At 71.8% G+C, this 54,471-nt stretch carries 54 protein-coding genes, 1 tRNA gene and 1 pseudogene (2 of these 56 only partly in view); 30 read left to right on the forward strand and 26 right to left on the reverse strand.

From position 1 onward, the window contains the following. Both ACQKQD_RS20170 and ACQKQD_RS20175 read right to left on the reverse strand, forming a co-directional pair. Nucleotides 1-331, reverse strand: partial view of a cupin domain-containing protein gene (locus ACQKQD_RS20170; RefSeq protein WP_427509376.1) — the 5' portion only. It extends 146 nt beyond the left edge of the window; only the first 331 of its 477 coding nucleotides appear in the window; the start codon lies at nucleotides 329-331; its stop codon lies beyond the left edge, outside the window. Between the two features lie 85 nt (nucleotides 332-416). Beyond that, nucleotides 417-2,006 carry a catalase gene (locus ACQKQD_RS20175; RefSeq protein ID WP_056522549.1) on the reverse strand — a complete coding sequence of 530 codons (1,590 nt, stop codon included), beginning with the start codon at nucleotides 2,004-2,006 and terminating at the stop codon, nucleotides 417-419. 136 nt (nucleotides 2,007-2,142) lie between these two features. Between ACQKQD_RS20175 and ACQKQD_RS20180 the strand changes: the two genes are divergently transcribed. From ACQKQD_RS20180 to ilvA, 5 genes are all read left to right on the forward strand, one after another. Beyond that, nucleotides 2,143-3,078 carry a LysR substrate-binding domain-containing protein gene (locus ACQKQD_RS20180; RefSeq protein WP_056522542.1) on the forward strand — a complete coding sequence of 312 codons (936 nt, stop codon included), beginning with the start codon at nucleotides 2,143-2,145 and terminating at the stop codon, nucleotides 3,076-3,078. A gap of 90 nt (nucleotides 3,079-3,168) precedes the next feature. Next, on the forward strand, nucleotides 3,169-4,659 hold the full coding sequence (locus tag ACQKQD_RS20185; protein WP_427509377.1) for an argininosuccinate lyase: 1,491 nt from the start codon (nucleotides 3,169-3,171) through the stop codon (nucleotides 4,657-4,659). 110 nt (nucleotides 4,660-4,769) lie between these two features. Then, nucleotides 4,770-5,828, forward strand: a complete 1,059-nt coding sequence (locus ACQKQD_RS20190; protein WP_020093476.1) for an AbrB family transcriptional regulator — start codon at nucleotides 4,770-4,772, stop codon at nucleotides 5,826-5,828. After that, complete coding sequence (locus ACQKQD_RS20195; protein WP_020093477.1) at nucleotides 5,825-6,172, forward strand: diacylglycerol kinase; 348 nt, start codon at nucleotides 5,825-5,827, stop codon at nucleotides 6,170-6,172. Before ACQKQD_RS20190 ends, ACQKQD_RS20195 begins: the two co-directional genes overlap by 4 nt. A 1-nt stretch (nucleotide 6,173) precedes the next feature. Then, nucleotides 6,174-7,790: a threonine ammonia-lyase, biosynthetic gene (gene ilvA, locus ACQKQD_RS20200; protein ID WP_427509420.1), complete on the forward strand. Its 1,617-nt coding sequence runs from the start codon at nucleotides 6,174-6,176 to the stop codon at nucleotides 7,788-7,790. A 34-nt stretch (nucleotides 7,791-7,824) separates the two neighbouring features. Here ilvA and ACQKQD_RS20205 read toward each other — a convergent pair whose 3' ends face one another. From ACQKQD_RS20205 to ACQKQD_RS20215, 3 genes are all read right to left on the reverse strand, one after another. Next, nucleotides 7,825-8,484 carry an MgtC/SapB family protein gene (locus ACQKQD_RS20205; protein ID WP_427509378.1) on the reverse strand — a complete coding sequence of 220 codons (660 nt, stop codon included), beginning with the start codon at nucleotides 8,482-8,484 and terminating at the stop codon, nucleotides 7,825-7,827. Between the two features lie 82 nt (nucleotides 8,485-8,566). After that, nucleotides 8,567-9,505, reverse strand: a complete 939-nt coding sequence (locus ACQKQD_RS20210) for an EcsC family protein (protein WP_427509379.1) — start codon at nucleotides 9,503-9,505, stop codon at nucleotides 8,567-8,569. 25 nt (nucleotides 9,506-9,530) lie between these two features. Then, complete coding sequence (locus ACQKQD_RS20215) at nucleotides 9,531-10,916, reverse strand: AmpG family muropeptide MFS transporter (protein WP_056522528.1); 1,386 nt, start codon at nucleotides 10,914-10,916, stop codon at nucleotides 9,531-9,533. Between the two features lie 203 nt (nucleotides 10,917-11,119). Between ACQKQD_RS20215 and ACQKQD_RS20220 the strand changes: the two genes are divergently transcribed. Continuing rightward, nucleotides 11,120-12,196 carry a histidine kinase dimerization/phosphoacceptor domain -containing protein gene (locus ACQKQD_RS20220; protein WP_091680062.1) on the forward strand — a complete coding sequence of 359 codons (1,077 nt, stop codon included), beginning with the start codon at nucleotides 11,120-11,122 and terminating at the stop codon, nucleotides 12,194-12,196. Nucleotides 12,197-12,253: 57 nt separating this feature from the next. Continuing rightward, entirely contained in the window at nucleotides 12,254-12,691 is a 438-nt protein-coding gene (locus ACQKQD_RS20225) for a response regulator (RefSeq protein ID WP_020093483.1), read from the forward strand. Nucleotides 12,692-12,731: 40 nt separating this feature from the next. Here the strand turns inward: ACQKQD_RS20225 and mutS are convergent, their stop codons facing one another. The 5 genes from mutS to ACQKQD_RS20250 all read right to left on the reverse strand — a co-directional run bounded on the left by mutS (nucleotide 12,732) and on the right by ACQKQD_RS20250 (nucleotide 19,130). Further along, entirely contained in the window at nucleotides 12,732-15,449 is a 2,718-nt protein-coding gene (mutS, locus tag ACQKQD_RS20230; RefSeq protein WP_427509380.1) for a DNA mismatch repair protein MutS, read from the reverse strand. Nucleotides 15,450-15,591: 142 nt separating this feature from the next. After that, nucleotides 15,592-15,900 carry a hypothetical protein gene (locus ACQKQD_RS20235; protein ID WP_026604979.1) on the reverse strand — a complete coding sequence of 103 codons (309 nt, stop codon included), beginning with the start codon at nucleotides 15,898-15,900 and terminating at the stop codon, nucleotides 15,592-15,594. Nucleotides 15,901-16,137: 237 nt separating this feature from the next. Beyond that, the gene (locus ACQKQD_RS20240; protein WP_427509381.1) at nucleotides 16,138-16,995 is read right to left on the reverse strand and encodes an alpha/beta fold hydrolase; all 858 of its coding nucleotides are present in this window, start codon (nucleotides 16,993-16,995) and stop codon (nucleotides 16,138-16,140) included. A gap of 70 nt (nucleotides 16,996-17,065) precedes the next feature. Further along, complete coding sequence (locus ACQKQD_RS20245) at nucleotides 17,066-17,269, reverse strand: hypothetical protein (protein ID WP_427509382.1); 204 nt, start codon at nucleotides 17,267-17,269, stop codon at nucleotides 17,066-17,068. A 127-nt stretch (nucleotides 17,270-17,396) separates the two neighbouring features. Beyond that, nucleotides 17,397-19,130 carry a patatin-like phospholipase family protein gene (locus ACQKQD_RS20250; RefSeq protein ID WP_427509383.1) on the reverse strand — a complete coding sequence of 578 codons (1,734 nt, stop codon included), beginning with the start codon at nucleotides 19,128-19,130 and terminating at the stop codon, nucleotides 17,397-17,399. A 210-nt stretch (nucleotides 19,131-19,340) separates the two neighbouring features. Between ACQKQD_RS20250 and ACQKQD_RS20255 the strand changes: the two genes are divergently transcribed. From ACQKQD_RS20255 to mmsB, 4 genes are all read left to right on the forward strand, one after another. Beyond that, complete coding sequence (locus ACQKQD_RS20255) at nucleotides 19,341-20,090, forward strand: SDR family oxidoreductase (RefSeq protein WP_020093489.1); 750 nt, start codon at nucleotides 19,341-19,343, stop codon at nucleotides 20,088-20,090. Between the two features lie 543 nt (nucleotides 20,091-20,633). Next, nucleotides 20,634-21,707 (forward strand): multiple monosaccharide ABC transporter substrate-binding protein, encoded by a 1,074-nt coding sequence (gene chvE / locus ACQKQD_RS20260; RefSeq protein WP_427509384.1) that lies wholly within the window; start codon nucleotides 20,634-20,636, stop codon nucleotides 21,705-21,707. Between the two features lie 99 nt (nucleotides 21,708-21,806). Then, on the forward strand, nucleotides 21,807-23,342 hold the full coding sequence (mmsA, locus tag ACQKQD_RS20265; protein WP_427509385.1) for a multiple monosaccharide ABC transporter ATP-binding protein: 1,536 nt from the start codon (nucleotides 21,807-21,809) through the stop codon (nucleotides 23,340-23,342). Next, nucleotides 23,339-24,562: a multiple monosaccharide ABC transporter permease gene (gene mmsB, locus ACQKQD_RS20270; RefSeq protein ID WP_427509386.1), complete on the forward strand. Its 1,224-nt coding sequence runs from the start codon at nucleotides 23,339-23,341 to the stop codon at nucleotides 24,560-24,562. The genes mmsA and mmsB overlap by 4 nt, the downstream gene beginning before the upstream one ends. A gap of 211 nt (nucleotides 24,563-24,773) precedes the next feature. Here the strand turns inward: mmsB and ACQKQD_RS20275 are convergent, their stop codons facing one another. Continuing rightward, entirely contained in the window at nucleotides 24,774-25,745 is a 972-nt protein-coding gene (locus tag ACQKQD_RS20275; protein WP_026604982.1) for a polyprenyl synthetase family protein, read from the reverse strand. A 35-nt stretch (nucleotides 25,746-25,780) separates the two neighbouring features. On the opposite strand from ACQKQD_RS20275, the gene mtgA reads away from it, so the two are divergent. Then, nucleotides 25,781-26,551, forward strand: a complete 771-nt coding sequence (gene mtgA / locus ACQKQD_RS20280; protein WP_427509421.1) for a monofunctional biosynthetic peptidoglycan transglycosylase — start codon at nucleotides 25,781-25,783, stop codon at nucleotides 26,549-26,551. Nucleotides 26,552-26,613: 62 nt separating this feature from the next. Beyond that, nucleotides 26,614-27,258, forward strand: a complete 645-nt coding sequence (locus ACQKQD_RS20285) for a hypothetical protein (RefSeq protein ID WP_091680081.1) — start codon at nucleotides 26,614-26,616, stop codon at nucleotides 27,256-27,258. A gap of 49 nt (nucleotides 27,259-27,307) precedes the next feature. On the opposite strand, the gene ACQKQD_RS20290 is transcribed toward ACQKQD_RS20285, so the two are convergent. Then, on the reverse strand, nucleotides 27,308-28,546 hold the full coding sequence (locus ACQKQD_RS20290) for an argininosuccinate synthase (RefSeq protein WP_020093496.1): 1,239 nt from the start codon (nucleotides 28,544-28,546) through the stop codon (nucleotides 27,308-27,310). A 212-nt stretch (nucleotides 28,547-28,758) separates the two neighbouring features. Between ACQKQD_RS20290 and ACQKQD_RS20295 the strand changes: the two genes are divergently transcribed. The 7 genes from ACQKQD_RS20295 to ACQKQD_RS20325 all read left to right on the forward strand — a co-directional run bounded on the left by ACQKQD_RS20295 (nucleotide 28,759) and on the right by ACQKQD_RS20325 (nucleotide 35,653). After that, nucleotides 28,759-29,385 (forward strand): 2-hydroxychromene-2-carboxylate isomerase, encoded by a 627-nt coding sequence (locus tag ACQKQD_RS20295; RefSeq protein ID WP_091977073.1) that lies wholly within the window; start codon nucleotides 28,759-28,761, stop codon nucleotides 29,383-29,385. 129 nt (nucleotides 29,386-29,514) lie between these two features. After that, nucleotides 29,515-30,213 carry a DsbA family protein gene (locus ACQKQD_RS20300; protein WP_056522497.1) on the forward strand — a complete coding sequence of 233 codons (699 nt, stop codon included), beginning with the start codon at nucleotides 29,515-29,517 and terminating at the stop codon, nucleotides 30,211-30,213. A gap of 216 nt (nucleotides 30,214-30,429) precedes the next feature. Beyond that, nucleotides 30,430-31,002, forward strand: a complete 573-nt coding sequence (locus ACQKQD_RS20305) for a F0F1 ATP synthase subunit delta (protein WP_020093499.1) — start codon at nucleotides 30,430-30,432, stop codon at nucleotides 31,000-31,002. Between the two features lie 54 nt (nucleotides 31,003-31,056). Next, on the forward strand, nucleotides 31,057-32,589 hold the full coding sequence (gene atpA / locus ACQKQD_RS20310; RefSeq protein ID WP_354454275.1) for a F0F1 ATP synthase subunit alpha: 1,533 nt from the start codon (nucleotides 31,057-31,059) through the stop codon (nucleotides 32,587-32,589). 134 nt (nucleotides 32,590-32,723) lie between these two features. Beyond that, nucleotides 32,724-33,614 carry a F0F1 ATP synthase subunit gamma gene (locus ACQKQD_RS20315; protein WP_056522491.1) on the forward strand — a complete coding sequence of 297 codons (891 nt, stop codon included), beginning with the start codon at nucleotides 32,724-32,726 and terminating at the stop codon, nucleotides 33,612-33,614. 42 nt (nucleotides 33,615-33,656) lie between these two features. Then, entirely contained in the window at nucleotides 33,657-35,111 is a 1,455-nt protein-coding gene (gene atpD, locus ACQKQD_RS20320; protein WP_020093502.1) for a F0F1 ATP synthase subunit beta, read from the forward strand. 140 nt (nucleotides 35,112-35,251) lie between these two features. Then, nucleotides 35,252-35,653: a F0F1 ATP synthase subunit epsilon gene (locus tag ACQKQD_RS20325; RefSeq protein WP_020093503.1), complete on the forward strand. Its 402-nt coding sequence runs from the start codon at nucleotides 35,252-35,254 to the stop codon at nucleotides 35,651-35,653. 7 nt (nucleotides 35,654-35,660) lie between these two features. On the opposite strand, the gene ACQKQD_RS20330 is transcribed toward ACQKQD_RS20325, so the two are convergent. From ACQKQD_RS20330 to hrpB, 7 genes and pseudogenes are all read right to left on the reverse strand, one after another. Beyond that, entirely contained in the window at nucleotides 35,661-36,899 is a 1,239-nt protein-coding gene (locus tag ACQKQD_RS20330) for a CCA tRNA nucleotidyltransferase (RefSeq protein WP_427509387.1), read from the reverse strand. Beyond that, complete coding sequence (locus ACQKQD_RS20335) at nucleotides 36,896-37,153, reverse strand: DUF6111 family protein (protein WP_020093505.1); 258 nt, start codon at nucleotides 37,151-37,153, stop codon at nucleotides 36,896-36,898. Before ACQKQD_RS20335 ends, ACQKQD_RS20330 begins: the two co-directional genes overlap by 4 nt. Nucleotides 37,154-37,162: 9 nt before the next feature. Continuing rightward, nucleotides 37,163-37,834 (reverse strand): CoA pyrophosphatase, encoded by a 672-nt coding sequence (locus ACQKQD_RS20340; RefSeq protein ID WP_427509388.1) that lies wholly within the window; start codon nucleotides 37,832-37,834, stop codon nucleotides 37,163-37,165. Beyond that, entirely contained in the window at nucleotides 37,831-38,415 is a 585-nt protein-coding gene (locus tag ACQKQD_RS20345; RefSeq protein ID WP_427509389.1) for a DUF1285 domain-containing protein, read from the reverse strand. The genes ACQKQD_RS20340 and ACQKQD_RS20345 overlap by 4 nt, the downstream gene beginning before the upstream one ends. 90 nt (nucleotides 38,416-38,505) lie before the next feature. Continuing rightward, nucleotides 38,506-39,552, reverse strand: a pseudogene (locus ACQKQD_RS20350) (SMP-30/gluconolactonase/LRE family protein); the annotation flags it as partial. Between the two features lie 190 nt (nucleotides 39,553-39,742). Beyond that, entirely contained in the window at nucleotides 39,743-40,183 is a 441-nt protein-coding gene (locus ACQKQD_RS20355) for a PaaI family thioesterase (protein WP_427509390.1), read from the reverse strand. Between the two features lie 41 nt (nucleotides 40,184-40,224). Then, nucleotides 40,225-42,690, reverse strand: coding sequence for an ATP-dependent helicase HrpB (hrpB, locus tag ACQKQD_RS20360; RefSeq protein ID WP_427509391.1), 2,466 nt, complete (start codon nucleotides 42,688-42,690; stop codon nucleotides 40,225-40,227). 185 nt (nucleotides 42,691-42,875) lie between these two features. Here hrpB and ACQKQD_RS20365 point away from each other — a divergent pair, with 185 nt between their 5' ends. The 4 genes from ACQKQD_RS20365 (at nucleotide 42,876) to ACQKQD_RS20380 (ending at nucleotide 45,197) form a co-directional block, all read left to right on the forward strand. Further along, nucleotides 42,876-43,523 carry a carboxymuconolactone decarboxylase family protein gene (locus tag ACQKQD_RS20365; protein WP_427509392.1) on the forward strand — a complete coding sequence of 216 codons (648 nt, stop codon included), beginning with the start codon at nucleotides 42,876-42,878 and terminating at the stop codon, nucleotides 43,521-43,523. A 150-nt stretch (nucleotides 43,524-43,673) separates the two neighbouring features. Next, nucleotides 43,674-43,907: a hypothetical protein gene (locus ACQKQD_RS20370; protein ID WP_020093512.1), complete on the forward strand. Its 234-nt coding sequence runs from the start codon at nucleotides 43,674-43,676 to the stop codon at nucleotides 43,905-43,907. A gap of 107 nt (nucleotides 43,908-44,014) precedes the next feature. Further along, a complete protein-coding gene (locus tag ACQKQD_RS20375) occupies nucleotides 44,015-44,386 on the forward strand; it encodes a hypothetical protein (RefSeq protein WP_020093513.1) in 372 nt (123 codons plus the stop codon). Between the two features lie 112 nt (nucleotides 44,387-44,498). Next, on the forward strand, nucleotides 44,499-45,197 hold the full coding sequence (locus ACQKQD_RS20380; protein ID WP_427509393.1) for a YoaK family protein: 699 nt from the start codon (nucleotides 44,499-44,501) through the stop codon (nucleotides 45,195-45,197). Here ACQKQD_RS20380 and ACQKQD_RS20385 read toward each other — a convergent pair. From ACQKQD_RS20385 to ACQKQD_RS20405, 5 genes are all read right to left on the reverse strand, one after another. Further along, nucleotides 45,187-45,435, reverse strand: a complete 249-nt coding sequence (locus tag ACQKQD_RS20385) for a flagellar protein (RefSeq protein ID WP_427509394.1) — start codon at nucleotides 45,433-45,435, stop codon at nucleotides 45,187-45,189. The genes ACQKQD_RS20380 and ACQKQD_RS20385 overlap by 11 nt on opposite strands. A 102-nt stretch (nucleotides 45,436-45,537) precedes the next feature. Next, nucleotides 45,538-45,720, reverse strand: a complete 183-nt coding sequence (locus ACQKQD_RS20390; RefSeq protein ID WP_020093516.1) for a hypothetical protein — start codon at nucleotides 45,718-45,720, stop codon at nucleotides 45,538-45,540. A gap of 25 nt (nucleotides 45,721-45,745) precedes the next feature. After that, nucleotides 45,746-45,832, reverse strand: a tRNA-Leu gene (locus ACQKQD_RS20395). 33 nt (nucleotides 45,833-45,865) lie between these two features. Continuing rightward, nucleotides 45,866-47,059: an FAD-dependent monooxygenase gene (locus ACQKQD_RS20400; protein ID WP_427509395.1), complete on the reverse strand. Its 1,194-nt coding sequence runs from the start codon at nucleotides 47,057-47,059 to the stop codon at nucleotides 45,866-45,868. A gap of 12 nt (nucleotides 47,060-47,071) precedes the next feature. Continuing rightward, a complete protein-coding gene (locus ACQKQD_RS20405) occupies nucleotides 47,072-47,329 on the reverse strand; it encodes a zinc-finger domain-containing protein (protein WP_020093518.1) in 258 nt (85 codons plus the stop codon). A gap of 200 nt (nucleotides 47,330-47,529) precedes the next feature. Between ACQKQD_RS20405 and map the strand changes: the two genes are divergently transcribed. The 6 genes from map to ACQKQD_RS20435 all read left to right on the forward strand — a co-directional run bounded on the left by map (nucleotide 47,530) and on the right by ACQKQD_RS20435 (nucleotide 53,299). After that, entirely contained in the window at nucleotides 47,530-48,357 is an 828-nt protein-coding gene (gene map / locus ACQKQD_RS20410; protein ID WP_056522448.1) for a type I methionyl aminopeptidase, read from the forward strand. 6 nt (nucleotides 48,358-48,363) lie between these two features. Then, nucleotides 48,364-49,110, forward strand: a complete 747-nt coding sequence (gene radC / locus ACQKQD_RS20415; RefSeq protein WP_427509396.1) for a RadC family protein — start codon at nucleotides 48,364-48,366, stop codon at nucleotides 49,108-49,110. A gap of 96 nt (nucleotides 49,111-49,206) precedes the next feature. Then, on the forward strand, nucleotides 49,207-50,640 hold the full coding sequence (locus tag ACQKQD_RS20420; RefSeq protein WP_020093520.1) for a circularly permuted type 2 ATP-grasp protein: 1,434 nt from the start codon (nucleotides 49,207-49,209) through the stop codon (nucleotides 50,638-50,640). A 65-nt stretch (nucleotides 50,641-50,705) separates the two neighbouring features. Then, nucleotides 50,706-51,653, forward strand: coding sequence for an alpha-E domain-containing protein (locus ACQKQD_RS20425; protein WP_020093521.1), 948 nt, complete (start codon nucleotides 50,706-50,708; stop codon nucleotides 51,651-51,653). Between the two features lie 21 nt (nucleotides 51,654-51,674). Next, entirely contained in the window at nucleotides 51,675-52,502 is an 828-nt protein-coding gene (locus ACQKQD_RS20430) for a transglutaminase family protein (protein ID WP_427509397.1), read from the forward strand. A 44-nt stretch (nucleotides 52,503-52,546) separates the two neighbouring features. Continuing rightward, the gene (locus ACQKQD_RS20435; RefSeq protein WP_020093523.1) at nucleotides 52,547-53,299 is read left to right on the forward strand and encodes a peptidase; all 753 of its coding nucleotides are present in this window, start codon (nucleotides 52,547-52,549) and stop codon (nucleotides 53,297-53,299) included. Nucleotides 53,300-53,357: 58 nt separating this feature from the next. Here ACQKQD_RS20435 and ACQKQD_RS20440 read toward each other — a convergent pair whose 3' ends face one another. Next, nucleotides 53,358-54,014 (reverse strand): thiamine phosphate synthase, encoded by a 657-nt coding sequence (locus ACQKQD_RS20440; RefSeq protein ID WP_427509398.1) that lies wholly within the window; start codon nucleotides 54,012-54,014, stop codon nucleotides 53,358-53,360. After that, nucleotides 54,011-54,471, reverse strand: the 3' portion of a protein-coding gene (locus ACQKQD_RS20445; protein WP_103985297.1) for a thiazole synthase. The gene runs 343 nt beyond the window's last position; 461 of the gene's 804 nt are visible here — the last part of the coding sequence; its start codon lies off the right edge, out of view; the stop codon is at nucleotides 54,011-54,013. Before ACQKQD_RS20445 ends, ACQKQD_RS20440 begins: the two co-directional genes overlap by 4 nt.

The following is a 54,471-nucleotide window of genomic DNA, read 5'->3' on the forward strand; positions in this document are numbered from 1 at the left end:
GCGCCGGCGCGAAGCTCAGCGTGAACCGCACCGGCCGGTCGCCGCGATTGGCGAAGGCGTGCGCGACGCCGGGCGGGATGAGCGCGAAATCGCCGGGTCCGAGGTCGTGGTCCGCACCGTCGACGTGGAGCGCGAGCCGGCCCGCCTCGACCGAGAAGGTCTCGGTCAGCCGGGCGTGGCGATGCAGTCCCGCGCCCGGCGTCCGGGGATCCATCGCGACGTGGTAGATGCCGAGGCCGTCGCCGGTCTCGTCGCTGCGCGCGAGATAGGAGACCCGCATGCCGCCGATGACGGCGTTCGGGCCGGGCCCGCGGTGCACGACACTCGCCATCTTCGCCCCCGTCCGTTCCGCAAACGAGAACCCCGCGCGGCCGGGTGACCGCGCGGGGCTGAGTCGATGAGCGCGCGCGCGAGGCTTACTCGGCGGCGACCCGGTGCGCCTGCGAGCCGTCGGTCAGGGTCTCGGACTGCAGGCGCTTGCCCGGGGCGGCGCGACCCGGCAGCGGCGGCAGGGCCTTGGCCTTCTCCAGATCGATCCCGGCGCCTTCGGCGACGCGGCGGCCGTAATCCTCGTCGGCGTGCCAGAAGTGCCAGACCATCCGCAGCTGGATCGGCTCGGGGCACTGCTTCATGTCGGCCACGAGGTTGGCGATCAGGTCGTCGCGCTCCCAATCCTGGAACGAGCGGTACCGGACGCCGGCCTGGGTGTAGTCGTCCTCGGTCCGCGAGGTCTGGTAGCGGCCGAGGCGGCCCTCCACCGGCTGGTGGTAGTCCTTGGCGGGCTTCGGCGCCTCGCGCAGGCCCTCGGCCAGCGTCGACGGCTCGTAGTTGATGTGCTTGTTCGGGCCGGTGCCGTCGACCGTGTAGGCCATCTGACCGTCGCGCTGGTTCGAGTAGACCTTCACGCCGGGCTGCGGCGCGTTGATCGGCAGCTGGAGGTAGTTGGCGCCGACGCGGTAGCGCTGCGTGTCCGAGTAGGACAGCGTCCGCCCCTGCAGCATCTTGTCGTCCGAGAAGTCGATGCCGTCGACCAGCACGCCGGTGCCGAAGGCGGACTGCTCGACCTCGGCGAAGAAGTTGTCCGGCACGCGATCGAGCACCATGCGGCCCACCGGCAGCAGCGGGAACTGGTCGACCGGCCACAGCTTCGTGTCGTCCAGCGGGTCGAACGACAGGTGGTCGTTCGGGCCGTCCGGCATGATCTGGACGCAGAATTCCCACTCGGGGAAATTCCCGGCCTTGATGTTGTCGTACAGGTCGCGGGTCGCGTGGCCGACATCCTTGGCCTGGATCTCGGAGGCTTGGCTCGAGGTCAGGTTGCGCACGCCCTGCTTCGGCTCCCAGTGGAACTTGCAGAGCACCGCCTCACCCTGGTCGTTGACCAGCTTGTAGGTGTTGACGCCCGAGCCTTCCATCTCGCGGTAATTGGCCGGGATGCCCCAGGGCGACTTCAGGTGCGTCACCATGTGGATCGACTCGGGGTGCTGGGCCACGAAGTCGAAGAAGCGCCACGCCTCCTGCCGGTTCGTCACCGGGTCCGGCTTGAACGCGTGGATCATGTCGGGGAACTTGATCGCGTCGCGGATGAAGAAGACCTTGAGGTTGTTGCCCACGAGGTCCCAGTTGCCGTCGACGGTCTTGAACTTGACCGCGAAGCCGCGCGGATCGCGCTCGGTCTCCGGGCTCTCCTTGGCGCCGGCGACCGTCGAGAAGCGCACGAACATCGGCGTCTTCACGCCGGTCTCGTTCAGCACGCGGGCGCGGGTGTACTTGGAGGCCGGCTCGTCGCCGATCTTGCCGTAGGCCTCGAACCAGCCGTGGGCGCCGGCGCCGCGGGCGTGGACGACGCGCTCCGGGATCCGCTCGCGGTCGAAATGCGTGATCTTCTCGATGAACTGGTAGTTCTCGAGCGTGGCCGGGCCCCGCTCACCGACCGTGCGGGTGCTCTGGTTGTCGCGGACCGGATGGCCCTGGCGGGTGGTCAGGATCGGGCGTTGATCGCTCATGCGTACCGTCTCTCCGTACTGCGAAGGCTCTCGGTGGACAGCGGAGTCAGCCTGGAACCGTTCTGGTGAAGGGTTATGACCGGGGCGTGACCCCGAGGCAAATGCATCGTCACAAAGGTTCTGATAGACGCAGCCTATGAACCTGGCCGGCCTCTCCCTCCGCGATCTCGAATACGTCGTCGCCGTCGCCGACGAGGGTCATTTCGGCCGGGCTGCCGAGCGCTGCAACGTCAGCCAGCCGACGCTGAGCGTGCAGGTCCGTAAGCTGGAAACCGCGCTCGGCCTGACTTTGTTCGAGCGCTCGAACCGGCGGATCCTGCTCACCGAGGCGGGCCAGGCCATCGTCCGGCAGGCGCGGGTTGTCCTGGCGGAGGCGCAGCGGCTCCTGGCGCTGGCCAGCGAGGGGCGCGGCTCGCCGCTCACCGGGCGTCTCGTGCTGGCGGCGATCCAGACGCTCGGCCCCTACTTCTTCCCGCTGGTGCTGCGGCCCCTGCGCGAGCAGTACCCGCTGCTGATGCTCTCGCTGTCGGAATCGCGCACGGCCGACATCGTCGAGGGGCTGCGCGACGGGCGCATCGACGCGGCCCTGGTCTCGCTGCCGCTGCCGTCGCACGGGCTCGCGGTCTCGCCGCTGTTCGTCGAGCCGTTCTGGCTCGCCTGCCCGGCCGAGCACACCCTCGCCCGGGGCGGCGCGCTCTCCGCCAACGAGATCGCGGGGCCGGACCTGCTGCTCCTCGACGAGGGCAACTGCCTGCGCGACCAGACGATCGCGGCCTGCGGCGCCGGCTCCTCGGTCGGTCGCCACGCCACCAGCCTGGAGACGCTCCGCTCGATGGTGGCGGCGGGCGCCGGATACACGCTGCTCCCGGCCCTGGCGGTGCCGGCGAGCCCCGATCCCAGCGGCCTGACGGTCACCCGCGCCTTCGACGTCGACGGGCCCGGGCGGACCATCGCGCTGGTCTGGCGCGCGAGCGATCCGCGGGCCGCCGGCCTCGCGAGCCTGGCCGCCTTCTTCCGGGCGCACGCGCCCGCGGGCACGGCCGCCTGCCGCGACGGGGAGGCCGTCGCCTGAGCCGCCGCGGACGCCCACCTTGAGCGGTTGTGAATAGGAAGAGGGGCCGCGACCGGTCTATCAGGAGGGGTGATGACAGGGAGCGGCTCGATGCGGCGCACGATGGTCTGGGCCGTACTGGGGCTGCTGATCCCCGCGGGCGCGCGGGCCGAGCCGAAGGACAGCTTCGCCCGGATCGACCAGATCAACCGCGCCTCCCTGGTGATGACGGTGGAGACCGGCATCGTGCCGCGGGCGCTGGGCGCGACCGTCGCCCGCGCCCTCGACCAGGTCGCCGCCGACGCCGCCAAGCCGAGCGCCGACCGGCCGGACGATTACCTGCGGATCGAGCCGCTGATCACCGCCATCGCGGGCGCCGACGCTACCCGGATGCACTCGGGCCGCAGCCGCCAGGACATCATCCCGACGGTGCTGAAGCTCGAGCAGCGCGGCCGTCTCCTGAACCTGGCCAAGGCGCTCGACGAGACCCGGGCGGCTCTGCTGGCGGTGGCCGAGCGCGAGGCCGACACGATCGTCCCGGCTTACACCAACGGGGTGCAGGCCCAGCCGACGACGCTCGGCCACGTCTACCTGGGCTACGCATCCGTCCTCGCCCGCGATGCCGACCGCCTCCGGGAGACCTGGGCGCGGCTGAACCTGTCGCCCCTGGGCGCGGCCGCCCTCGGCACGTCGAGCTTCCCGGTGGATCGCGAGAGGCTGGCGGCGCTGCTCGGCTTCGACGCGCCGGTGGAGAACAGCTACGATTCCGGCCAGCTCGCGCCGATGGACATGGGGCTCGAGCTGACCGGGCTCGCGGCGAACCTCGCCACCACGGCCGGCAGCTTCGCGCAGGACCTCTACGCGCAGTACCACCAGACCCGGCCCTGGATCCTGCTGCGGGAGGGCGCGCTCACCGGTCCGAGCAGCATCATGCCGCAGAAGCGCAACCCCGTCGCGCTCTACAGCCTGCGCATGAAGGCCAGCGACGTCGTGGGGGCCGCCCAGGCCTTCGTCATCATGGCGCACAACGTCGATTCCGGCATGCCGGACTACAAGCGCAACCAGGCCGAGCCGCCGGGGCGGACCCTGGCCGAGGCCGCCGAGATGTGCCGGCGCTGGACGCGCGTCCTCGACGGGCTGGTCGTGGACCGGGCGCGCGCCGCCGACGAGGTCGCGGCGGACTATTCCACCACCACCGAGCTCGCCGACACGCTCCAGCGCGAGGCCGACGTGCCGTTCCGGCTCGGCCACCACTTCGCGTCCGAGCTCGTGAGCTACGGCCGCAGCCACGACCTGCGCCCGGCCGACCTGCCCTTCCCGGAGGTGCGGCGCATCTACGCCGAGGCCGCGGCGGGGTCGGGGCTGAAGCCGGACCTGCCCCTCGACGAGGCCCGCTTCCGGGCGGCGCTGTCGGCCCGCGGCATGATCGACGCCGCGAAGGGGCTCGGCGGCCCGCAGCCCGCGGAGGTCCGGCGGATGCTGGGCGCCGCGCAGGCGCGGCTGCGGACCGACCGCGACTGGCTCGACGCCCGCCGCAAGGGCCTGGCCGACGCCCGGGCGCGCCTCGACGCCGCCTTCGCGGCCCTCACGCGCGAGCCCTGAGTTCCGCGCGGGGGCGCCGTGCCGAAACTCTGCCGTGACAGGGCCAATATTGCGGTATAGCGCGCGCCTGACGCCTGCCGGCTGAAGCGGGCCTCTCCCGATCGGTCGCCTTGCCCCCTCTCCGCACCCTCGGCCTCTGGGCCGCCCTCGCCGCCGCGTCGGCGGCCGTGTCGTACGGCCTGATGCAGGCGCAGTTCCCGGCCGCGCTGCTGCTCGGGCCGATGATCGCGGCCATCGCCTTCGGCGTCGGCGGTTCGCGCCTGCGCGTCCCGCGGCCCGCGTTCCAGGCCTCCCAGGCGGCGATCGGCTGCCTCGTCGCGCACGCCGTCACCGGGCAGATCGCCCAGACCCTGATGGAGGACGGGCCGCTCATCGTCGCGGTCGTGCTCGTCACCGTCGCGGTCAGCGGCCTCGTCGGCTGGATCCTGACCCGCCTGCGCGTGCTCCCCGGGACCACCGCGGCCTGGGGCTCGTCCCCCGGGGGCGCCTCCGCCATGGTGGCGATGGCCGAGGATTTCGGCGCCGATCCGCGCCTCGTCGCCTTCATGCAGTACGTGCGCGTCGCCGCCGTGGTGTTCTCGGCCTCGCTGGCGGCCCGCTTCCTGATGGAGGCCCCGGTCCCGGGGGCGTCGGCCGGCGCCGGCGAGGTCACCGGTCCGCTCTCGCTGCTGGCGACGCTCGCGGTCGCCGTCGTCGGCGCGGGCGCGGCGCTCGCCCTGCGGGTTCCGGCCGGCGCGCAGATCGGGCCGATGGTGCTGGGCAGCCTGCTCCACGCCACCGGGCTCGTCCGGATGGCGCTGCCGGTGCCGCTCCTCGAACTCGCCTACGCCTGCATCGGCATCTACGTGGGGCTGCGCTTCACCCGTGAGACGCTGCGCCTGACCGTCACCGCCCTGCCGGGCATCCTGGCGGCGACCTTCTCGGTCATCGCCCTCTGCGCGGCGTGGGGCTGGGGGCTGACCCTGCTGCTGCCCATCGACCTGCTGACCGCGATCCTCGCCACGAGCCCCGGCGGCCTCGACTCGGTGGCGATCATCGCGGTCGGCTCGAAGGCGGACGTCTCCTTCGTGCTGGCCGTCCAGACCCTGCGCCTGTTCGTCGTGCTGCTCACCGGCCCGCTGCTCGCCAAGTGGATCAGCCGGTCCGTGCCGGAGGCCGCCATCCGATGAACGCCCTGGTCCTCGCCTTCCTCAACTCCTGGCGCGGCCTGCGCCACGGCGCGCGCACCGAGCGGGCCGTGAGACAGGAACTCGTGCTCCTGGCGCTCGGGATCCCGGTCGCGCTGTTCCTCGGCGCGACGCTCTGGGTGCGCGTCGCCCTGATGGTCAGCCTGCTGCTGATGCTGGCCGCGGAGTTCCTGAACACCGCCGTCGAGAAGCTCTGCGACCACGTCCATCCGGGCCATCACCCGATGATCGGGACCGTGAAGGACCTCGCCTCCGCCGGCACCTTCATGGCGCAGATGGCGGCGCTGCTCGTCTGGGTGGCGGCGCTGGTGGACCGTCTCGGCTGACCTGCCGCGCGCGGGGCGCGCTCGCATCCGCGGGCCGGAGGGTCTATCTGGCCGGCATCGCCCCGCGCATCGGCCGAGACTGCACACCGTGACGGACTACATCCGCAAGATCCTCACCGCCCGCGTCTACGACGTCGCGATCGAGAGCCCTCTCGATCCGATGCCGCGCCTGACGCAGCGGCTCGGCCGGCCGGTCCTGCTCAAGCGCGAGGATCTCCAGCCGGTCTTCTCGTTCAAGCTGCGCGGCGCCTACAATAAGATGTCGGGCCTGCGCCCCGACCAGATCGCCCGCGGCGTCGTCTGCGCCTCGGCGGGCAACCACGCCCAGGGCGTCGCCCTCGCCGCCGCCAAGCTCGGCGCGCGGGCCGTCATCGTGATGCCGCGCACCACCCCCTCGATCAAGGTCGATGCCTGCCGGGCGCGCGGGGCCGAGGTCGTGCTGCACGGCGACGCCTTCGACGAGGCCCTGGCGCAGGCCAAGATCCTCGAGGCCGAGCAGGGCCTGACCTTCCTGCACCCCTTCGACGATCCGGACGTGATCGCCGGCCAGGGCACCATCGGCAAGGAGATCCTGGAGCAGCATACCGGCCCGATCGAGGCGATCTTCGTGCCGGTGGGCGGCGGCGGGCTGGCCGCCGGGATCGCCACCTTCGTGAAGTACCTGCGGCCCGGCACCAAGGTGATCGGCGTCGAGCCCGAGGACGCCGCCTGCATGGCCGCCGCGCTCGCGGCCGACACCCGGGTCAGCCTGCCGAGCGTCGGCCTGTTCGCCGACGGTGTCGCCGTGCGGCAGGCCGGCGAGGAGACCTTCCGGCTCTGCCGCGAGCATCTCGACGAGGTCATCACCGTGGACACCGACGCCATGTGCGCCGCGGTCAAGGACATCTTCGACGACACCCGCGCGGTGTCCGAGCCCTCCGGGGCGCTGAGCCTCGCCGGCGCCAAGATGTACGCCGAGCGGGAGGGTGGCGACGGCACGCTGATCGCCATCTCGTCGGGGGCGAACCTGAACTTCGACCGCCTGCGCCACATTGCCGAGCGGGCCGAGATCGGCGAGCAGCGCGAGGTTCTGATCGGCGTGACGATCCCGGAACGTCCGGGCGCCTATCGCGCCTTCATCCAGGCGCTCGGCCCGCGCGCCGTCACCGAGTTCAACTACCGCCACGCCCCGGGCTCCGAGGCGCAGATCTTCGTGGGCATCAACGTCGGCGGCGGCAAGCGCGAGAAGCAGGCGCTGATCGGCTCCCTGCGCGACGCCGGCTACCGCGTCCTCGACATGAGCGACAACGAGATGGCCAAGGTCCATGTCCGCTACATGGTCGGCGGCCGGGCCGTGGGGGTGGCGCACGAGCGCCTGTTCCGCTTCCAGTTCCCGGAGCGGCCGGGCGCGCTGATGAAGTTCCTCGAAGCGCTGGGCCCGGACTTCGACATCACGCTGTTCCACTACCGCAACCACGGCGCCGATTACGGCCGGGTGCTCGCCGGGATCGCGGTGCCGCCGGCCGAGCGCGCCCGCTTCGACGCCGTCATCGAGGCGCTCGGCTACCCGGCCACCGACGAGACCGAGAACCCGGCCTACCGCCTGTTCCTCGACGGCGAGGGCGCCGGTACGCTCTGAGCCCCGGCGGCGGCACGCCCCGCGTCACACCCCGTCAGCTCTCCGCCACGTCGACGGAAGTGACGTTCGGCATCGCCCTCAGCTTCGCCGCGATGGTCTCGAAGCTCGTCCGCGACAGGCGCACGAAGGTGACGGTGACCTCGTCGTGGTCCGGGTCGGGCCCCGGATGGACCGTGAAGGTCCGGACGCGCGAGGCGCGCTCGCCGGTCGCCGCCTGGAGGGTGTCGATCGACATGGTGCCGCGCTTGGCGGTCAGCCGCAGCGTCTGGGCGCGCATCCGGTCGCGCCAGCGCTCCTCGAAGGGCTTCACGCCGGCCAGGATGCCGACGATGAGCGCCGTCGCGGCGAGCGCCGGCACGTAGAGGCCGCTGCCGATCGCAAGCCCGATCGCCGCCACCCCCCACAGGCTCGCGGCCGTGGTGAGGCCCTTCACCACCTCGCCGCGCAGCAGGATCGTCCCCGCGCCGAGGAAGCCGATGCCGGAGACGACCTGCGCGGCGATACGGGACGGGTCGAGGACGACGTGCTCGGCGCCCAGCACGTCGGCGAAGCCGAAGGCCGAGACCAGCATGATCAGGCAGGAGCCGACGCAGACCAGCATGTGGGTCCGCAGGCCGGCCGCCCAGAGCAGCCGCTCGCGTTCGAGGCCGACCACGCTGCCGAACAGCGCCGCCAGCGCCAGCCGGGCCACCATCTCGCCGTTGCCGATCAGAGCCGCCTCCGTGCCTCCGCCCCGTGCGGATGGCGCGGATCCTTGCGGCTTTAGCGCGGGCGGATCAAGCGATCCCGAGCGCCGCCTTCTCGACCTCGTAGGCGGCCCGCACGGCGGCGGCGCCGTAGGCGCGCTCCAGGCGGCGCACGGTGAAATGCGCCCGCGCGGTCGACTGGAAGTGGTTCATGAAGGCGGTGTTGACCGCCGCCCCGCCGAAGGCGCCGAGGATCGGCACCGCCTGGGCGGCGACCTTCTGGGAGACCACGAGGCCGAAGCGCGCGGCGATCTGCGCGGTGAAGCGGATCAGCGCCGGCGCCGACTGGTCGAGAAGCGTCTTGCTCCCGGCGTAGCGGGCCGCCTCCGACAGGGTCTTGGCCAGCGCGGCGCGGACCGCGAAGTAGCCGCTCTCGGTGAGCGCTGAGCCCGCCTCCGTCTCCGCCATGGCCCGGCCGCCGAGGGCGAAGACCTGCACGCAGGCGAGCGCGCCTTCGGGGGTCTCGAGATCCTCCCCCTCCTCCCGGGCGATCTCGGCGATCGAGCGCAGCATCAGCGTGGTCGAGACCGGCAGCTCGACCGCCAGCGTCGCGAGGCCGAACGCGCCGCCGACCGCGCCCGAGAGCGCCGCCATCGCCTTGTGCTTGGCGTCGCCCGAGCCGAGCAGCCGCGTGAGACGGCTCTCGGCCTTCGCGGCCACGCCGCCGAGACCCTCGCCCTCGGCGGGGACGAGTTCCTTGCGCGGCAGCGTCGCCAGCGCGACGCGCAGCGCGCCCCGCATGGCCACCTCGGTGCTGCGGCTGACGGCCTCGGTGACCGGGGTCGGCAGCGATCGGCCGATGATGTCGAGGGGCGCGCCGGCCGCCGCGGAGAGCCGCGCCGCGAGGCTCGGACGCTCCAGCACCTGCACGGCGCGGCGCAGGGCGGCGAGATCCGCGTCGCTCAGCGCTATCTCTGGCGTCTCGGCCGGCAGCGTCTCGCCGGCGCGGGTGAGGTCGCTCGTGCTCATCCGTCGATCCCTGGATCTGTCCCGCTCACGCGGCCCCGGGGGCGCGCGCCGTGGTAGGAAGCTCGGGCCCCGGGATGCGGTTCCCCGGCTCCTGGGCGTCCCGCGCCGGGGCCGCGGCCTCCACCCGACCGCTCCGGCGCCCGACCGCGAGGCAGAGCACGAGGACGGGGATTCCCACGAGGGAGGTCATGACGAAGAAGGCCGGGTAGCCGATCGCCGCGACCACGAAGCCCGACGAGCCCGCGATCAGCTTGCCCGGCAGCGCGTAGAGCGAGGAGAACAGCGCGTACTGCGTCGCCGCGTAGGCCGGGCTGGTGAGGCTCGACATGTAGGCGATCAGCACGATCCCCGCGAAGGAGCCGCAGAAATTCTCGATCGAGATGGCCACGGTCAGGCGCCAGATCTCGGGCGCGCCGGCCGCCAGCCACGCGAAGGCGAGGTGGGAGGCGGCGGCCAGGAATGCGCCCAGTAGCAGCGTCGGGAACAGGCCGAACCGGGCCAGCGCCCAGCCGCCCGCGAAGCCGCCCGCGATGCCGACCCAGATGCCGTAGAGCTTGGTGACGGTGGCGATCTCCTTCAGGTCGAAGCCCAGCGTCCGGTAGAGCGGGCTCGCCATGACGCCCGACAGGAAGTCGGGCAGCCGGAACAGGGCCACGAGCAGGAGGATGCCCCAGAGCGCGCCGCCGAACCGGCCGTGCAGCTCGGTCAGCGGCTCCAGGATGGCGCGGCGCATCGACCAGAACCGGGACCGGCCGGGCGTCTCGGCGGGGGCCGCGCGCGGTCTGTCGAAGGCCGGGGCCAGCAGGGCGGCGATCATCCCGACCAGCATGAGGGCGGCCATGATCAGGTAGGCCAGCGTCCAGCCCCCCGCGGAGGCGATGAACAGCGCGCCCGCGCCGGCGCTGATCAGGCCGAGGCGGTAGCCGAGGTTCGAGGTCGCCGCCAGGATGCCCTGGAAGTCGCTGCCGGCGGCGTCGATGCGCCAGCCGTCGATCACGACGTCCTGGCTGGCCGCGCAGAACGCCACCAGGAAGGCCCCGAGCCCGAGGAGCGCGAGGTTGGTCTTCGGGTCCGAGAAGGCCATCAGGATCAGGCACAGGGCGACCGCGGCCTGCGTCGTCACCATCCAGGCGCGGCGGCGCCCGAGCCGGGCGCTCAGCACCGGCACGTTCAGGCGGTCGATCGCGGGCGCCCAGAGAAACTTCAGCGAGTAGGGCAGCGCCACGTAGCTGAAGAGGCCGATCGCCCGGACGTCGATGTCCGAGAAGGCGAGGCGGAGCGTGAACGTCCCCAGCACCAGGAGCAGCGGCAGTCCGGACGAGAATCCGAGTGCCAGCATGAGCGCGATCCGCCGGTCCTCGACGATGTCGCGGAGCCGGAAGCGACGCGTCGCCTGTGGCTGGTTCGCCATGGCATGGAACTCCTGAGCGTTCGTGGCCTTGATCCCGCGAAATCGTGGCAGCCTTACGCCGCACCTGTCTCCGCTGGATCCTGCTGTCTTGCGCCCCAATCTTGGTAGAAGCTTGCTTAACGCGGTGTCCACGTCCCGCGGTCGGAGCGCGATGGTGGCGCCGCCGGACGAACGGGGGCACCGCCTGACTGTGGAATGACGCGTTGAGTGCCCGATCCGAGACCGGTCCGCCCCTCGCGACGCTCGTCGACGCGTTCGCGTCGAGTCCGTCGCCGATGGTCATCACCGATGCCCGCGCGCCCGACAACCCGATCGCCTGGGCGAACGACGCCTTCCTGAACGCCACCGGCTACGCCGCCGACGAGATCGTCGGGCGCAACTGCCGCATGCTGCAGGGGCCGGCCACGGACCGGTCGACGATCCAGCGCATCCGCGCGGCCGTCGAGTCCGCCGAGGCGATCTCGGTGGAGCTGCTCAACTATCGCAAGGACGGGTCGTCGTTCTGGAACGCGATGACCATCACGCCGGTGCGCGACGCCGAGGGGCTCGCCTACTTCTACGCCGCGCAGGCGGACATGACCCATGTCCACCAGATGGAAGTGTCGATGCGCGGCACCAACGACGAGCTGGAGCGCCTCGTCGCGGCGCGGACCCAGGACCTGACATCGGCGCTGGAGCAGAAGACCGCCCTGCTGCACGAGGTCGACCACCGGGTGAAGAACAATCTCCAGGTGATCTCCTCGCTGATGCTCCTGAAGGCCCGGCGCACGCCCGAGGGCGAGGCGCGGGACGCGCTCCAGGGCATGGCGGAGCGGATCGGCGCCCTCTCGACCGCCCACCGGATGCTCTACTCCGAGGGCGACTGCACGCACTTCAACCTCGGCGACTTCGCGGCCGAGTTCCTGGCCGACATGAATGCCGGCCTGGACCCGGAGCGGCGCCGGGTGGAGGCCGACGTCGAGCCGATCGCGGTGGCCGCCGCGATGGCGGCGCCTCTCGCGCTGATGATCCACGAATTGACGGCCAACGCCCTGCGCCACGCCTTCCCGGGCGAGCGCGAGGGGCGCGTGTCGATCGTCGCCCGCCGCACCGAGGGCGGGATGCACATGACGATCCGCGACGACGGCGTCGGCGTCGGCGCGGCGGCCCCGAACCCGGCGGGGTTCGGGCGCAATCTCGTGGAGATGGTCGTCCGGCAGATGCGCGGGACCATCGCCTGGGCGGATGCCGGCCCGGGCACGACCGTCGAGATCGACATCCCGCTCCAGCAGCCGGCTTGAGAAATCGACGTGGAGGCATCAAGCTCGTCGGCCGCGGGGCCGGAGGACGAAGAGCGCATGGGGACCGGGAACGCCGCCGCGGACGCCGCCCTCCGCATCCTCGTGGTGGAGGACGAGGCCCTGATCGCCCTCGAGCTGGAATGCCTGCTGGACGATCTCGGGCACGTCACCGTCGGTGTCGCCGGCAACGCGACGGAGGCCATCGCGATGGGCCGGTCCACGGCGCCCGACGTCGCCCTCGTCGACATCCACCTCGTCGACGGCCCGACCGGCATCGACGTGGCCCGGGCGCTGTCGGCCGACCGGCGCACCACCGTGGTGTTCATGACCGCCAACGCCAAGCGCATCCCGGCCGATTTCGCCGGCGCGATCGGGGTGATCGCCAAGCCTTATTCCGAGCGCGTCGTGGCCAGCACCCTCGACTACGTGGCCGATCGCCGGGCCGGCCGCGACGGGCCGGCCTGCCCGGACGGGTTCTCGCCCGCGCCCGTCTGAGGTTCTCCGGGTCAGGCCCCCGGCGCGCGGCCCACGGGTCTCAGCCCCGCGCCGCGCGCTCGCGCTTCAGCCGGTAGAGCGCGTCCAGCGCCTCGCGCGGGGTCAGCGCGTCCGGGTCGATCCCGTCGAGCAGCGCGCCCAGCGGATCCTCCGGCGGCGGTTCCGGCGGCGGGGGCGGCGCGAGGGCCGCGAAGAGCGGCAGGTCGTCGATCCGGGCGCGGGCCGGGCGGCCGCGCTCGGCCTTCTCCAGGCTCTTGAGGATCGCGCCGGCCCGGGTCACGACGCTGCCCGGGAGGCCGGCGAGCCGTGCCACCTGCAGCCCGTAGCTGCGCTCGGCGACGCCCGGCACGACCTCGTGCAGGAACACGACGCCGTCCCGGTGCTCGGCCACCTTCAAGGTGGCGTTCTCCAGCCGCGCCAGCCGGTCGCCCAGCGCCGTCAGCTCGTGGAAATGCGTGGCGAACAGCGCCCGGCAGGCGTTCACCTCGTGGAGGTGCTCCAGGCAGGCCCAGGCGATCGACAGGCCGTCGAAGGTCGCGGTGCCGCGGCCGATCTCGTCCAGGATCACCAGGGAGCGCCGGGTCGCCTGGTTGAGGATCGCCGCGGTCTCGACCATCTCGACCATGAAGGTCGATTGCCCCCGGGCGAGGTCGTCGGCGGCGCCGACGCGGGAGAACAGCCGGTCGACCCGGCCGATCCGCGCCTCCGCGGCCGGCACGAAGGCGCCGATCTGGGCGAGCACCGCGATCAGCGCGTTCTGGCGCAGGAAGGTCGACTTGCCGCCCATGTTGGGGCCGGTGATCAGGCGGATCCGGCCGCGCGTGTCGCCGGAAAGGTCGCAGTCGTTGGCGATGAACGGCTCGCCGGCCCGGCGCAGGGCCGCCTCGACCACCGGGTGGCGGCCGCCGACCACGACGAAGCTGAGCGAGTCGTCGACCACGGGACGCCGCCAGTCGAGCTCGACGGCGAGTTCCGCGTGGCTCGCCGCCACGTCGAGCCCGGCCAGCGCCTCGGCCACCTCGGCGACGGGCTCGGCCTGGGCCAGCACGCGGGCCGCGAGGTCGTCGAAGACGGCGGCCTCCAGGGCCAGGGCCCGGTCGGACGCGCCCGAGATCTTCGATTCGAGCTCGCCCAGCTCGACGCTGGTGAAGCGCATCGCGTCCACCATGGTCTGGCGATGGACGAACTCGCTCTGCAGGCCCTTCAGGCAGGCCTCGCCGACCGATTGCGGGACCTCGATGAAGTAGCCCAGCAGGTTGTTGTGCTTGATCCGCAGGGTCCGGCAGCCGGTCTGCTCGGCGTAGCGCGCCTGAAGGGCCGCGATCACCTTGCGCGAATCCTGTCCGAGGGTCCGCGCCTCGTCGATCTCCGGGTGGTAGCCCGTGCGGACGAAGCCGCCGTCGCGCCGGCTCAGGGGCAGCTCGTCGGCGAGCGCCGCCGCCAGGGTCGCGATGAGCGCCCGGTCGGCCTCAACCAGATGCTCGGCCAGCCGGGCGAGTTCCGCCGGGAGGCCGTTCATGGCGGCGAGGCGCGCGCCGAGATCCGCCGCGACCGCGAGGCCGTCGCGGATGGCCGCGAGGTCCCGAGGACCCGCGCGACCGAGCCCCGTCCGCGAGAGCGCCCGCGCGAGGTCGGGCGCGCGGGCCAGGGCGTCGCGCAGGAAGCCGCGCAGGCGCGCGTCGTCCACCAGATACGCCACCGCGGCGTGCCGCCGGGCGATGGCGTCGAGATGGGTCAACGGGCCCGCGAGGTGCTCGGCGAGCAGCCGCGCCCCGTTCGCCGTCACGGTCCGGTCGATCGTGGCGAGGAGGCTCCCGGCGCGCTCCCCCGACAGGGTGCGGGTGAGTTCGAGGTTGGCCCGCGTCGCCGCGTCGATCGCCAGGGTGGCGCCGCCATCCTCGCGGGTCGGGACCGCCAGGGGCGGACGGGCCGCGAGCTGCGTGCGGGCGATGTAGAGCAGCGCCGCCCCGGCGGCCGCGATCTCGGCCCGGGTGAACTGGCCGAATCCCTCCAGGGTCGAGACCCCGTACTGCTCGCGCAGGCGCCGCTCGGCGGCCGCGGGCTCGAGCTCGGCCTGCGCGAGGGGTACGACGGCCGCGCGGCTCTCCTGCCAGAGGCGCGCGAGGGCCGGATCGGCGTGGATCGCCTCCGACAGGACGATCTCCCGCGGGTCGTGCCGGGCGATGGCGCCGGACAGGTCGCCGCCCGCGACCTCGCTGAGGGAGAAGCGGCCCGTGGAGATGTCCACCGCGGCGAGGCCGTAGGCGACCGCCCCCTCCCCTGTCTTCCGGCGGCCGATGGCCAGGAGGAGGTTGGCGCGGGCCGGGTCGAGGAGCCGGTCCTCGGTGATCGTGCCGGGGGTGACGAGCCGCACGACCTCGCGGCGGACCACGGATTTCGGCCCGCGCTTCTTGGCCTCGGCCGGATCCTCGGTCTGCTCGCACACCGCCACGCGGTGGCCGAGGGCGATGAGGCGGTTGAGATAGTCGTCGGACCGGTCGACCGGCACGCCGCACATCGGGATCTCGCCGCCCGCGTGCTTGCCGCGCTTCGTCAGGACGATGCCGAGGGCCCGGGACGCGATCTCCGCGTCCTCGAAGAACAGCTCGTAGAAGTCGCCCATCCGGTAGAACAGCAGGCAGTCCGGATTGGCGGCCTTGATCTCGATGTACTGCGCCATCATCGGCGTCGCTCCGGCCGGGTCCAGGCCGGGCGTGGGCGTCGTGTCGGCGGCGGGGCGAACGGCGGTTCTGGCCATGCCGCCTCTTAGCAGAGCGACGCCGGCGAATCAGGCCGGGCGAACCGATGCGCCTGGGGAGAAGGCGCCCGGACGTCGCATCGCCGGTGGATGGCGCCCGGATCCGCCACAGCCTGCGCGGGATCCGGGCGCGGTCGCGATGTCAGTAGCGCGGGCCGCCCGTGGTGTTGCCGAGCTGCTGCTGGTAGCCCGGGCGCGACGGGTTGCGGGCGTTCGGGTTGCCGTGGCGCATCGTGTTCATGCGCCGCATCCGGCGCTCGTGCCGGGTCGAGTGATGGCGGTGCATCCGGTGATGATGCATGCGGTGGTGGCGATGCATCGCCACGGTCTCGACCATGTCGGATCCGGCGAAGCCGGGCTGCGCGATCGCGGGCGCGGCCTGCGACGCGACGGTTCCGGCCAGGAGGCCGCCGAAGACCACACCCGCGGTCAGGAAAGAACGAAAAGACATCGTGGAGTAGCTCCGATCAGCCCTCATGGGCCACCACCAAGTGACAAGTGCTCGTCATGTTCCGGAGCGGCGAGCGAAAAATAGTACGTGGCTTCCGAGAAGCGAACGGATTACCGCACCGCCCGACGCGCGTCCGCACGCGCCGGCGCGGAGACTTGCGAGATCCGGCCGTGCATTGAATATCGCTCTACAACTTGCCCGCGTGGACCGGCCCGCTTTCACGCGGGTGCAAGGCGGCTAGCGGAGGAACGCGCCGAGGTCGGCGTTGACCGCCTCGGGCTCCTCGTGGGCGAGCCAGTGGCTGGCCCGCTCGTACCAGCGGAGCCGGCCGGCGTCGCAGTACGCGAGGCTCGCCTCCGCCAAGCCGGGCTGCAGCGCCGTGTCCCGTCGCCCCCAGAGGATCAGCACCGGCACGCGCACCCGCGGCGGCCGCGCCCGGGGCAGCTGCACCAGGGCCCGGTACCAGTTCAGCATGCCGGTCATCGCGCCGGGCCGGAGCCACCCCGCGACGTAATGGTCGAGATCGGCCTGCGCGAAGGTGCCGGGCCGGCTGGAGGTCGTCAGCGCGCGCCGCAGGGCCCGGCCGCGATCCGCCGTGAGCAGCCGCTCGGGGAGGCGCGGCAGCTGGAAGAGGCCCACATAGGTGCTGCGCAGCCACTGACCGGGGTGGCGGCGCATGTAGGTGCCGACGATCGCGGGATGCGGCGCGTTGAGGATCGCCAGCCGGTCGATCCGCTCGGGGTGGCGGCTCGCCACCCACCACGCGACGAGGCCCCCCCAGTCGTGGCCGACGAGCCGCACCGTGGGCGCGCCGTAGGCGTCGGCCAGGGCCAGGACGTCGCCGGCCAGCCGGTCCAGGTGGTAGGCGGCGATCTCCGCCGGCTTTTCGCTGAGGCCGTAGCCGCGCTGATCCGGTGCGATGATCCGCAGCCCCGCCTCGGCGAGCGGCCCGATCTGGTGGCGCCAGCCGTACCAGGATTCCGGGAAGCCGTGCAGCAGGATGGTCGGCGGCCCCGTCTCGGGACCCGCCTCGGCCACGTGCAGGCCGACCTCCGGCAGGGCGATCCGGCGAAACCTCACTCCCGCGACGGTCATCCTCGCGCGCGCTCCGTCATGTCCGGCTCCCCCGCGGCGGAGAACGCGCGCGTCCTCCGGTCCGATCCGCTCAGAAGCCGAGCGCGGCGCCGTCGCCGGCGTCCGGGGAGAGCTGGTCGCGCAGACGCTCCGGCGCGGTCCGCGTCCAGAGGCACAGCAGCACGAAGGCGGCGCCGTGCAGGAGGGCGTGCGGCCCGGAATGGTCGGCCGCGGCGCGCCGGTCCGGCGCGGAACCGGGCACGGCGCCGGTCAGGGTCTTGGCAGGATGGGTCATGGTTCCGGTCTCCCGATGACGTGTTGCACCGGAGATCGTCGGCGGATGGTCCGGGTTACAGGGCCGCGGGCGCCGCGCGTGCGCCGCCGCACGCGGACATCTCAGCGCACCGGGTCAGCGCACCCGTTCAGCGCATCGGATCGAGCCAGCGCGCGAGGGTCCCGGTCGCGATGCCCGCGCGGGTCTCCCGGTAGCCGAGCTCCGCCGATTCCCGGAAGCGCGACCACGCCCGCAGGTCGATGCCGGAGAGCTGCGGCTTCAGCACGGCGGTCGCGTGGGCCGCCGCCATCAGGCTCTGCGCGTCGCTCGACACGGTGGCGGCGCGCAGGAGCAGCGGGGCCAGGCCCGGCATCGCCAGCGGCGAGCCGATCAGCCTGCGCATGAGCCGGCCGCTCCACCCGCGCTGCGGCATGTCCTGGAACGCCCGGTCGGTCCCGACATCGACGGCCAGGACCGGGCCGCGCTCCAGCCCGGCGGCGACGTCGGCCGGCAGGTTGTTCATCATGCCGCCGTCGACCAGGACGCCCTCGTCGCACAGCACGGGCGGCAGGAGGCCGGGGATCGCGATGCTGGCGCGCAGGGCCTTCGGCAGGTCGCCCGAGCGGTGCACCATGGTGTTGCCGGTCGTCAGGTTCGAAGATACGCAGAAGAACGGCAGCCAGAGGTCCTCGATGCGCACGCCGCCGTAGCGCGCCGCGAGGCCGGCATCGACCTTGGCGCCGCGGGTCAGCGCGTGCAGCGGCAGCGTGTAGTCGTTGATCGGGTTGCTGGTGGCGAAGAACGCCTCGATCTGGGCCTGGATCTCCGCGACGCTCCAGCCCATGGCGAGGCTCGCCGCGATGATCGCGCCCATGCTGGTCCCGCCCACGAAGTCGGGCGCGCAGGAGACCTCGTCGAGGGCCTTGAGCACCCCGAGATGGGCGAGCCCCCGCGCCCCGCCGCCGCCGAGGACGAGGCCGCGCGCCGATCCGCTGGCGAGCCGCGCGAGGCGATGCAGATCCCCCCGGTCGCCGTCCCGGACCTGGATGTGCATCGCCGCGGGCAGCGCGGCGACCTCCGGATGCAGGGCCCTCGGGCGCCGGGCCGCGGGGTCCTGGCGCACGACGAGGTCCATGCGGATCCAGTCGGAGCGCACCCGGTCGAGATAGGCCGCCGCGCCCGGCCGCGGCGGCGCGCCGGGCTCGGCGAGGAGCAGGACATGGTCGCCCCGCCGCTGGCTCTGGCGGCACCAGGGGCAGTCGATGTCGTGCGCCGCGAAGATCGTGCGCGCGTGGGCGCCCTCGAAGGCCTGGAACCACGCCTCGTCGGCGCCCTCCGGCCAGTCGGTGAGGCAGCCGGTCTTCCCGGGCAGCAGGGCGTCGAAGGCGGCGGCGAGCTGCCGCGCCACCCGCGCCGGATCGGGCCCCTCGGTCACGGCCAGGATCGTGAAGATCCGCGGCGCGTGGTGGACCGAGTGGCCGTCGTAGATCGCCCGCAGGCGGTCGGCGAGCATCCGGGCGAAGTAGAGGAGCGTGTGCGGGTGCTCGGCGATCACCGCTTCGAAGGCGTCGCGGGTGAGTTGCAGGAGGTGCGAATCGCGCAGCGCCATAACGGTCGCCGCCCGCGGGGCGTCCGACAGCAGGGCCATCTCGCCGAAGGTCTCGGGCGGCCGCAGGCGCGCGATCCGGGTCGGCCGCCCGGCATGGTCGCGCGCCGAGACGCCGACCGCGCCGGAGACCAGCGTGTACAGGGCGTCCCCGGTCTCGCCCTGCTCGAACAGGGTCCGGCCGCCCGGCACCGCCACAGGCTCCATCCGGGCCCGCACGGCCGCGATTGCCGGCGCGTCGAGGCCGGCGAGGAACGGGATCTCGGGGGCGCTCACGCCGGGACCGCCGCGTCGCTCGTCCCGCGCAGGCCTGCCGACGAACCCTGCCCCATCGTTCCGTTCCCGTCCCCGTGTCTTTCGACCACCATAGCGCATGGCGGCCGCCGGTACGCCCCGTGACCGCGGCCCGCATCTGAAACGCCGACGCCTTCGCGCGGCGGCGGCCATCCGCTACAGGCGGTGAAACACCGGAACCGGGAGGAACGCATGTCGGGGCTTGAGCGGATCGCGATCGTGACCGGGGCCGGGACGGGTGTCGGCAAGGCCGCCGCCCTGGCGCTCGCCGACGCCGGATGGCGCGTCGTCCTCTCGGGGCGGCGTCAGGCTCCCCTCGAGGAGGTCGCCGCGCGGATCGGTCACGGGGCCCTGGCGGTCCCGACCGACGTGACCGATCCCGACTCGATCGCCGCCCTGTTCGCGCGCACCAAGGCGGAGTTCGGCCGGCTCGACCTGCTGTTCAACAATGCCGGGATCGGCGCTCCGGCGGTCCCGCTGGAGGATTTGCCCCTCGAGACCTGGCGGCAGGTGGTCGACACCAACCTCACGGCGCTGTTCCTGTGCACGCAGCACGCCTTCCGGATCATGCGCGACCAGGATCCCCGGGGCGGCCGGATCATCAACAACGGCTCGATCTCGGCCCACGCGCCCCGACCGAACTCCATCGCCTACACGGCGACCAAGCACGCCGTGACCGGGCTGACCAAGGCGACCTCCCTCGACGGCCGGGCCTACGACATCGCCTGCGGCCAGATCGATATCGGCAACGCCGACACGCCCATGGGCGGCAAGATGAAGGCCGGCGTCCCGCAGGCGGACGGCTCCCTGCGGGCCGAGGCGGTGATGGATCCGGACCATGTCGGTCAGGCCGTGCTGTCCATGGCGAGCCTGCCGCTGGAGGCCAACGTGCAGTTCATGACCATCATGGCCACCAAGATGCCGTTCGTCGGCCGCGGCTGAACCAACGCGGTTTCCGGGCCCGCGCGACGACGCCGCGCTGAACTGCTTGGCGGCACGGACACGCGATCCGGCCTGCCCTGATCCGATCGAGCGGACCGGTCATCGCCGCCGTGCCGATCGGCCGGCCGCGCCCCGTGGCCCGCGCGACCCCATCGCGCTGACCGGCGATCGAAACTCGGACCTGAACCCGCGGCGCGCTCCACACACACCTGAGACCGCGCCGCGAGACGGGGCGCCGCGCGTGCCGATTGACGGCCCGTTTTATAACTCATACAAATCTAACGCCCGAGCTTCGCGGGGCGCGGGCCTGGCCTTCGAAGAGGCTGCCGGCGGCGCCTGTATCGCGCCGCCGCCTGCCGACCCGGCCGAGTTCGCCGGATCGGCTCCAGCAGAAACCGACGGGCGGGCACTGGATGGAGGTCGGCCCTACACCGATTCAGTTGAGGATCAGTTCTTAAATATAAGACAATCAATCGACTGCACAGAAAAATGGACGCGCTTCAATTTAAGCCAAAGTCCGGCTGTGAATAGATAGGGGGGATTATGTTTGCCAGGCAGACGGTTCTCAAATACATCCTGGGCCTGTCGCTCCTCGGCGTGTCCGCCGCGACATCCGCGCAGGCGGCCGGCGGGGATCCGATCGGGGTCGCCATGCCGACCAAGTCGTCGCAGCGCTGGATCGACGACGGCAACAACATCGTCAGGCTTCTGAAGGCCAAGGGCTACAAGCCGGATCTGCAATACGCGGACGACGACATCCCGACCCAGCTCGCCCAGATCGAGAACATGCTCACCACCGGCGTGAAGATTCTGGTGATCGCTTCCATCGACGGCACGACCCTCAGCGATGTGCTGTCGAAAGCGAGCGAGCGCGGCGTCAGGGTCATCGCCTACGACCGGCTCATCCGGGGGACGGCGAACGTCGATTACTACGCCACCTTCGACAACTACAAGGTCGGCGTTCAGCAGGCGACATCCATCGTCGACGCCCTCGGCCTGAAGGACGGGAAGGGGCCCTTCAACATCGAGCTGTTCGGCGGTTCGCCCGACGACAATAACGCATACTTTTTCTACGACGGCGCCCTGTCGGTGCTGAAGCCCTACATCGACGCGAAGAGGCTCGTTGTGCGCTCGGGCCAGTTCGGCATGGACAAGGTGTCCACCCTGCGCTGGGACGCCGCGACCGCCCAGGCGCGGATGGATAACCTGCTCTCGGCCTATTACGGCAACGCCCATCTGGATGCCGTGCTCTCGCCCTACGACGGCATCTCCACGGCGATCCTCTCGTCGGTGAAGAGCGTGGGCTACGGGTCGGGCGGCGTGAAGCTGCCGGTGATCAGCGGCCAGGACGCCGAGCTGCAATCGGTCAAGTCGATCATCGCCGGTGAGCAGACGGCGACGATCTTCAAGGACACCCGGGACCTGGCCAAGGTGACGGTGGCGATGATCGATGCCATCGAGGCGGGCCGACAGCCCGAGGTCAACGACGTGAAGACCTACGACAACGGCAAGAAGATCGTCCCGTCCTACCTGCTCACGCCGGTGATCGTCACCCGGGCCAACTGGAAGCCGGCCCTGATCGACACGGGCTACTACACGCTCGACCAGCTCAAGTGACCGATGCCGGGGCGGAGCCCGGTCGCTCCGCCCGATCCGATCCCCGCCGCGACGACCGTCGCGCGGGCCGAACGTGCAGTCCGAGCTGGTAGGCGCCGCATGCAGCCCGTTCTCGAAATGCGGGGAATCACCAAGACCTTCCCCGGCGTGAAGGCCCTCTCCGACGTCAACCTGACCGTCGAGCCCGCCGAGATCCTCGCCCTGGTCGGCGAGAACGGCGCGGGGAAGTCGACGCTGATGAAGGTGCTGAGCGGCGTGTATCCCTACGGGTCGTACACGGGCGACATCACCTACGAGGGGCGGCCGGGCCGCTTCCGGGACATCACGGACAGCGAGCGCCTCGGCATCGTGATCATACACCAGGAACTCGCCCTGGTGCCGTACCTGTCGATCGCCGAGAACATCTTCCTCGGCAACGAGCCGGCCCGGTTCGGGGTCATCGACCGGGATCGTGTCCAGGCCCGCGCCCGCGCGCTGATGGCGATGGTGGGGCTCGACGAGAGCCCCGACACCCTCGTCACCCATCTCGGGGTCGGCAAGCAGCAGCTCGTGGAAATCGCCAAGGCGCTCTCCAAGGAGGTGAAGCTCCTGATCCTCGACGAACCGACCGCGTCGTTGAGCGAGACCGACAGCGAGGCCTTGCTGCAGCTCCTGCTGCGCTTCAAGGCGCAAGGCATCGCCTCGATCCTGATCTCCCACAAGCTGAACGAGATCGCCAAGGTGGCCGACCGGATCACGGTCCTGCGCGACGGCAGCACCGTCGAGACCCTCGACTGCCGCGGCGGCGCGATCGACGAGGACCGCATCATCCGGGCGATGGTCGGCCGCACGCTGGAGAGCCGCTACCCCGTCCGCACGCCGCGGATCGGCGCGGTGCTGATGGAGGTGCGCGACTGGACGGTCCACCACCCCGTCCACGCCGACCGGGCGGTGGTGCGCGACGTCGACCTGAGCCTGCGCCGGGGCGAGATCGTCGGGATCGCGGGCCTGATGGGCTCGGGCCGGACCGAGCTCGCCATGAGCCTCTTCGGCCGGTCCTACGGCCGGGACATCCGGGGCACGGTCCGGATCGAGGGTGTCGAGGTCGACGTCTCGACGATCGACCGGGCGATCGCGGCCGGCCTCGCTTACGTCACCGAGGATCGCAAGCAGCTCGGGCTCGTGCTGGGCGAGGACATCGCCCGGAACACCACCCTGGCGAATTTGCCCGGGATCTCCACCGCCGCGGTGATCGACGAGGCGGCCGAGTACCGGGTCGCGACCGGCTACCGCACCAAGATGCGCATCCGCTCCGTCGGGGTGACGCAGCAGACCGTGAACCTGTCGGGCGGCAACCAGCAGAAGGTCGTGCTGAGCAAGTGGCTGTTCACCCGGCCCAAGGTGCTGATCCTCGACGAGCCGACCCGCGGCATCGATGTCGGCGCGAAGTACGAGATCTACAGCATCATCAACGAGCTGGCCGAGGACGGCCGCGGCGTCCTCGTGATCTCCTCAGAGATGCCGGAACTGCTCGGCCTCTGCGACCGCATCTACGTGATGAACGAGGGGCGCTTCGTGGGCGAATTCGACCGCGCCGAGGCCGGCCAGGAAGCGATCATGCGCGCCATCATGCGCTCCAGGGGGCTGAACGGATGACCGACATCACAGTGAGCAAGTCCATGAGCCCCGGCAGCGACCTCGTCCCGGCATCCGCGAGCGCGGCCGGGACGCGGCGCGGCCGCCTGCCGATGGCGCAGCTGCGCGCCTACGGGCTCGTCTTCGCGCTGGCGGCGATCACGCTGTTCTTCGAGGTCGCGACGGGCGGCGTTCTGTTTCAGCCGCTGAACCTGACCAACCTGATCCTCCAGAACAGCTACGTCGTCGTGATGGCGCTCGGGATGCTGCTGGTCATTGTGGCCGGGCATATCGACCTGTCGGTCGGCTCGGTGGTCGGTTTCGTGGGGGCGCTCGCCGCCCTGCTGATGGTCCGCTTCCACGTCGACCCGTTCTCGGCGGCCGTCCTGTGCCTCGCGGTGGGCGCGGTCATCGGCGGTCTGCAGGGCTACTTCGTGGCCTACCTCGCCATCCCGAGCTTCATCGTCACCCTGGCCGGCATGATGGTGTTCCGCGGCCTGACGCAGGTGCTGCTGCAGGGGGCCTCCATCGGACCGTTCCCGGAGGTGTTCCAGCTCCTCGCCAAGGGCTTCCTCGTCAACGGCGCCGGACCCTGGACCGCCGTCCTGATCGCCGCCGCGCTGGTCGCGACGCTGACCGGGCTGAACTGGCGACGGCGGCAGGCGCGGCTGCGGAACGGGAGCCCGGCCGAGTCCCCGGCGGCGTTCATCGGCCGCAACGGCGTGACCGCCATCCTGATCCTGGCCTTCGCCTGGCAGATGAGCGCGTACCGGGGCCTGCCCAACGTGCTCCTCGTGCTGCTGGCGCTGGTGACGCTCTACGGCTTCGTGACGACGCGGACGACGATCGGGCGCCGGATCTACGCGCTGGGCGGGAACATCAAGGCCGCGCGCCTCTCGGGCATCAAGACCGAGCGGCTGACCTTCCTGACCTTCGCCAACATGGGCGCGCTGGCGGGCCTCGCCGGCATGATCTTCGTCGCCCGGCTCAACACCGCGAACTCGAAGGCCGGCGTCGGGATGGAGCTCGACGTGATCGCCGCGTGCTTCATCGGCGGCGCCTCGGCGGCGGGCGGCATCGGCAAGGTCTCGGGTGTCGTGATCGGCGCCTTCATCATCGGCATCATGAACAACGGCATGTCGATCCTGGGGATCGGCGTCGACTGGCAGCAGGTGATCAAGGGTGTCGTCCTGCTCGCCGCCGTGTGCCTCGACGTCCACAACAAGACCACCCGGCTCTGACCGGCGCCGCGCGCTCCGCGGTCCCGCCTCCGGTTCGGATGGCCCCGATCGGGACGGCGCGGGTCCGCCTCGCGGAGGGTGTCGATCCGGCGGTGCCGCGATCGCTTGTGGCGTGCCTCGCGTGGTCGTGGCGCAGTATTCGCGGAGGTCGGGCCGCCGGGCCCGGCCCGGCCGCCCGAGGCGGCGGCCGGGTTTCCCCCGCCCGGCGCGATCAGGTCTTGCGGGCGACCGTGAAGCGGGCGGCGTCGCGCAGGACGCGGGCGCCCTCCCCCCAGGACGACACCGCGTCCTCGCAGACGCCGACGAGGCGGTCGCACTCGGCGCGGGCCCCGTCGATGCCGAGACGGTCGACGAGCGTCGCCTTGCCGGCATCCTTGTCCTTGCCGGTGGCCTTGCCCATGGCCTCGGGCGAGGCCTCCCGGTCGAGGATGTCGTCGGCGATCTGGAAGGCCTGCCCCAGGGCGAGGCCGTAGCGCAGGAGTGCGGCCTGCTGGTCCTTGTCGGCACCGCCGACGATCGCGCCGGCCTCCACCGAGAAGGCCAGGATCGCGCCGGTCTTCATCGCCTGCATCCGCAGGGTGTCGTCCACGTCCATGTTGGCCGCGCCGAACCGACCCTCGGCGGTGAGGTCGAGGAGCTGGCCGCCGACCATGCCGCCGAGGCCCGAGGCCCGGGCGAGGCCGAGCACGAGGTCGGCGCGGATGCGCGCATCCGGCTGCCAGGTCGGGTCGGCCACGATCTCGAAGGCCAGCGTCTGCAGGGCGTCGCCGACGAGGATGGCGGTGGCCTCGTCGTAGGCCTTGTGGACCGTGGGCTTGCCGCGGCGCATGTCGTCGTCGTCCATCGCCGGCAGGTCGTCGTGGACGAGGCTGTAGCAGTGGACCAGCTCGACGCCGGCGCCGGCCGCCAGCGCGGCGGCCTCGGAGCCGCCGAGCATCCGGGCGGTCTCGATGGCCAGGAACGGCCGGAGGCGCTTGCCGCCGCCGAGCACGGCGTGCCGCATGGCCTCCATCAGGCGGGGCGGCCGGGCGATCTCGCCGGCGCCGACCGCGGGGCCGAGCCGCTCGACCAGGAAGGTCTCGACCGTGCCGGCGACCTCCGTCAACCTGTGGGTAAAATCGGCGGCCGGCGTGACTGCCTTGACCGAACCGGTCGGTGCCTGCGTTGAGGGGGTCGGGGTCATCGGGCTTACGTCCGGTCCTGGCCTTGCGAAAACCAATCGGGTGTCAGTTGGGCGGGGACGGACTCACGGTGGACGGGGCTCGACGCAGGCGGGAGACGGCAGGTCGCGACCTCCCGCTCGCGCGCCCGCGCCGTTCCCGTCGCGTCCGACAGCTTGTGGGAGCGCTGCTGCTGCTCCCCGCCGTCGGGTTCGTCCTCGCGCTGACGTTGGCGCTCGTCTATAGCGCGGTGATGCCGCCGTCGACCCTGATGCTGGGACGGTGGTTGACGCTTCAGCCGGTGAGTCGGGATCCGGTCCCGCTCTCCGCCATCGCGCCGGCCCTGCCCCAGGCCGTGATCGCCTCGGAGGATCAGCGCTTCTGCCTGGATCACGGCGTCGATTTCGGCGCGATCCGCGACGTGGTCGAGGACGAGGATTCCCCGAGCCGCGGCGCCTCCACGATCGCCATGCAGACGGTGAAGAACGTCTTCCTGTGGCCCGGCCGCTCCTACATCCGGAAGGCCATCGAGATCCCGTTGGCGCTGGCGCTCGACACGCTCTGGGGCAAGCGCCGGATGATGGAGATCTACCTCAACGTCGCCGAGTGGGGCGACGGGATCTACGGCGCGCAGGCCGCGAGCCGGCACTGGTTCGGCAAGGACGCGAGCCGGCTGACCCGCAACGAGGCCGCCCTGCTCGCCGCCGTGCTGCCGAACCCGATCACCCGCAGCGCCGGCCGGCCCTCCCCCGGGGTGCGCCGCCGGGCCGCGCGGATCCAGGCGATGATGGGACAGATCGACGGCCTCACGGGCTGCTTGCGGCGGTAGCAGGGGGCGACTCGCCTCTGTAAGACGGGCCTTCCAAGCGTGAGAGCCGGGACCGATACACGATGAGCGATGCCGTCTACGACCTGAGCCTGGAGCGCATCGCCCTGATCCGCCGGATGGTCGTCGCCTGGGACGGCGCCGAGCCGGGGGCGCCGACCATCCACCCGGCTGCCCCCTATGGCAGCCTCGACCGCGACGGCGACATCGCCAACGTCACCGGCGACGACGAGGGCGCCGAGGAGGAGCACCGGTCGCTCGAGGACGGCCTCGCCGTCTTCGTCCAGAACGGGCAGCTGAAGCCGGGCCGGTACCAGTACCACAACGGTCTGGCCAAGCTCGATCCGGGCGCCGTGGGCGACGTCTTCCGGGACGCGGCCACCGGCGAGACCCCGGACCTGATCACCTTCGCGGTGACGCCCGAGCACCTCGCGCTGATCCCGCAGCTGAATATCGGGTGGAACGCCGAGCAGGGGGTGCCGCGCGTCGACCCGGAGCGGCCCTACGGCGCGGACGGCGCCTACACCGCGGCGATGAAGCGCCTTCTCGCCGCCGTGCCGGGCGCGGCCGCGAACGACGACGAGGACGCGGAGACCCGGCTCGTGCGCCTCCATCGCGAATTGCAGCCGGCCCTGCAGATCTTCCTGCGCTACGCCGATCTCGGGCCCGGCGACTTCCGTCGGGCCGCCGAGCGCTGGCTCCCCGCCTGACGGCTACCTCCGGTCGCGGCCGCCCGCACGGCGGCGACCGGCACCGGGCTCAGCCCTCGCGCTTCTTGCGCTGGGCCAGGGTGCGCAGGCGCAGGGCGTTGAGCTTGATGAAGCCCGCCGCGTCGCGGTGATCGTAGGCGACGGCGCCCTCCTCGAAGGTCACGAGGTCCTGGTCGTAGAGCGAGTGCGGACTCTCGCGGCCGATCACGTGGACGCCGCCCTTGTAGAGCTTCAGCCGCACCGTGCCGGTGACCTTCTCCTGGCTCTTGTCGATCAGGGCCTGGATCATCTCGCGCTCCGGCGAGAACCAGAAGCCGTTGTAGATCAGTTCGGCGTATTGCGGCATGAGCTGGTCCTTGAGGTGCGCGGCCCCTCGGTCCAGCGTGATCGACTCGATGGCGCGGTGCGCCGGCAGCAGGATCGTGCCGCCCGGCGTCTCGTACATGCCGCGGCTCTTCATGCCGACGAAGCGGTTCTCCACCAGGTCGAGCCGGCCGATGCCGTTGGCGCGGCCGAGTTCGTTGAGCTTGGTCAGCAGGCTCGCGGGCGACAGAGCCTCGCCGTCGATCGAGACGGCATCGCCGCGCTCGAACCCGATCGTGATGACCGTCGGCTGGTCGGGCGCCTCCTCGGGGGAGAGCGTGCGCGAGTAGACGTAGTCCGGCACCTCGACGGCCGGATCCTCCAGCACCTTGCCCTCCGATGAGGCGTGCAGGAGGTTGGCGTCCACCGAGAACGGGCTCTCGCCGCGCTTGTCCTTGGCGATCGGGATCTGGTGCTGCTCGGCGAAGGCGATGAGCTGCTCGCGCGAGCGCAGGTCCCACTCGCGCCAGGGTGCGATCACCGTGACGTCGGGCTTCAGCGCGTAGTAGCCGAGCTCGAACCGGACCTGATCGTTCCCCTTGCCGGTGGCGCCGTGGCAGACCGCGTCGGCGCCGACGCGCTCGGCGATCTCGATCTGCTTCTTGGCGATCAGCGGGCGGGCGATCGAGGTGCCGAGCAGGTAGACGCCCTCGTAGACGGCGTTCGCCCGGAACATCGGGAAGACGTAGTCGCGGACGAATTCCTCGCGCAGGTCCTCGATGTAGATGTTCTCGGGCTTGATGCCGAGCAGCTCCGCCTTGCGGCGCGCGGGCTCCAGCTCCTCGCCCTGGCCGAGATCGGCCGTGAAGGTGACGACCTCGCAGCCGTAGGTGGTCTGCAGCCACTTCAGGATGATCGATGTGTCGAGGCCGCCGGAATAGGCCAGCACGACCTTCTTCACGGGGCTCTTCGCGGGGACGGACATGGGACTTCCGGAACTGGGCGAGGGATCTGGCTCGGCGTTTGCGGCTTATCGCGGGTGTCACCGGCCTGCAACCGGCGCGCCGCCTCGCGCGTAGCCGAGATGCCGGAGGATCGGCCGCGTTTCGCCTCACGACGGCCTTGCGGTTGTGTCAGAAACGGCGCGGGCGTTGCAGGTCGTCATCGCCGCGAGAGTGCATCGGAGAAGCGAAGTCTATGGCGCGCCAGCCAATTCTGGAGTTCTGGTACGAATTCGCCTCCACCTACTCCTACCTCGCGGCCATGCGCGTCGAGGCCGCCGCCGCCGAGGCGGACGTGGCGATCCGGTGGCGCCCCTTCCTGGTCGGGCCGCTCTTCGCCGCGCAGGGCTGGACCACCTCGCCGTTCAATCTCTACGCGGCCAAGGGCAAGAACATGTGGCGCGACGTCGAGCGCGAGGCCGCCAGCCTCGGCCTGCCGCCGGTGACGCGCCCCGCCCAGTTCCCGCAGAACAGCCTCAGCGCGGTGCGGGTCGCGATCCTCGGCCAGGACCAGCCGTGGCTGGTGCCGTTCTCGAAGGCGGTCTTCACCGCGAGCTTCGCCGAGGGCCGCTCGATCGCGGAGCCGGCGGCCGTCGCGGAGATCCTCGATTCGCTCGGGCTCGACGGCACGCAGACCGTGCGGGCCGCCGCCGCCGAGGCCAACAAGACGAAGCTGCGGGTCAGCGTCGAGGAGGCGCGCTCCCGCGGGATCTACGGGGCGCCGACGTTCCTGGTCGACGACGGCGAGCTGTTCTGGGGCAACGACCGGCTCGAGCAGGCCCTGGCTTGGGCGACCGGCGACCGGCCGAAGGGGCTGCGCTAGGCCGCGCCCGCCGCGCGGTAGCGCGACGTTCACGGCCGCTCGGCCATGAAACCGACTCGACCCCCTGGTTCTGGTCCGGCTCCGCTTCGGCGCGGCCGGAGCGGGACAGCGATGCCCCGGACGAGTCCCATGCCTGTTTCGAAGCCTGTCTCGCGACGTCTCCTGCTCGCCGCAGCCGCCACCTTCGGTGCCGGCCTGACCGGCGCCTCCGCGCAATCCTACGGCCAGCGGGTCGCGGTGACGGGCGACGACGGGCGCGCGGTGGCGAACTCGATCCTGCCGGGCGAGATCACCGGGCAGATCCCGGCCCTGCGCGGCGTGACCTATGTCGGGCCGCGGGATGCCGGGACCACGCTCTACGAGTTCTTCGACTTCAACTGCCCGTACTGCCGGAAGGCGGCCGCCGACGTGGTCGCCCTGCACGACAGCGATCCGGAGCTGCGGATCGGGCTTGTCCACAACCCGATCCTGTCGCCGCAATCCGCCCAGGCCGCCAAGGTGATGCTGGCGGTGCAGCGCAAGCTCGGCTCCGAGGCCGCGTGGCGCTTCTACCAGACGCTGCTGGGCAAGCCCGGCCGCATCGACGGGCCCGGCGCGCTCGCCGTCGCCGCCACGATGGGGATCCCGCAGGCGGAGGTCGAGGAGATCGCCGACAGCGAGGAGGTGCGCGCGGCGCTGAAGAGCCAGATGCGGATGGCCGCGGATCTCGGCCTCTACGCGACGCCGTCCTACGTGATCGGCAACAGCGGGATCCTCGGGCATCCCGGCGCCGGCGCCATGGCCAAGATGATCGCGAGCGTGCGGCGCTGCGACCGGCTCGCCTGCTGAGGCGGGACCCGCGTCACACTTCCGCCGTCCTGACGCGCAGCGACGGGCGCCTGCCGTGTTGCGCGCGGCCATGCTGGCATGCTAGGCGGTCGCCGCGCCGCGAGGACAGTTCTCGACCTGTCCGTTGCCGGCGCGATCCCACGTCCCGAACGGTCTCGCACCGCGCTCCAGCCGGAGCGCGCGGAGCGGACGGGCAACCAGAGAAGAGAGCGACGGGTGGCGCAGAACGGTTCCGAGGCTGGTCCCCTGGTCGCAGGCGTGGCGGGCCGGTACGCTTCCGCCCTGTTCGAGCTCGCGCGCGACGAGCGCCAGGTCGACGCGGTCGCCGAGTCTCTCGATCAATTCGACACGCTGCTGAAGGAGAGCGCGGATCTCCGCCGCCTCGTCCGCAGCCCGGTCTTCAGCGCCGAGGAGCAGGCGGCCGCCATCGGCGCCGTGCTCGACAAGGCGGGCATCGGCGGCCTCGCCGGCAATTTCATCCGCCTCGCGGCCTCGAACCGCCGGCTCTTCGCCCTGCCCGACATGATCGACGCGTTCCGGACCCTGGTCCAGGACTCGAAGGGCATCGTGCGCGCTCAGGTCCGGGTGGCCGAGAAGCCCTCCGACGCGGTGATCGAGGAGATCAAGGCGTCGCTGCGCGACATCGCCAAGGCCGATGTCGCCGTCGACCTCGTGGTCGATCCCAGCCTGATCGGCGGCCTCGTCGTGAAGATGGGCTCGCGCATGGTCGACGCCTCTCTCAAGACCAAGCTCAACGGTATCCGCCTCGCGATGCGGGCCGCGCGGTAAGCGCCCCCATCCGACCCGAACACGCATAGACGCATCAGCGACAGAGGCCCGAGTATGGACATCCGCGCCGCCGAGATCTCCGCGATCCTGAAAGAGCAGATCAAGAACTTCGGCGAGGAGGCCGAGGTCTCCGAGGTCGGGCAGGTCCTGTCCGTCGGCGACGGCATCGCCCGCGCCTACGGCCTCGACAACGTCCAGGCCGGCGAGATGGTCGAGTTCGAGTCGGGCGTGCGCGGCATGGCCCTGAACCTCGAGCAGGACAACGTCGGCATCGTGATCTTCGGCTCCGACCGCGAGATCAAGGAAGGCCAGACCGTCAAGCGGACCGGCGCCATCGTGGACGTGCCGGTCGGCAAGGGCCTGCTCGGCCGCGTCGTCGACGCCCTCGGCAACCCGATCGACGGCAAGGGCCCGATCCAGTCGACCGAGCGTCGCCGCGTCGACGTCAAGGCCCCGGGCATCATCCCGCGCAAGTCGGTGCACGAGCCGATGGCCACGGGCCTGAAGGCGATCGACGCCCTGATCCCGGTCGGCCGCGGCCAGCGCGAGCTGATCATCGGCGATCGCCAGACCGGCAAGACCGCAATCGCCCTCGACACGATCCTGAACCAGAAGCCGGGCCACACCGCCGGCGGTGACGAGAAGGCCAAGCTCTACTGCATCTACGTCGCCATCGGCCAGAAGCGCTCGACGGTGGCCCAGTTCGTTAAGGTCCTGGAGGACCAGGGCGCGCTGGAGTACTCCATCGTCATCGCCGCCACGGCGTCCGACGCGGCCCCGATGCAGTTCATCGCGCCGTTCGCCGGCTGCGCCATGGGCGAGTACTTCCGCGACAACGGCATGCACGCCGTGATCGTGTACGACGATCTCTCCAAGCAGGCCGTGGCCTACCGCCAGATGTCGCTGCTGCTGCGCCGCCCGCCGGGCCGCGAGGCGTATCCGGGCGACGTGTTCTACCTCCACAGCCGCCTGCTCGAGCGCGCCGCCAAGATGGGCGACGCCGCCGGCAACGGCTCGCTGACCGCGCTGCCGGTCATCGAGACCCAGGCCAACGACGTCTCGGCCTACATCCCGACCAACGTGATCTCGATCACCGACGGCCAGATCTTCCTCGAGACCGACCTGTTCTACCAGGGCATCCGCCCGGCGGTGAACGTCGGCCTCTCGGTGTCGCGGGTGGGCTCCTCGGCGCAGACCAAGGCGATGAAGAAGGTCGCCGGCAAGATCAAGGGCGAGCTCGCGCAGTACCGCGAGATGGCCGCCTTCGCGCAGTTCGGCTCGGATCTCGACGCCTCCACCCAGGCCCTCCTGAACCGCGGCTCGCGGCTCACCGAGCTCCTGAAGCAGCCGCAGTTCTCGCCGCTGAAGATGGAAGAGCAGGTCGCGGTGATCTACGCCGGCGTGAACGGCTACCTCGACAAGATGCCGGTGACCAAGGTCCGCCCGTTCGAGGACGCGCTGCTCTCGACCCTGCGCTCCAAGCACAAGGACCTGCTCGACTCGATCGCCGCCTCCAAGGACCTGTCGGACGAGAATGCCGGCAAGCTGAAGAGCGTCGTCGAGAGCGTCGCCAAGTCGATCGGCTGATGTGAGGCCCCTCCCCGCGGGGAGGGATCTTGGGTGGTGCGGGGGGATCCCGGTCCCCGCCGCACCGCCCGAACTTCCGGCTCCTTCCCGCCGAGGGAAGGAGAGGCCCATAGAACGGACCTGGACCTCACCCGATGGCGAGTTTGAAGGACCTGCGCAACCGCATCACCTCGGTGAAGGCGACGCAGAAGATCACCAAGGCCATGCAGATGGTCGCCGCCGCCAAGCTGCGCCGGGCGCAGATGGCCGCCGAGGCGGGCCGTCCCTACGCCGAGAAGATGTCGGCGGTGCTCGGCAACCTCGCGGGCAACCTCGTCGGCGGCGTCGGCGCCCCGCGGCTCCTGTCCGGGACCGGCTCCGAGCAGACGCACCTGCTCGTGGTGTGCACGGGCGACCGCGGCCTCGCCGGCGCGTTCAACTCGTCGATCGTCCGCCTCGCGGTGCGCGAATACGCCCAGAAGCTCGCCGCCGAGGGCAAGACCGTCAAGATCATGACGGTCGGCAAGAAGGGCCTCGACGCGCTGCGCCGGCAGTACCGCGACCAGATCGTCGAGAGCATGGATATCCGCGGCAACCGCCCGGTGGATTACGAGTTCGCCGCCTCGATCGCCGACAAGATCCTGACCCGCTTCGAGAACGGCGAGTTTGATGTCGCGACCCTGTTCTACTCCGAGTTCCGCTCGGTCATCTCGCAGATCCCGACCGCGCAGCGCCTGATCCCCGCGGAGCTGCCGGCGGTCGACACGACCGCGAAGGCGGCCGCCGGCAACGCCGCCCTGGAATTCGAGCCGTCCGAGGAGGCGATCCTCGAGACGCTGCTGCCGAAGAACCTGACGGTGCAGATCTACCGGGCGCTCCTGGAGAACGCCGCCTCCGAGCAGGGCGCGCGCATGAGCGCCATGGACTCGGCGACCCGCAACGCGGGCGAGATGATCAAGAAGCAGACGCTGATCTACAACCGGACGCGTCAGGCCATGATCACCAAGGAACTCATCGAGATCATCTCGGGTGCGGAAGCCCTCTGAGGCACCGCGACCCGACCGCACAGCTTGAAGGGTAGGTTAACGATGGCGAACACCGCACTCCCCGGCACCGGCTCCAACAAGGTCGGCAAGATCACCCAGGTCATCGGCCCCGTGGTCGACGTGCAGTTCGAGGGCCACCTGCCCGAGATCCTGAACGCGCTGGAGACCAAGAACAACGGCGCCCGCCTCGTCCTCGAGGTGGCCCAGCAGCTCGGCGAGAACACCGTCCGCTGCATCGCCATGGACACGTCCGAGGGCCTGACCCGCGGCCAGGAGTGCACCGACACCGGCGAGCCGATCAAGGTTCCGGTCGGCATGAACACGCTCGGCCGCATCATGAACGTCATCGGCGAGCCGATCGACGAGGCCGGTCCGGTCCAGGCCGACACGTTCCGCGCCATCCACCAGCCGGCCCCCTCCTACGCCGAGCAGTCGACCGAGGCCCAGATCCTCGTCACCGGCATCAAGGTGGTGGACCTGCTCGCCCCCTACGCGAAGGGCGGCAAGATCGGCCTGTTCGGCGGCGCCGGCGTCGGCAAGACCGTGCTGATCATGGAGCTGATCAACAACATCGCCAAGGTGCACTCGGGCTACTCGGTGTTCGCCGGCGTGGGTGAGCGCACCCGCGAGGGCAACGACCTCTATCACGAGATGATCGAGTCCAAGGTGAACGTCGACCCGAAGGAGCACGGCTCCGCCGAGGGTTCGAAGTGCGCCCTGGTCTACGGCCAGATGAACGAGTCGCCGGGCGCCCGCTCGCGCGTCGCCCTGACCGGCCTGACCATCGCCGAGCAGTTCCGCGACGACGGCCAGGACGTGCTGTTCTTCGTCGACAACATCTTCCGCTTCACGCAGGCGGGCTCCGAGGTGTCGGCGCTCCTCGGCCGCATCCCCTCGGCGGTGGGCTACCAGCCGACGCTCGCCACCGACATGGGCGCCCTCCAGGAGCGCATCACCACCACGACCAAGGGCTCGATCACCTCGGTGCAGGCGATCTACGTGCCGGCCGACGACCTGACCGACCCGGCGCCCGCCGCCTCGTTCGCTCACCTCGACGCCACGACCGTGCTGTCCCGCTCGATCGCCGAGAAGGGCATCTACCCGGCGGTGGACCCGCTGGACTCGACCTCGCGCATGCTGTCGCCGGCGATCCTCGGCGAGGAGCACTACGACGTCGCCCGCCGCGTCCAGCAGACCCTGCAGCGCTACAAGGCTCTCCAGGACATCATCGCGATCCTGGGCATGGACGAGCTGTCCGAGGAGGACAAGCTGACCGTGGCCCGCGCCCGCAAGATCGAGCGCTTCTTCTCGCAGCCCTTCTCGGTGGCCGAGGTGTTCACCGGCTCGCCGGGCAAGCAGGTCGCCCTCGAGGACACCATCAAGGGCTTCAAGGGCCTGGTGAACGGCGACTACGACGACCTCCCGGAGGCCGCCTTCTACATGGTTGGCACCATCGAGGAGGCCCAGGAGAAGGCCAAGAAGCTCAAGGCCGCGTAAGACGACACCCCCTTCCCCGCGCGGGAAGGGGACAGAGGCCGCGCGGGCGACCCTGACCGGTGCCGTCCGCGCAGCCTTTTTCCGAGACGCTCCGCCCGCTTGGCGGGGCGCGCGCCGCCGATCCGGGAACACGTCAGGCCATGGCCACCTTCCACTTCGATTTCGTCGGCCCCGAGCGGACGCTGTATTCCGGCGAGGTGACCGCCGTTCAGCTGCCCGGCACCGAGGGCGAGATGACCGTGATGCCGGGCCACGCGCCCGTGCTGACCTCCCTCCGGGTCGGCGTCATCGTGATCACCGAGAGCCAGGGCAGCGGCAAGCGGATCTACGTCCGCGGCGGCTTCGCCGATATCGGCCCGACGGCCGTGACCGTGCTGGCCGAGCGCGCCGCCCCGATCGAGGAGCTGACGCACGAATCCCTCGACCGCGACATCGAGGCGATCGAGATGCAGCGCGACGCCACCGAGGACCTGCAGAAGCGCGAGGAGCTGAACGGCCAGATCGTCCAGCTCCAGGAGACCAAGGCGCTCCTGAAGCTCTGAGCCTCGTTCAGCGGGCGCTCTCCAGCGCCCGCGCCAGCAGGTCGGCCCGCGCTGCCGCGTCCGTCGGGCAGCCCCGCTCCAGCCAGATCCTCCGCGCCGCGGCCAACCCGCGCCCGATCCCGGGCCCCGGCGCCACACCGGCCGCGACGAGATCCGCCCCCGCCAGGGGAAAGGCCGGCGACGCCCCTTCCCCCTCCAGAGCCCGCAGGGCCGCCCGCGCCGCCTCCGTCACGGCGGGCCGCGGCTCTCCGGCCAGGATCGCCAGCGCTTCGGCCAGGCACGACAGGCCGTGCTCCGCCGCCAGGGCTCGCGCCGCGACCGCGTCCAGCACCGCGCATCCGTGGAGATCGGCCAGCGCCCCGGCGTAGCCGAGCAGCTGCCCGTGCTCGCTCTTCGACAGGCGCAGCCGCGCGCGCAGCCGGTCGGCGTCGTGCCGGGCGCCGACGGCGAGGGCTGCGAGGCGCGTCACCGGAGGCAGGCCCGCGGCTGCGGCCCGTTCCAGCCGCCCGAGCTCCCCGACGCCGCCGGTGATCCGCGGCAGCAGCCCGGTCGTGCTCAGCGTCGTCACCATGGCCGCGCCGCCGGGGGCCGCGAGCAACTTCAGGAATTCCGCGCGCACGCGCTCGCGAGAGAGCCGGTCCAGGCTGTCCCGCGCGGCCACGCAGGCCGCCAGGGCCGCGGCGTCGGGCGCGCCGGCTCCGAACCGCGCATGGAAGCGAAAGAAGCGCAGGAGCCGCAGCGCGTCCTCGCGGATCCGGGTCGTGGGGTCGCCGATAAAGCGCACCCGCCCGGCCGCGAGGTCGGGCCTGCCGCCCACCGGGTCGTGCAGGGTTCCGTCGGCGCTGAGGGAGAGCGCGTTGACGGTGAAGTCGCGGCGCTCGGCGTCGCGGAGGAAGTCGCTGCCGAAGCGGACGACGGCGTGACGCCCGTCGGTCTCGACGTCCTCGCGCAGGGTCGTGACCTCGATCGGCCCGTCCTCGGTCACCAGCGTGATGGTGCCGTGCTCGATGCCGGTCGGCACCGCCTTGAGGCCGGGCGCTCGCTGCGCCGCCCGCATCACCGCCTCGGGCCGGTGCGTCGTCGCCATGTCGATGTCGGCGGTCGGCGCGCCGAGGAGCGCGTCGCGGACGCAGCCGCCGATCAGGCGGGTCTCCGCGCCCGGCGCGTCCAGGGCCGCGAGGACGCGGCGCACGCCCGGGCGCTCGAGCAGGGCCGCCAGCCCCGCCGGATCGAGGGCGCGGCTCACCGGAAGCCACCGGGTACGAGGCGGCCGTTCTCCATGTGGGTCGGCACGTAGCCCCCGGGACGGCGCTCCGAGAACAGGCCCTCGTAGACGAGGGTGCCGATCACCACCGCCAGCCCGGCCAGGACCAAGCGGAACAGGTGCGCGTCCCAGTGCACCCGGCGCAGGGGATTGCGACCGGACAGCAGCAGGTAGACGAGGAACAGCGCGAAGGGGATGAGGAAGAGGCCGAACTCTTCGAGGATGCGGCGGAGCATGCGGTCAGCCTAACGCGCCGCGCGGTCGGCGTCGCCCGGCTCCGCCTCCGGGTAGAGCCGTTCCCGCAGATTGTTCAGGATCCCGGCGGTGACGCCCCAGATCAGCCGCTCGCCGAAGGTCAGGGCGTAGAACCAGCGCTCGCGGCCCTGCCACGCGCGGGAGCGCAGGCGGTAGCGCTCCGGGTCCATGAGGAACGGGAGCGGCACCTCGAAGACGTCGGCCACCTCGTCCGGGTTCGGCGTCAGGACCGCGCCGGGATCGACCAGGCCGATGACCGGGGTCACGAGGAAGCCGGTGCCCGAGAGGTACGGGTCGAGATAGCCGAGGAACCGCACCGCCTCGGGCGGCAGCCCGATCTCCTCGTAGGCCTCCCGCAGGGCCGCGTCCGCAGGCCCGGGATCGGAGGGATCGATCTTGCCCCCCGGCAGCGCCACCTGCCCGGAATGGTCGCGCAGGTTGGCGGCCCGCATCGTCAGGATCAGGGTCGGACCGTCCGCGCGCGGCACGACCGGCACGAGGACGGCGGCCCGGCGGTGCGGCGGCGGCGGGATCACGGCCGTCCCGTCCGGATCGAGGCTGTGGTCGCCCCGGGGATTGGAGGTCGGATCGTCCGGTCCGGGCGGGTCCGGCGACAGGCCGGCGGCGGCGCGGGCGAGGAAGTCGGCGAGCGGGTCGCTCACGCGGCGGCGACCGGTGCGATCGTGTGGAAGGCGCCGCCGGCCCACAGGCCGAGCCAGGGCTTCCCGTCGACCAGACGCTCCTCGGCGAGGTCCACGAGGTCGTAGGTGAGCGCCCGGGTCACGAGCGCCCACAGCCCGCGGCGGACATGGAGGTAGGGCTTCAGCGCCCCGTCCGGCGCCTCCTCGAAGCGGAGGGCGTGCTCGGCGTCGACGCTCACCAGGTCGTCGACGTTGGTCCGGAACGAGACCCGCCGGTCCGCCCCGCTCCCGTCCACCGCCATCTCGACGGCCACGAAGGCCGCGTCGTCCACGGTGATGCCCACGCTCTCCACCGGCGTGACCAGGACGGTCCGGCCGTCCGGCTCGCGCCGCAGGATGGTGGCGAACAGCTTGACCAGCTTGTCCCGTCGGATCGGCGAACCGTTGTGGAACCACGTCCCGTCCGCGGCGATGCGGATGTCGATGGCGCCGCAATAGGGTGGGTCCCACCGCTCGACCGGCGGCATCCCGCGCTTCGGCAGATCCCCGAGGGCCGCGCTGAGGCGGCTCAAGGTCGGGTCGGGGGCGGGATCCTCGCTCATGCCCGTGACAGATAGCGTCGCGATGCCCGATCAGCCATGGCCGAGAGGAGGATCGGCGCCGGTTCCGTCCCGGATCGCAGGTGCGCGATCCTAGGCCGGCCCGGCGCCCTGGGTATTCACCGTCAGGGCGTAGAGCGACTGGCTCGCCGCCATGAACAGGCGGTTGCGCTTGGGGCCGCCGAAAGTGAGATTCCCGCACACTTCCGGCAGGCGGATCCGACCGATGAGCTTGCCCTGGGGCGTCCAGACGGTGACGCCGTTGTAGCCCACGGCCCGGCCGGCATTGCTCGACACCCAGAGATTGCCGTCGACGTCGGTCCGCAGGCCGTCGGGCCCGCATTTCACCCCGTCCACGACGCAGTCCGAGAAGAGGCGCTTGTTCGAGAGCGCCGCCCCGGCCCCGACGTCGAAGGCGTAGATCTCGCCCTTGCCGCCGGGTCCGGTATCCCCGGGACCCTTGCCGGTGGAGCAGACGTAGAGCGTCCGGTGATCGGGCGAGAAGCACAGGCCGTTGGGGTCGGGCACCTCGTCGTCGGTGAGCATCCGGTCGACCCGGCCGGACGGGTCGATGCGGTAGACGGCGTTCGGGAGCACGCGTCGCCGCGGGACGGTCCCGGCGGGCTGGCCGAGCCGCGGATCGAGACGGCCCTGCCGGTTGCTCGGGCCGCCGGCGACGTCGGGCAGGCCCTCGTAGAGCAGCGCGCCGTAGGGCGGATCGGAGAACCAGTACGCGCCGTCCGGGTGCTGGACGACGTCGTTGGGCGAGTTGAGCGGCTTGCCCTCGAACGAATCGGCCAGGACCGTCGCCGAGCCGTCGAGCTCGTAGCGGACGACCCGCCCGGTTGCGTGCTCGCAGGTAAGCTGTCGCCCCTGTCGATCGAAGCTGTTGCCGTTGGAATTGTTGCTCGGCGTCCGGAAGGTGGAGACGTGCCCGTCCTCCTCCAGCCAGCGCATCTGCCGGTTGTTCGGGATGTCGCTCCAGACGAGGTAACGGCCGACCGAGTTCCAGGCCGGTCCCTCCGCCCAGAGGGCGCCGGTCCAGAGCCGGCGGATGGCACTGTTGGGCACGATGTAGGGCTCGAACGCCGGGTCGACCGTGACGATGTCCGGATCGGTGAAGTAGGTGGTCGGGCCGCCGCGTCGCCGGCAGTGACGGCCAGGGCCCCCAGGCCCGCGAGGATCGTGCGCCGGGATCGCGGGGCGGACCCGCGTTCAGCCGCGATCCCGGATGCGTCGGTCGGCGACGGTCGCATGCGATCCTCCCCCGCACATCGGGCCTCTGCGCCGCGATGCGCCCGGGCAGGTTAGGACCGTCGTCCTGCGCGGGTCAATCGGGACGGCGCCTCAGGATCTTCCAGACGCCGTCCGCCGTGGCGAGGAGACGTGTGCCGTCGCGGACGTCGCCGCGCATGAACACCAGGGAGCCCGTGCGCTTGACGACCTGCGGCCGGATCTCGATCCAGTCGCCGAGTCGGCCGACATCGATGAACTTCATCTCCAGCTGGATGGTCACGCAGTTGGCGCCTCCGGCGGCGCGCATCGCGGTCTCGCCGAGGGCGCGGTCGGCGAAGCTCATCAGCATGCCGCCGTGGACCACGCCGATCAGGTTGGCGTGCTTCTGATCGGCCCGGAACGCGTAGGCGCCGTCCGCACCGCGGACGTGCAGCGGCCCGACATGGGCGATGAAGCCCTTGTCCTCCACCGGCGTCCAGCCTTCTGCGGAGGGGTCGTGGGCGGCGGGGTCGTGGGCATCCGTGTCGGTCGTCATCGCGTCGGGTCCGTTCGTGTCGGAGTCTCGGAGGGCAGCTGTCAGGTTCCCCGGGGCTTGGCCCGGCGGGTCGGGGCCTCGCTGAGCGGGTCCTCCGGCCAGGGATGGCGCGGGTAGCGCCCGCGCATCTCGGACCGCACGGCCGCCCAGGATCCGCGCCAGAAACCCGGCAGGTCCCGGGTGATCTGGATCGGCCGCTGCGCCGGCGACAGCAGGTGCAGGACCAGCGGGCGCCCGCCGGCCCTGGGATGCCGGTCGAGGCCGAACAGCTCCTGCACCCGGACCGCCAGCGCCGGCTCCTCCGCCGCGTAATCGACCGGGATGCGGGAGCCGGTCGGCACCTCGACATGGGTCGGCGCCTCCGCGTCGAGCCGCGCGCGCAGGTCCCAGGGCAGCAGGGCCTGGAGGGCGTCCGCGAGGTCGCTCGCCGTGACCGACGCCAGGGCGGCGCGCCCCACTAGGGCAGGCGCCAGCCACGTCTCCGCGGTGCGAGCCAGGGCGTCGTCCGACAGGTCGGGCCAGGCCACGCCGTCGGCGGCGTGCAAGAAGGTCACCCGGGCCCGCCACTGCGCCAGGGCCGGCGTCCACGGCAGGCGGTCGATCCCGAGATCGGCGATGCCGCGCGCCAGGATCGCGGCGCTGTCCGTATCGGGCGGCACCGGCAGCGGCCGTGACCCGAGACTGACCGCTCCGAGCCGCCGGACCGCCCGCGCCCGCAGGGCCTCCGCCTGCGGATCGAAGGTGATCTCGGTGCGCGACTCGATCCGGTCGGCGAAGAGCCGCTCGATCGCCTCGGTGCCGATCGCCGCCGCGGCCAGGATCCGCGCATTCCCGGCCGACCCGGCGAGGTCGGCGATCACCAGATGGGTCTCCCGGGCGAGCGGGCTCGCCGGGTCGAGGCGCCCGGCCCGACCGCTCGCCATCACGAACTCGCCCTCGCGGCCGCGCGCCCGGGCGACCCGGTCGGGATAGGCGAGTGCCAGGAGCGGCCCGGCGGCGGCCGGGCCGGCATCCGGACTCGCCGGCCCGTCGGCCCCGGCGCTCCGGGCCCAGCCCTCGGCGAGCCGGCGCATGTCGGCGGCGCGCCCGCCCCGGTCGCGGCGGAAGCGCTCGACCCGGTCGTCGAGGTCGGCCCCGTCGCCGCCGAGGCCGCGCTCGACCAGCACGGCGGCGAGGTCGGCGGCGGCCCGCGCCTGGCCGGTACCGGCCGCGACCGTCACCATCCGGGCGAGCCGCGGCGGCAGCGGCAGCGCCCGCAGCCGCGCGCCGACCGGCGTCAGGCGGCCGTCGGCGTCGAGGGCGCCCAGCTCACTCAGCAGGGTGCGGGCCTCCGCCAGGGCCGGCGCCGGCGGCGGGTCGAGGAAGGCGAGCGCGCCCGGGTCGGTCACGCCCCAGGCGGCGCAGTCGAGGAGCAGCCCGGCGAGGTCGGCCGACAGGATCTCGGGCCGCGTGAACGGCTCCAGGGCGTTGGTGCCGGCCTCGGACCAGAGCCGCCAGCACAGGCCGGGCTCGGTGCGGCCTGCGCGGCCCCGGCGCTGGTCCACCGAGGCGCGGGAGGCGCGGGCCGTGACCAAGCGGGTCAGACCGAGGCCCGGCTCGTAGACCGGAACCCGCGCCAGCCCCGAATCGACCACGATCCGGACCCCCTCGATGGTCAGGGAGGTCTCGGCGATGCTGGTCGCGAGGACGACCTTCCGCGTTCCGGCGGAGGCCGGCGCGACGGCGCGGTCCTGCTCGGCGGGCGTCAGCGCGCCGTAGAGGGGCGCGACCTGCACGTCGGGGCCGACCTTCTCGGCCAGCAGGTCGGCGGTCCGGCGGATCTCCGCCTGCCCGGGCAGGAACACCAGGATCGAGCCCGGATCCGCCCGCAGGGCGCGCAAGGTGACCTCGGCGACCGAGTCCTCGATCCGCCGGTTCGGATCGCGCTCCGCGTAGCGCGTCTCCACCGGGAAGGCGCGCCCCTCGGAGGCCACGACCGGGGCGTCGCCCATCAGCCGCGCGATCCGGGCGCCGTCGAGGGTCGCCGACATGACGAGGATCCGCAGGTCTTCCCGCAGGCCGCCCTGCGCGTCGAGCGCCAGCGCGAGGCCGAGATCGGCGTCGAGGGAGCGCTCGTGGAACTCGTCGAACAGGACGGCGCCGACCCCGGACAGTTCCGGATCGTCCAGGATCATCCGGGTGAAGACGCCCTCGGTGACCACCTCGATCCGCGTGCGGCCCGAGATCTTCGAGCCGAGGCGGACGCGCAGGCCGACCGTGCCGCCGACCGGCTCGCCCAAAGTCTGGGCCATCCGCGCGGCGGCGGCCCGGGCCGCGAGGCGGCGCGGCTCCAGCAGGACGATCTTGCGCCCGTCGAGCCAGGGCGCCGCGAGCAGGTCGAGGGGCACGCGGGTCGTCTTGCCGGCGCCGGGGGGCGCCACCAGGACGGCGGCGTTCCGCGCGGCGAGCGCGCGGCGCAGATCGGGGAGCGCCGCCTCGATCGGCAGCACGGGTGCGGGACCGGCCATCGCGGCCGCTGATGGCGCGGTGCGGCGCCGAGCGCAACCGGGCCGGGCCCGGGACCGCGACGCGTCCGGCATTCCCGTGACGCCGCGCGCGATTCGACACGGGCTTGCCGCCCCGGGCCCTGGTGGCCGCGCGGCGCCGCCGCGATCGTGCGGCGCGACTGCACAGATCCAACGGGAGCGAAACGATGACCCTCCGCCGCCGCGCGCTGACTCTGGCCGCCCTCGCCCTGGCCCTGCCGCTGGCGACCCCGCTGGCGACCGTGGCGGCGCGGGCGCAGGACCGGCTGCCGACCATCCCGCCCCAGGACTACACGCCCGAGCAGAAGCAGGCGGCCGAGGCCTTCGCGCAGGCGCGCGGCAAGCCGCCCTTCGGGCCGTTCGAGCCGCTCATGTACTCGCCGGAGGTGATGACGCTCGCCCGGTCGATGGGCGACTACCTCCGCTTCAAGCCGAAGATCGGCACCACGCTCTCGGAGCTGGTGATCCTGATGACCGCCCGCCGCTGGACGCAGGACTACGAGTGGTACGTCCACGCGCCGATCGCCGAGAAGGCCGGCATCTCCGCTGACATCATCGCGGCGATCCGCGACGGCCGCCGGCCGGCGAAGATGAGCGACGACGAGACCCTCGTGTACGATTTCACCGCCGAGCTCCAGGACACGAAGCGCGACTCCGACGCGACCTTCGCGCGCGCCGAGGCCCGGTTCGGCAAGCCCGGCGTCGTCGATCTGGCGGCGATCTCCGGCTACTACACGTTCCTGGCGATGGAGCTGAATGCGGCCCGCTACCCGATTCCCGCCGACGGCAAGCCGCTGCCGCGCATGCCCGAGTGAGCCGGCTTATCCACAGTCGTCCGGCAGCGGGAACGGCGTTGTCCACAGGGTTTGGCCGGTCACGCGCGGCCGGCCCGGCCGCCGTTGACGGAACGTTAACCCTTATGGCTTGTTCTCTTTTCGTTCCCGGACGCGACGAAGGAGAACCCGATGCTGACCCAGGTCCTGGCCCAGCGCGACGATCACGTATGCCCCGTCGAGGCGATCAGCACCGCGTATCTCGGCTTCGCGGGCGGCGATGCCGGGATCGCCCTGCGCTGCGCGATCGCCGACGCCCTGTCCGACCTGATGGAGGCCGAGCGGCGCACGCGCGAGCGCAGTCGCCTGATCTCCCGAGGCTACATCCGGACCGCCCCCGACACGGAGGCCGGACCGGCAAGCTGAACCGTGGCTGCAGGTCGGCTTCAGCATCGGTGCAGCGCGGGCGCGGCATTGTCCCTCGTGTGATCCGGGGCGCCGCAGGCGCTCCCCGCACCCACCGGAGACAGGTCATGACACGCATCGCTCTGCTCTCGGCCGCCGCGCTGATCGGCGCGGGCACCCTGGCCTCCACCGCCGCCGAGGCCCGCGGCGGCGGCGCCATCGCGGCCGGCATCATCGGCGGCCTCGCGGCCGGCGCCCTGATCGGCGCTGCGACCCAGGCCCACGCGGCGCCCGGCTACGGCTACGGATACGCGGATTACGGCTACGCCCCGGCTCCCGTGGTCGTGCGGCGGCCCCCGGTCTACCGCGTCTACGAGGAGGACGCGCCGGTCTACGCCACCCGCCGGACCGTGACCTACGAGCGGGTCCCGGTCGGCTACGGCCCCGCCCGCCACTGGGGCGGGGATTACGAGGGCGGCTACGGCTATCGCGGCTGGTGAGCCGGGGGTTGCGCCCGGCGCCGTGACGGCGCCCGGGCGCGTGGCTTAAGACGGTGGCGGCGCCGACCGAATCGGGTTTGCGGCACCCCACCGACGGGTCATCGACGGGTCCATGCTGGTCCACGAAGGCGAGACGCGCACCCCGGAGGCCGACAGGGCGCTCGCCCTCTCCCTCGCCGGGGTGGCCGGCGCGCTGAACACCGCCGGCTTCTACGCGGTGGGCCTCTACGCCTCGAACATGACCGGGAACGTCTCGGCCATCTCGGACCGGACAGGCACGGGCGACCTGCTCCTCGCCCTGCAGGCCGGGCTGCTCGTCGTCCTGTTCGTGCTCGGCGCCGCCACCGCGACGCTGCTGATCCGCCGCCGCCGCCGCGGGCACCGACCGGGCGCCTACGCCTACGGGGTCTGCGCGGAGGCGATCCTCCTCGTCGCCGTCGGCCTGCTCGTGCTGCCGCTCCACGAGCCGGCGCGGAGCCACGCCCTGGTACTCGGCCTGAGCTTCGTCCTGGGCCTTCAGAACGCGGCCGTGACCAAGATCTCCGAATCGCGGGTGCGGACCACGCACGTGACCGGCATGATCACCGACATCGGCATCGAACTCGCGCGCTGGCTGGACCGCGGCCCATCCGGCGCGGATCCACTCAAGCCCCACGATCCGGAGCGGCTGCGGCTGTACCTGCTGACCGTCGGCGCCTTCCTGGCGGGCGGTGTGGTGGGGGTCGTGGCCTACCGCCTCGTCGGCGTGGCCCTGCTCTTCGCGGCGGCCGCGATCCTGGCCGGACTCGCCCTCCCCGCTCTCAGGCGGTGACGTCGAGGAGCTGGCCCATCATTCGGTCGGCGGAGCGCGCCACCGCGGCGTTCAGCGCGAAGGCCGACTGCGACCCCATCAGGTTCAGCGCGGCGCCCGACAGGTCCACCTGCGCGGCCGGCGGCAGGGCCGTGTCGCCGGTGGGCGCGCCGCTCGCCGCGATGGTCTCGGCCGCTCTCCCGAGCCGGTCGGTGGCCCGGGTCATGCCGGTCGCGGCGGTCTGAAGGGCGTCGATCATACCGGAATCTCCCCGCCGCCACTCTGGCAGGGACACGACAAGGGCCGGTTTCGGCGATCGCTCAAATGCGATCCATCCGGCGCGACGGCCGCCGCGTCCGCCTCACCCCTTCGGCGCGCACACGGTCACCGGAGAGGCGCCGCCGTAGGGCCGCTCCGCCTCGGCGATCTGCTTCGCGGCGGCCTCGCAGGCCTGCTTGGTGTTGAACTCGACCGATCCGATCGCGGAGCCCGAGCCGGCGAGCATGATGATGAGCACGTAGACCACGCCATTCCCCTCCGGCATCCCGGTCCGGCGTCGCGCTGCGTGCTGGTGCGGACGGCGGGACTCGAACCCGCACGGCCTCGCGGCCGCAAGATTTTAAGTCTCGTGCGTCTACCGGTTCCGCCACGTCCGCATGCACCCTCGGTAGCGGGGGCGGCGGGTCCGATCAAGCGGGGGGCGTCCAGCCATACAGCCAGGCGTAGCGGTCGCGCATGCCGTCCGGGCCGAGACGGGCCATCACGGCGTTGCGCAGGAACGCCACCACGCCGCCGGCGTGGTAGGTCCGGCCGTTGCTCCGCGCCGCTTTCTGAACCCGTCGCACCCGTGCGGTCCGCGCGCCCGAGAACGCAGCGAGCGCGGCCGGCACGTCCGCGTGGTCCGCCAGCGCGCGGGTCAGGACCGCGGCGTCCTCGATCGCCAGGGCGGCCCCCTGCGCGAGATAGGGCAGCACCGGGTGGCCGGCATCGCCGATCAGCGCGAGCCGGTCGCGGGCGAGCGGGCGCGCCACGGCCCGGTCGGCAAGCGACCAGACCAGCCAGGAATCCGGCAGGCTCAGGAGGTCGCGCAGGGGCGCGGCGCTGCCGCGCAGATGCCCGCGCAGCACGGCCGGCTCCCCGAGCCGGCCCCAGCCCTCGTCGCCCACCGCCTCGGGCACCACCGCCACCACATTCAGGAACTGGCCGTCCCGCACCGGGTAATGCACGACGTGCCGGCCGCGGCCGAGCCACAGGCCGGTGGCGCCGCCGCGCAGGTCCTGCGGGACCGCCTCCATCGGGATGAGCGCGCGCCACGCCGCGGCCTGACCCGGGCGGAGCGGCGCCGAATCGAGATGCGCGCGCAGCCGGGACCTCAGCCCGTCCGCGCCGATCGCGAGGTCGAAGGCGACCGGCTGGGCCCCGCTCGCGCCCTCGACGGTGAGGACGGCCTCGGACGCGGTCTGGGACACGGCGGTGACGGTGCGCCCCATCAGCAGGCGGATCGTCGAGCGGCTCCGGAGCGCGTCGAGCAGCAGCGTCTGCAGGTCGGCGCGGTGGATCACGTAGTAGGGCGCGCCGAAGCGGCTCTGCGCCTGCGCGCCGAGCGCCACGCCGCCGATGCGGCGGCCGCTGTCCAGGGCCCGCACATCGACGGCGGGCGGCTCGCTCGCCGCCCGGCGCAGCGCCGCGGAGAGCCCGAGGCCCGCCAGAACCCGGCTCGCGTTGGGCGAGATCTGGATCCCGGCCCCGACTTCGCTGAAGCCGGTCCGGCGCTCGATCACCGTGACGGCGTGGCCGGCATCCGACAGCGCCAGCGCCGCCGTCAGGCCGCCGATCCCGGCCCCGACGATCCCGATCCGCAGTGATGGACTGCCAGAAGGCACGGTGGGCGGCGCCTACTCCGCCGCGACCTTGGCGTCGTCCCGCCACACGCAGGCCTGCGGCTCCGCCTCGTCGGCCTTCAGGCCGGCCCGGTAGCGGTAGAGCGTCGAGCAGTACTGGCAGATGATCTCGCTGTCGGCGCCCATGTCGAGGAACACGTGCGGGTGGTCGAACGGCGGCAGCGCGCCGATGCACATGAACTCCTTCACGCCCACGGTGATCACCGGCACGCCCGGCTCGTTGTGGAAGTGCGGTACCGCCTTGCCTGCCATCCGGCCCTCGCCTGTCCCGCGACCGACCGCGCGGCGAATCTGCCAGCGCGCTCCCGGGCGTCTCGCGGCCGCTTATGCCGCCAGCCCCGCGACCGGCGCAAGCCTCGCCCGACCTACGACCGATGCGGCTTGGACTCGCGGGCCCCGCGCCGTACATAGGGCGAAGCCCGATTGACGCCGCCGCGAAAAAAGTCCCGATCATGCAGCAGGAACAGGCCAGTGCGCAGGGTGCGCGCCGCGCCCCGGAACCGCCGATCCACGGACCCGAGGGCTTCGAGGGCATGCGCCGGGCGGGGCGGCTCACCGCCGAGGCCCTCGACCTGCTGATGGAGGCGACGCAGCCCGGCGTCACCACCGAGGAGCTCGACAGGCTCGCCTACACCTTCGCCATGGATCACGGCGCCTATCCGGCCTCGCTGCTCTACCGCGGCTATCCGAAGTCGATCTGCACCTCGATCAACCACGTGGTCTGCCACGGCATCCCCAACGACAAGCCGCTGCGCGAGGGCGACATCGTCAATCTCGACATCTGCCTGATCCTCGACGGCTGGCACGGTGATTCGAGCCGGATGGCCTATGTCGGCGAGGTGCCGCGCAAGGCCCAGCGCCTGTGCGAGATCACCTACGAGGCGCTGATGCGGGGCGTCGCCGCCGTGAAGCCCGGCGGATCGACCAACGACATCGGCCGGGCGATCCAGTCCTACGCCGAGGGCGAGCGCTGCTCGGTGGTGCGCGATTTCTGCGGCCACGGCCTCGGGCGCACCTACCACGACGCGCCCACGATCCTGCACTACGTCGAGGCCAGCTACGACGTGCCGTTCAAACCCGGCCAGTTCTTCACGATCGAGCCGATGATCAATCTGGGCCGGCCCGCCGTGAAGGTCCTGGGCGACGGCTGGACCGCCGTGACCCGCGACCGCTCGCTCTCCGCCCAGTTCGAGCACACGGTCGGTGTCACCGAGACCGGCGTCGAGATCTTCACGATCTCGCCGAAGGGGCTGCACCAGCCCGTCAACCCGGCCGCCTGACCGGCCGTGCCCGAGCGGCAGGACGACGGTGAGGCGGGGCTGTTCGCCAACAGCGCCGCCCCGTCGCCGGTCGAGAAGGAGACGCCGCACTACCACGGCCATCGCGACCGCCTGCGGGAGAAGTTCTCCGCCGCGGGGCCCGACGCGCTGCCCGATTACGAGCTGCTGGAGCTCGTCCTGTTCCGGGCGATTCCCCGGCGCGACGTGAAGCCCCTCGCCAAGGCGCTGGTCGCCCGGTTCGGCAGCTTCGCCGAGGTGGTCAGCGCCGAGCCGGCGCGGCTCATGGAAGTGGAGGGCGTGAGCGCCGGGGTCGCGTCCGACCTCAAGGTGATCGAGGCCGCGGCGCGGCGGCTGGCCCGGGGCGCGATCCGCGAGCGCGCGCTCCTGGGCTCGTGGAGCGCCCTGCACGAGTACTTGCGCGCCACCATGGCGTTCGCCCCGCGCGAGGAGTTCCGCGTCCTCTTTCTCGACAAGCGCAACCACCTCATCGCCGACGAGGTGCAGGGACGCGGCACCGTCGACCACACGCCGGTCTACCCGCGCGAGGTCGCCCGCCGGGCGCTCGAACTGTCGGCGACGGCCATCATCCTGGCCCACAACCACCCGTCCGGCGACCCGGCCCCGTCGGCGGCCGACGTGGCGATGACCCGCGAGATCGTGGCCGTCCTGGCGCCGCTCAAGATCGTGGTCCACGACCACGTGATCCTCGGCCGAAACGGTCACGCCAGCCTGAAAGGCCTGAAGTTGATCTGATCCTCCGGCCTCCTTGAGCGTTATCGCCCGCGGATATAGCCATGATCGGGTGGCGCGCCTCTTGCCTCAAGAGCGGGAGCGTACGGGAGGAGCGAGATGGCGGTGACGGCCTTCGACGAGATGAACGGGATCGGCGCGGCCGATCCGGCGGCCGTCCGCGACGCCTACGGCCAGCTCAAGGCTTGGCTCGACTCCACGCCGCCCGAGCATTTCAACACCCGCCGCAGCCAGGCCGAGCTGCTGTTCCGCCGGATCGGCATCACCTTCGCGGTCTACGGCGACAACGAGTCGACCGAGCGGCTGATCCCGTTCGACATCATCCCCCGGGTGATCACCAAGCCGGAATGGGCCTTCCTGGAGCGCGGGCTGACGCAGCGGGTCACCGCCATCAACCTGTTCCTGAAGGACATCTACGGCGCCCAGGAATGCATCAAGGCCGGCATCATCCCGGCCGACCTCGTCTACCGCAACGCCCATTACCGCATGGAGATGCGGTCCTTCCGCGTGCCGCACGACCTCTACGTGCACATCGCCGGCATCGACATCGTCCGGACCGGCGAGAACGATTTCTTCGTCCTGGAGGACAACGCCCGCATCCCGTCGGGCGTCTCCTACATGCTGGAGAACCGGGAGGTGATGCTGCGCCTGTTCCCGGACCTGTTCTCGAAGCACCGGGTCGCGCCGGTGGAGAACTACCCGGACGCCCTGCTCGCCACCCTGCGCAGCCTCGCGCCGGGCTCGGCGACCCGGGACCCGACCGTCGTACTGCTGACCCCCGGACGCTACAATTCCGCGTTCTACGAGCACTCGTTCCTGGCCGACAAGCTCGGCGTCGAGCTGGTGGAGGCGTCCGACCTCTTCACCAAGGACGACGTCGTCTACATGCGCACCACCGAGGGGCCGCGGAAGGTCGACGTCATCTACCGCCGCCTCGACGACGACTTCCTCGACCCGCTGGTCTTCCGCCCGGACTCGGTGCTCGGCGTGCCCGGCCTGATGAACGCCTACGAGCGAGGTTCGGTCACCCTCGCCAACGCGGTCGGGACCGGCATCTCGGACGACAAGGCGGTTTACAGCTACATGCCGGAGATCGTGAAGTTCTTCACCGGCGAGGAGCCGATCCTGCACAACGTGCCGACCTATCGGTGCCGCGAGAAGGACGCGTTCGCGTACGTGATGGACAACCTGTCCGACCTGGTGGTGAAGGAGGTCAACGGCTCGGGCGGCTACGGGATGCTGGTCGGGCCGCATGCCAGCAAGCGCGAGCTCGACGACTTCGCCAAGAAGCTCAAGCACGCCCCGGACGGGTTCATCGCCCAGCCGACCCTGTCGCTCTCCACCTGCCCGACCTTCGTGGCCTCGGGCGTCGCGCCCCGCCACGTCGACCTGCGGCCCTTCGTGCTGTGCGGGGCCGACAAGATCCGCATCGTTCCGGGCGGCCTGACCCGGGTGGCGCTGAAGGAAGGCTCCCTGGTGGTCAATTCCAGCCAGGGCGGTGGCACCAAGGATACCTGGGTGCTCGACGCCTGAGCTCCGCGATTTCCGGACGTTCCGAGGCGCGGACACCGTGGTCCGCACGACTTGGCTGAAGACCGATGCTCTCCAGGACTGCCGACAACCTCTTCTGGCTCTCCCGCTACGTCGAGCGCGCCGACTTCGTCGCCCGCATCCTCGACGCGGCGCACCGATTCGCGTCGCTGCCGACGAGCTACGGCGGTGGCGGGAGCAACGAGTGGGAATCGGCCCTGGCCTCGGCCGGCGACCCCGACGCGTTCAAGACCCATTACAGCGCGATCAACGCCGACACGGTCTGCGACTTCCTCGCTTTCAGCCCGCACAACCCGTCATCGATCCGCTCCTGCATCGAGGCGGCCCGCGAGAATGCCCGCTCCGTGCGCACGGCGCTCACCACCGAGATGTGGGACGCGATCAACGGCGCGTGGCTGGAACTGCGCAACTACGCCGGCAAGGACCTCAACCGCGACGAGTTCGGCCGCTTCCTCGACTGGGTGAAGACCGTCTCGCTGACCTTCGACGGCTCGGCCTTCCGGACGATGCTGCGCAACGACGCCTTCTGGTTCACCCGGCTCGGCACGGCGATCGAGCGGGCGGACAACACCGCCCGCATCCTCGACGTGAAGTACCAGATCCTGCTGCCGCACGACGAGACGGTGGGCGGCAGCCTCGACTACTTCCAGTGGACCACGATCCTGCGCGAAGTGTCGGCGTTCAACGCCTACCACTGGGTCTACCGGGAGAGCATCAAGCCGCTGCTGGTGGCCGACCTCCTGATGCTCAACAAGCAGATGCCGCGCTCCTTCGCGAACTGCTACGGCGTGATCGTCGAGTATCTCGACCTGATCGCCGACGCCTACGGCCGCCGGGGCCCGAGCCAGCGCCTCGCCGGAAACATGTTGGCGAAGCTGGAGGGCGAGGATATCGACCGGGTCTTCGCCACCGGGCTGCACGAGTTCGTCGAGGCGTTCATCGCCGAGAACAACAAGGTGGGCGAGGCGATCGCGAAGCAGTATCTGGTCGGCTGAACAGGACGGACAGGACGGCGCATGCGCATCCGCGTGGTTCACGAGACCATCTACACGTACGAGCAGCCCGCCCGCGGGCTCGTGCAGGTCCTGCGGCTGACGCCGCGCGACCATGATGGGCAGTACGTCCGCGGGTGGCGGATCGACACCACCGTCGACGGGCGGCTGACCGCCCGCGAGGACGGGTTCGGCAACGTCGTCCACTGGTTCACCCCGGACGAGCCGGCCGACGCCCTGACCATCCGGGTCACCGGCGAGGTCGACACCGACGACACGCACGGCGTCGTGCGTGGCACGGTGGAGCGCCTGCCGGACGAGTTCTATCTGCGCGACACGGACCTGTGCGCCGCGAGCCCGGAGTTGCACGCCTTCGCGGAGCGCGTCGCCGCCGAGGACGACGGTGCGACCTTGGCCCGACTCCACCGGCTGATGGGGGCGGTCCACAGTGCTGTGGCCCACGAGCCCGGTCCCGCGAGCGGCGCGGTGCCGGCCGGCAAGGCGTTCGCGGCGGGCCGCGGAATCTGCCAGGATCTCGCCCACGTGCTCATCGCCGCCGCCCGCCACATCGGCATCCCGGCGCGCTACGTCGCCGGCTACCGGGCCCGGGAGGACGGGCAGGCGGATGTCGAGGCGCCCCACGGCTGGATCGAGGCCCTGGTGCCGGATCTCGGCTGGGTGGCGTTCGACCCGTGCTACGATGTCAGCCCGACGGACAACTACATCCGCGTCGCCACCGGCCTGGACTATCTCGGGGCGGCGCCGATCCGCGGCAGCCGGACCGGCGGTGGCACCGAGACACTGGACGTGAAGCTCCGGGTCGAGCAAGGCAGGGCCGCCGCTCAATCCTGACCGTCCCGACCCCGGTCCGCCGACCGCACGAGAGCCCGAAAACGATGACCTACTGCGTCGGTGTCCTGGTGGAGGAAGGGCTGGTCATGGTCGCCGATACCCGCACCAATGCGGGGCTCGACGACATCTCGACCTACCGCAAGCTCCACCATTTCAACGTGCCGGGCGAGCGGGTGATGATGCTCGCCTCCGCGGGCAACCTCTCGATCACCCAGTCGGTGCTCAGCCTGCTCCAAGAGGGCGTGCCCGGTGAGGAGGAGGGTGAGCCGCCGCAGAAGCTCGTCGAGGCGCCGACCATGTTCCAGGCGGCGCAGCTGATCGGCCGGGCCATCCGGCGGGTGCGCGCCATCGAGAAGGACGGGTTCGAGGCGGCCAATATCCGGTTCTCGATCTCGCTGCTGTTCGGCGGCCAGATCGGCACCGGCGAGATGCGGCTGTACCTGATCTACTCCGCCGGCAACTTCATCGAGTGCAGCACCGACGCGCCGTTCCTCCAGATTGGTGAGCACAAGTACGGCAAGCCGATCCTCGACCGCGCCGTGAAGTACACGACCGACCTCTACGACGCCCTCAAGGTGAGCCTGGTCTCGATGGATTCGACCATGCGCTCCAATCTGGGCGTCGGCCTGCCGATCGACATCGCGGTCGCCCGCCGGAACGCGCTGACGCTCGAGGTGAACCACCGGATCGAGGCCGGCGAGGGCTACTTCCACGATCTGCGCGAGCGCTGGTCGGCTGCGCTGCGCGCGGCGCACCGGGCGATCCCGCGCCCGCCCTACGGACCGTCCAACGCCTAGGGCGACCACAGCATCGGCCGTCTTGCTCCGCTGCGCTCGCCGGGACGGGGGCAGATTTCTACGTGGCTGTCCGAGCCGCTGAAGACTCCGCTGCGCCCCAGGCCGTCAGGAGCGCCCGGGTCGCGTCGGCCGGATCCAGGGCGCGCATCGGGCCACCCATGACGGCGAAGCCCGCAGCCCCCGCCGCGCGACAGGCCCCGATCACCTCCGGACCGACACCGCCAAGGGCCACGATCGGCAGGCCCACCGCGCGTGCGGCGGCGAGGCCCTCCGGTCCGAGAGCCGGTCCGTAACCGGGCTTGCTCGTGGTCGTGAAGATGGGGCTGAGGGTCACGTAGTCGGCGCCGGCCCGCGCGGCGGCCGCGGCCTCACGCGGCGCGTGCGCGGAAACGCCGATGAGCGCAGCCGCGCCCAGGGTGGCCCGCGCCGCCGCGATCGCCTCCGGTCCCGAGCCGCCGCCGAGATGCACGCCGTCGGCACCGAGGGCGCGCGCGAGCGCGACGTCGCCTCCGACCGTCAGGACGCCGTTCGCGGCCCGCACGCGCTCGGCCACGCGCGCGCCGAGGCGCAGGCGGGCATCCGCCTCCAAGTCCCTGTCGCGGAACCAGATCCAGCGCCCGCCGCCGTCGAGGACCGCCTGCACGGTCTCGGCGAGGGGCCGCGGATGCCCGTGCCGATCCGTCACCGCGAGCAGCGGCGACGGCAGCGCCCTCACGAGCCGACGAGGCCGAGCTGCGGGCTCGACGGCTCGGCCCGGCCGCGGCGGGGGATCCGCCCGGCGCGGTGCGCGTCGCGCCCGGCCTCCACGGCCCGGCCCATGGCGCGAGCCATCCGCACCGGATCGTCGGCCTTGGCCACGGCGGTGTTGATCAGGCAGGCGGAGGCGCCGAGCTCCATGGCGATCACCGCGTCCGAGGCAGTGCCGATCCCGGCATCGACCACCACCGGCACCGTCGCCCGGCGGCAGATCAGCTCCAGGTTGGCCGGGTTGGCGACACCCATCCCGGAGCCGATCAGCGAGCCCATGGGCATCACCGCGGCGCAGCCGAGATCCTCCAGGCGCTGGCACACGATCGGGTCGTCGTTGCAGTAGGGCAGCACCACGAAGCCGTCGTCCACGAGATGGCGGCAGGCCTCGATCAGCTCCATCACGTCCGGGTAGAGCGTCTCCC

Origin of the sequence: Methylobacterium sp. NPDC080182, assembly GCF_050281105.1 — a bacterium.
GTDB lineage: Bacteria > Pseudomonadota > Alphaproteobacteria > Rhizobiales > Beijerinckiaceae > Methylobacterium.

Excerpts from the sequence above, each read along its gene's own strand:
- ACQKQD_RS20175 (WP_056522549.1), bottom strand. The coding sequence starts at position 2,006 with ATGAGCGATCAACGCCCGATCCTGACCACCCGCCAGGGCCATCCGGTC.
- ACQKQD_RS20180 (WP_056522542.1), top strand. The coding sequence starts at position 2,143 with ATGAACCTGGCCGGCCTCTCCCTCCGCGATCTCGAATACGTCGTCGCC.
- ACQKQD_RS20185 (WP_427509377.1), top strand. The coding sequence starts at position 3,169 with ATGCGGCGCACGATGGTCTGGGCCGTACTGGGGCTGCTGATCCCCGCG.
- ACQKQD_RS20195 (WP_020093477.1), top strand. The coding sequence starts at position 5,825 with ATGAACGCCCTGGTCCTCGCCTTCCTCAACTCCTGGCGCGGCCTGCGC.
- ACQKQD_RS20205 (WP_427509378.1), bottom strand. The coding sequence starts at position 8,484 with ATGGTGGCCCGGCTGGCGCTGGCGGCGCTGTTCGGCAGCGTGGTCGGC.
- ACQKQD_RS20210 (WP_427509379.1), bottom strand. The coding sequence starts at position 9,505 with ATGAGCACGAGCGACCTCACCCGCGCCGGCGAGACGCTGCCGGCCGAG.
- ACQKQD_RS20215 (WP_056522528.1), bottom strand. The coding sequence starts at position 10,916 with ATGGCGAACCAGCCACAGGCGACGCGTCGCTTCCGGCTCCGCGACATC.
- ACQKQD_RS20225 (WP_020093483.1), top strand. The coding sequence starts at position 12,254 with ATGGGGACCGGGAACGCCGCCGCGGACGCCGCCCTCCGCATCCTCGTG.
- mutS (WP_427509380.1), bottom strand. The coding sequence starts at position 15,449 with ATGGCCAGAACCGCCGTTCGCCCCGCCGCCGACACGACGCCCACGCCC.
- ACQKQD_RS20235 (WP_026604979.1), bottom strand. The coding sequence starts at position 15,900 with ATGTCTTTTCGTTCTTTCCTGACCGCGGGTGTGGTCTTCGGCGGCCTC.
- ACQKQD_RS20240 (WP_427509381.1), bottom strand. The coding sequence starts at position 16,995 with ATGACCGTCGCGGGAGTGAGGTTTCGCCGGATCGCCCTGCCGGAGGTC.
- ACQKQD_RS20245 (WP_427509382.1), bottom strand. The coding sequence starts at position 17,269 with ATGACCCATCCTGCCAAGACCCTGACCGGCGCCGTGCCCGGTTCCGCG.
- ACQKQD_RS20255 (WP_020093489.1), top strand. The coding sequence starts at position 19,341 with ATGTCGGGGCTTGAGCGGATCGCGATCGTGACCGGGGCCGGGACGGGT.
- chvE (WP_427509384.1), top strand. The coding sequence starts at position 20,634 with ATGTTTGCCAGGCAGACGGTTCTCAAATACATCCTGGGCCTGTCGCTC.
- mmsA (WP_427509385.1), top strand. The coding sequence starts at position 21,807 with ATGCAGCCCGTTCTCGAAATGCGGGGAATCACCAAGACCTTCCCCGGC.
- mmsB (WP_427509386.1), top strand. The coding sequence starts at position 23,339 with ATGACCGACATCACAGTGAGCAAGTCCATGAGCCCCGGCAGCGACCTC.
- ACQKQD_RS20275 (WP_026604982.1), bottom strand. The coding sequence starts at position 25,745 with ATGACCCCGACCCCCTCAACGCAGGCACCGACCGGTTCGGTCAAGGCA.
- ACQKQD_RS20285 (WP_091680081.1), top strand. The coding sequence starts at position 26,614 with ATGAGCGATGCCGTCTACGACCTGAGCCTGGAGCGCATCGCCCTGATC.
- ACQKQD_RS20290 (WP_020093496.1), bottom strand. The coding sequence starts at position 28,546 with ATGTCCGTCCCCGCGAAGAGCCCCGTGAAGAAGGTCGTGCTGGCCTAT.
- ACQKQD_RS20295 (WP_091977073.1), top strand. The coding sequence starts at position 28,759 with ATGGCGCGCCAGCCAATTCTGGAGTTCTGGTACGAATTCGCCTCCACC.
- ACQKQD_RS20300 (WP_056522497.1), top strand. The coding sequence starts at position 29,515 with ATGCCTGTTTCGAAGCCTGTCTCGCGACGTCTCCTGCTCGCCGCAGCC.
- atpA (WP_354454275.1), top strand. The coding sequence starts at position 31,057 with ATGGACATCCGCGCCGCCGAGATCTCCGCGATCCTGAAAGAGCAGATC.
- ACQKQD_RS20315 (WP_056522491.1), top strand. The coding sequence starts at position 32,724 with ATGGCGAGTTTGAAGGACCTGCGCAACCGCATCACCTCGGTGAAGGCG.
- atpD (WP_020093502.1), top strand. The coding sequence starts at position 33,657 with ATGGCGAACACCGCACTCCCCGGCACCGGCTCCAACAAGGTCGGCAAG.
- ACQKQD_RS20325 (WP_020093503.1), top strand. The coding sequence starts at position 35,252 with ATGGCCACCTTCCACTTCGATTTCGTCGGCCCCGAGCGGACGCTGTAT.
- ACQKQD_RS20335 (WP_020093505.1), bottom strand. The coding sequence starts at position 37,153 with ATGCTCCGCCGCATCCTCGAAGAGTTCGGCCTCTTCCTCATCCCCTTC.
- ACQKQD_RS20345 (WP_427509389.1), bottom strand. The coding sequence starts at position 38,415 with ATGAGCGAGGATCCCGCCCCCGACCCGACCTTGAGCCGCCTCAGCGCG.
- ACQKQD_RS20355 (WP_427509390.1), bottom strand. The coding sequence starts at position 40,183 with ATGACGACCGACACGGATGCCCACGACCCCGCCGCCCACGACCCCTCC.
- hrpB (WP_427509391.1), bottom strand. The coding sequence starts at position 42,690 with ATGGCCGGTCCCGCACCCGTGCTGCCGATCGAGGCGGCGCTCCCCGAT.
- ACQKQD_RS20365 (WP_427509392.1), top strand. The coding sequence starts at position 42,876 with ATGACCCTCCGCCGCCGCGCGCTGACTCTGGCCGCCCTCGCCCTGGCC.
- ACQKQD_RS20370 (WP_020093512.1), top strand. The coding sequence starts at position 43,674 with ATGCTGACCCAGGTCCTGGCCCAGCGCGACGATCACGTATGCCCCGTC.
- ACQKQD_RS20375 (WP_020093513.1), top strand. The coding sequence starts at position 44,015 with ATGACACGCATCGCTCTGCTCTCGGCCGCCGCGCTGATCGGCGCGGGC.
- ACQKQD_RS20380 (WP_427509393.1), top strand. The coding sequence starts at position 44,499 with ATGCTGGTCCACGAAGGCGAGACGCGCACCCCGGAGGCCGACAGGGCG.
- ACQKQD_RS20385 (WP_427509394.1), bottom strand. The coding sequence starts at position 45,435 with ATGATCGACGCCCTTCAGACCGCCGCGACCGGCATGACCCGGGCCACC.
- ACQKQD_RS20390 (WP_020093516.1), bottom strand. The coding sequence starts at position 45,720 with ATGCCGGAGGGGAATGGCGTGGTCTACGTGCTCATCATCATGCTCGCC.
- ACQKQD_RS20405 (WP_020093518.1), bottom strand. The coding sequence starts at position 47,329 with ATGGCAGGCAAGGCGGTACCGCACTTCCACAACGAGCCGGGCGTGCCG.
- map (WP_056522448.1), top strand. The coding sequence starts at position 47,530 with ATGCAGCAGGAACAGGCCAGTGCGCAGGGTGCGCGCCGCGCCCCGGAA.
- ACQKQD_RS20420 (WP_020093520.1), top strand. The coding sequence starts at position 49,207 with ATGGCGGTGACGGCCTTCGACGAGATGAACGGGATCGGCGCGGCCGAT.
- ACQKQD_RS20425 (WP_020093521.1), top strand. The coding sequence starts at position 50,706 with ATGCTCTCCAGGACTGCCGACAACCTCTTCTGGCTCTCCCGCTACGTC.
- ACQKQD_RS20430 (WP_427509397.1), top strand. The coding sequence starts at position 51,675 with ATGCGCATCCGCGTGGTTCACGAGACCATCTACACGTACGAGCAGCCC.
- ACQKQD_RS20435 (WP_020093523.1), top strand. The coding sequence starts at position 52,547 with ATGACCTACTGCGTCGGTGTCCTGGTGGAGGAAGGGCTGGTCATGGTC.